The 56,358-nt window shown below is 67.8% G+C and carries 55 protein-coding genes and 2 pseudogenes (1 of these 57 only partly in view); 27 read left to right on the top strand and 30 right to left on the bottom strand.

Features of this window, described 5'->3' with window-relative positions; genetic code table 11:
* Positions 1–535: 535 nt before the first annotated feature.
* From CKO31_RS12120 to CKO31_RS12150, 7 genes are all read right to left on the bottom strand, one after another.
* Positions 536–877 carry a TusE/DsrC/DsvC family sulfur relay protein gene (locus tag CKO31_RS12120; RefSeq protein WP_200237651.1) on the bottom strand — a complete coding sequence of 114 codons (342 nt, stop codon included), beginning with the start codon at positions 875–877 and terminating at the stop codon, positions 536–538.
* Positions 878–1,266: 389 nt separating this feature from the next.
* On the bottom strand, positions 1,267–1,758 hold the full coding sequence (locus tag CKO31_RS12125) for a DUF302 domain-containing protein (protein ID WP_200237653.1): 492 nt from the start codon (positions 1,756–1,758) through the stop codon (positions 1,267–1,269).
* A 123-nt stretch (positions 1,759–1,881) separates the two neighbouring features.
* Complete coding sequence (locus tag CKO31_RS12130; RefSeq protein WP_200237805.1) at positions 1,882–2,388, bottom strand: hypothetical protein; 507 nt, start codon at positions 2,386–2,388, stop codon at positions 1,882–1,884.
* A 383-nt stretch (positions 2,389–2,771) separates the two neighbouring features.
* Entirely contained in the window at positions 2,772–3,752 is a 981-nt protein-coding gene (gene hypB / locus CKO31_RS12135) for a hydrogenase nickel incorporation protein HypB (RefSeq protein WP_200237655.1), read from the bottom strand.
* 125 nt (positions 3,753–3,877) lie between these two features.
* A complete protein-coding gene (locus CKO31_RS12140; RefSeq protein ID WP_200237658.1) occupies positions 3,878–4,252 on the bottom strand; it encodes a hydrogenase maturation nickel metallochaperone HypA/HybF in 375 nt (124 codons plus the stop codon).
* 329 nt (positions 4,253–4,581) lie between these two features.
* A complete protein-coding gene (locus tag CKO31_RS12145; RefSeq protein WP_200237659.1) occupies positions 4,582–4,968 on the bottom strand; it encodes a thiol-disulfide oxidoreductase DCC family protein in 387 nt (128 codons plus the stop codon).
* A 40-nt stretch (positions 4,969–5,008) separates the two neighbouring features.
* Positions 5,009–5,518, bottom strand: coding sequence for an MOSC domain-containing protein (locus tag CKO31_RS12150; RefSeq protein ID WP_242475324.1), 510 nt, complete (start codon positions 5,516–5,518; stop codon positions 5,009–5,011).
* Positions 5,519–5,701: 183 nt separating this feature from the next.
* Here CKO31_RS12150 and CKO31_RS12155 point away from each other — a divergent pair, with 183 nt between their 5' ends.
* Positions 5,702–6,577, top strand: coding sequence for a DUF6279 family lipoprotein (locus CKO31_RS12155; protein ID WP_200237662.1), 876 nt, complete (start codon positions 5,702–5,704; stop codon positions 6,575–6,577).
* A gap of 106 nt (positions 6,578–6,683) precedes the next feature.
* Here the strand turns inward: CKO31_RS12155 and CKO31_RS12160 are convergent, their stop codons facing one another.
* Positions 6,684–7,793, bottom strand: coding sequence for a thioredoxin family protein (locus tag CKO31_RS12160; protein ID WP_242475325.1), 1,110 nt, complete (start codon positions 7,791–7,793; stop codon positions 6,684–6,686).
* Between the two features lie 98 nt (positions 7,794–7,891).
* Positions 7,892–8,458 carry an ADP compounds hydrolase NudE gene (nudE, locus tag CKO31_RS12165; protein WP_200237665.1) on the bottom strand — a complete coding sequence of 189 codons (567 nt, stop codon included), beginning with the start codon at positions 8,456–8,458 and terminating at the stop codon, positions 7,892–7,894.
* Between the two features lie 120 nt (positions 8,459–8,578).
* On the opposite strand from nudE, the gene yrfG reads away from it, so the two are divergent.
* Complete coding sequence (gene yrfG, locus CKO31_RS12170; protein ID WP_200237667.1) at positions 8,579–9,265, top strand: GMP/IMP nucleotidase; 687 nt, start codon at positions 8,579–8,581, stop codon at positions 9,263–9,265.
* An 89-nt stretch (positions 9,266–9,354) separates the two neighbouring features.
* Here the strand turns inward: yrfG and CKO31_RS12175 are convergent, their stop codons facing one another.
* Positions 9,355–10,875, bottom strand: coding sequence for a DEAD/DEAH box helicase (locus CKO31_RS12175; RefSeq protein WP_200237670.1), 1,521 nt, complete (start codon positions 10,873–10,875; stop codon positions 9,355–9,357).
* A 557-nt stretch (positions 10,876–11,432) separates the two neighbouring features.
* On the opposite strand from CKO31_RS12175, the gene trxA reads away from it, so the two are divergent.
* The 3 genes from trxA to CKO31_RS12190 all read left to right on the top strand — a co-directional run bounded on the left by trxA (position 11,433) and on the right by CKO31_RS12190 (position 14,622).
* Complete coding sequence (gene trxA, locus CKO31_RS12180; protein WP_200237672.1) at positions 11,433–11,759, top strand: thioredoxin TrxA; 327 nt, start codon at positions 11,433–11,435, stop codon at positions 11,757–11,759.
* 224 nt (positions 11,760–11,983) lie between these two features.
* Positions 11,984–13,240: a transcription termination factor Rho gene (gene rho, locus CKO31_RS12185; protein ID WP_200237675.1), complete on the top strand. Its 1,257-nt coding sequence runs from the start codon at positions 11,984–11,986 to the stop codon at positions 13,238–13,240.
* 71 nt (positions 13,241–13,311) lie between these two features.
* Entirely contained in the window at positions 13,312–14,622 is a 1,311-nt protein-coding gene (locus CKO31_RS12190) for a paraquat-inducible protein A (protein WP_200237677.1), read from the top strand.
* Between the two features lie 162 nt (positions 14,623–14,784).
* Here the strand turns inward: CKO31_RS12190 and CKO31_RS12195 are convergent, their stop codons facing one another.
* On the bottom strand, positions 14,785–15,378 hold the full coding sequence (locus tag CKO31_RS12195; RefSeq protein ID WP_200237679.1) for a class I SAM-dependent methyltransferase: 594 nt from the start codon (positions 15,376–15,378) through the stop codon (positions 14,785–14,787).
* A gap of 419 nt (positions 15,379–15,797) precedes the next feature.
* Between CKO31_RS12195 and CKO31_RS12200 the strand changes: the two genes are divergently transcribed.
* The 4 genes from CKO31_RS12200 to CKO31_RS12215 are packed head-to-tail and all read left to right on the top strand — an operon-like array spanning position 15,798 to position 22,432.
* Entirely contained in the window at positions 15,798–16,775 is a 978-nt protein-coding gene (locus tag CKO31_RS12200) for an ABC transporter substrate-binding protein (RefSeq protein WP_200237682.1), read from the top strand.
* Entirely contained in the window at positions 16,772–20,392 is a 3,621-nt protein-coding gene (locus CKO31_RS12205) for an EAL domain-containing protein (RefSeq protein ID WP_200237684.1), read from the top strand. Before CKO31_RS12200 ends, CKO31_RS12205 begins: the two co-directional genes overlap by 4 nt.
* A gap of 37 nt (positions 20,393–20,429) precedes the next feature.
* Positions 20,430–22,136: a DUF7125 family protein gene (locus CKO31_RS12210; RefSeq protein ID WP_200237687.1), complete on the top strand. Its 1,707-nt coding sequence runs from the start codon at positions 20,430–20,432 to the stop codon at positions 22,134–22,136.
* On the top strand, positions 22,133–22,432 hold the full coding sequence (locus CKO31_RS12215; protein ID WP_200237689.1) for a thioredoxin domain-containing protein: 300 nt from the start codon (positions 22,133–22,135) through the stop codon (positions 22,430–22,432). The genes CKO31_RS12210 and CKO31_RS12215 overlap by 4 nt, the downstream gene beginning before the upstream one ends.
* Positions 22,433–22,498: 66 nt before the next feature.
* Here the strand turns inward: CKO31_RS12215 and CKO31_RS12220 are convergent, their stop codons facing one another.
* Positions 22,499–23,395 carry a GGDEF domain-containing protein gene (locus CKO31_RS12220; protein WP_200237691.1) on the bottom strand — a complete coding sequence of 299 codons (897 nt, stop codon included), beginning with the start codon at positions 23,393–23,395 and terminating at the stop codon, positions 22,499–22,501.
* Positions 23,396–23,413: 18 nt separating this feature from the next.
* Complete coding sequence (locus CKO31_RS12225; protein ID WP_200237694.1) at positions 23,414–24,169, bottom strand: type 2 periplasmic-binding domain-containing protein; 756 nt, start codon at positions 24,167–24,169, stop codon at positions 23,414–23,416.
* Positions 24,170–24,556: 387 nt separating this feature from the next.
* Here CKO31_RS12225 and CKO31_RS12230 point away from each other — a divergent pair, with 387 nt between their 5' ends.
* From CKO31_RS12230 to CKO31_RS12260, 7 genes and pseudogenes are all read left to right on the top strand, one after another.
* The gene (locus CKO31_RS12230) at positions 24,557–28,534 is read left to right on the top strand and encodes a DUF3683 domain-containing protein (RefSeq protein WP_207148001.1); all 3,978 of its coding nucleotides are present in this window, start codon (positions 24,557–24,559) and stop codon (positions 28,532–28,534) included.
* Positions 28,535–28,714: 180 nt separating this feature from the next.
* Complete coding sequence (locus CKO31_RS12235) at positions 28,715–28,957, top strand: hypothetical protein (protein WP_200237696.1); 243 nt, start codon at positions 28,715–28,717, stop codon at positions 28,955–28,957.
* The gene (locus CKO31_RS12240; protein WP_200237699.1) at positions 28,954–29,355 is read left to right on the top strand and encodes a type II toxin-antitoxin system VapC family toxin; all 402 of its coding nucleotides are present in this window, start codon (positions 28,954–28,956) and stop codon (positions 29,353–29,355) included. The genes CKO31_RS12235 and CKO31_RS12240 overlap by 4 nt, the downstream gene beginning before the upstream one ends.
* 14 nt (positions 29,356–29,369) lie before the next feature.
* A pseudogene (locus tag CKO31_RS27515) lies at positions 29,370–29,741 on the top strand (DUF3400 domain-containing protein); the annotation flags it as partial.
* Positions 29,742–29,779: 38 nt separating this feature from the next.
* Positions 29,780–30,403: a Uma2 family endonuclease gene (locus CKO31_RS12250; protein WP_200237701.1), complete on the top strand. Its 624-nt coding sequence runs from the start codon at positions 29,780–29,782 to the stop codon at positions 30,401–30,403.
* Between the two features lie 461 nt (positions 30,404–30,864).
* Positions 30,865–31,089: a hypothetical protein gene (locus CKO31_RS12255; protein ID WP_200237703.1), complete on the top strand. Its 225-nt coding sequence runs from the start codon at positions 30,865–30,867 to the stop codon at positions 31,087–31,089.
* The gene (locus CKO31_RS12260) at positions 31,086–32,402 is read left to right on the top strand and encodes an ImmA/IrrE family metallo-endopeptidase (protein ID WP_200237705.1); all 1,317 of its coding nucleotides are present in this window, start codon (positions 31,086–31,088) and stop codon (positions 32,400–32,402) included. The genes CKO31_RS12255 and CKO31_RS12260 overlap by 4 nt, the downstream gene beginning before the upstream one ends.
* A gap of 591 nt (positions 32,403–32,993) precedes the next feature.
* On the opposite strand, the gene CKO31_RS12265 is transcribed toward CKO31_RS12260, so the two are convergent.
* Both CKO31_RS12265 and CKO31_RS12270 read right to left on the bottom strand, forming a co-directional pair.
* Complete coding sequence (locus CKO31_RS12265; protein WP_200237707.1) at positions 32,994–33,401, bottom strand: type II toxin-antitoxin system VapC family toxin; 408 nt, start codon at positions 33,399–33,401, stop codon at positions 32,994–32,996.
* Entirely contained in the window at positions 33,398–33,661 is a 264-nt protein-coding gene (locus tag CKO31_RS12270) for an AbrB/MazE/SpoVT family DNA-binding domain-containing protein (protein ID WP_200237709.1), read from the bottom strand. Before CKO31_RS12270 ends, CKO31_RS12265 begins: the two co-directional genes overlap by 4 nt.
* A 130-nt stretch (positions 33,662–33,791) precedes the next feature.
* On the opposite strand from CKO31_RS12270, the gene CKO31_RS12275 reads away from it, so the two are divergent.
* The 3 genes and pseudogenes from CKO31_RS12275 to CKO31_RS12285 form a co-directional block, all read left to right on the top strand.
* Positions 33,792–33,977: a hypothetical protein gene (locus CKO31_RS12275; RefSeq protein WP_200237711.1), complete on the top strand. Its 186-nt coding sequence runs from the start codon at positions 33,792–33,794 to the stop codon at positions 33,975–33,977.
* A gap of 86 nt (positions 33,978–34,063) precedes the next feature.
* Positions 34,064–34,270: a P-loop NTPase family protein gene (locus CKO31_RS12280; protein ID WP_200237714.1), complete on the top strand. Its 207-nt coding sequence runs from the start codon at positions 34,064–34,066 to the stop codon at positions 34,268–34,270.
* Between the two features lie 428 nt (positions 34,271–34,698).
* A pseudogene (locus tag CKO31_RS12285) lies at positions 34,699–35,129 on the top strand (transposase zinc-binding domain-containing protein); the annotation flags it as partial.
* A 292-nt stretch (positions 35,130–35,421) separates the two neighbouring features.
* Here CKO31_RS12285 and CKO31_RS12290 read toward each other — a convergent pair.
* Complete coding sequence (locus tag CKO31_RS12290) at positions 35,422–35,766, bottom strand: nucleotidyltransferase family protein (protein ID WP_200237719.1); 345 nt, start codon at positions 35,764–35,766, stop codon at positions 35,422–35,424.
* The gene (locus CKO31_RS12295) at positions 35,751–36,146 is read right to left on the bottom strand and encodes an HI0074 family nucleotidyltransferase substrate-binding subunit (RefSeq protein ID WP_200237722.1); all 396 of its coding nucleotides are present in this window, start codon (positions 36,144–36,146) and stop codon (positions 35,751–35,753) included. The genes CKO31_RS12290 and CKO31_RS12295 overlap by 16 nt, the downstream gene beginning before the upstream one ends.
* A 364-nt stretch (positions 36,147–36,510) precedes the next feature.
* On the opposite strand from CKO31_RS12295, the gene CKO31_RS12300 reads away from it, so the two are divergent.
* Together CKO31_RS12300 and CKO31_RS12305 are read left to right on the top strand one after the other, a co-directional pair.
* Positions 36,511–37,188 (top strand): hypothetical protein, encoded by a 678-nt coding sequence (locus CKO31_RS12300; protein ID WP_200237725.1) that lies wholly within the window; start codon positions 36,511–36,513, stop codon positions 37,186–37,188.
* A 38-nt stretch (positions 37,189–37,226) separates the two neighbouring features.
* Positions 37,227–37,523, top strand: coding sequence for a hypothetical protein (locus CKO31_RS12305; protein WP_200237728.1), 297 nt, complete (start codon positions 37,227–37,229; stop codon positions 37,521–37,523).
* 184 nt (positions 37,524–37,707) lie between these two features.
* On the opposite strand, the gene CKO31_RS12310 is transcribed toward CKO31_RS12305, so the two are convergent.
* The gene (locus tag CKO31_RS12310; protein WP_200237731.1) at positions 37,708–38,070 is read right to left on the bottom strand and encodes an efflux RND transporter periplasmic adaptor subunit; all 363 of its coding nucleotides are present in this window, start codon (positions 38,068–38,070) and stop codon (positions 37,708–37,710) included.
* A gap of 74 nt (positions 38,071–38,144) precedes the next feature.
* On the opposite strand from CKO31_RS12310, the gene CKO31_RS12315 reads away from it, so the two are divergent.
* Genes CKO31_RS12315 through CKO31_RS12325 form a run of 3 tightly spaced genes read left to right on the top strand, consistent with a single transcriptional unit; the run spans position 38,145 to position 39,108 of the window.
* Positions 38,145–38,348, top strand: coding sequence for a type II toxin-antitoxin system VapB family antitoxin (locus tag CKO31_RS12315; protein WP_200237734.1), 204 nt, complete (start codon positions 38,145–38,147; stop codon positions 38,346–38,348).
* A gap of 2 nt (positions 38,349–38,350) precedes the next feature.
* Entirely contained in the window at positions 38,351–38,866 is a 516-nt protein-coding gene (gene vapC, locus CKO31_RS12320) for a type II toxin-antitoxin system VapC family toxin (RefSeq protein WP_200237736.1), read from the top strand.
* Positions 38,809–39,108, top strand: a complete 300-nt coding sequence (locus tag CKO31_RS12325; RefSeq protein ID WP_200237739.1) for a hypothetical protein — start codon at positions 38,809–38,811, stop codon at positions 39,106–39,108. Before vapC ends, CKO31_RS12325 begins: the two co-directional genes overlap by 58 nt.
* Before the next feature lie 9 nt (positions 39,109–39,117).
* Here CKO31_RS12325 and hepT read toward each other — a convergent pair whose 3' ends face one another.
* The 10 genes from hepT to CKO31_RS12375 form a co-directional block, all read right to left on the bottom strand.
* On the bottom strand, positions 39,118–39,552 hold the full coding sequence (gene hepT, locus CKO31_RS12330; protein WP_200237742.1) for a type VII toxin-antitoxin system HepT family RNase toxin: 435 nt from the start codon (positions 39,550–39,552) through the stop codon (positions 39,118–39,120).
* Positions 39,542–39,982 (bottom strand): type VII toxin-antitoxin system MntA family adenylyltransferase antitoxin, encoded by a 441-nt coding sequence (gene mntA, locus CKO31_RS12335; protein WP_242475327.1) that lies wholly within the window; start codon positions 39,980–39,982, stop codon positions 39,542–39,544. Before mntA ends, hepT begins: the two co-directional genes overlap by 11 nt.
* A gap of 110 nt (positions 39,983–40,092) precedes the next feature.
* On the bottom strand, positions 40,093–40,881 hold the full coding sequence (locus CKO31_RS12340; protein WP_200237744.1) for a dienelactone hydrolase family protein: 789 nt from the start codon (positions 40,879–40,881) through the stop codon (positions 40,093–40,095).
* Positions 40,882–40,987: 106 nt separating this feature from the next.
* Positions 40,988–41,512: a GlcG/HbpS family heme-binding protein gene (locus tag CKO31_RS12345; protein WP_200237747.1), complete on the bottom strand. Its 525-nt coding sequence runs from the start codon at positions 41,510–41,512 to the stop codon at positions 40,988–40,990.
* A gap of 396 nt (positions 41,513–41,908) precedes the next feature.
* Complete coding sequence (ispG, locus tag CKO31_RS12350; RefSeq protein WP_200237750.1) at positions 41,909–43,153, bottom strand: flavodoxin-dependent (E)-4-hydroxy-3-methylbut-2-enyl-diphosphate synthase; 1,245 nt, start codon at positions 43,151–43,153, stop codon at positions 41,909–41,911.
* A gap of 32 nt (positions 43,154–43,185) precedes the next feature.
* On the bottom strand, positions 43,186–44,046 hold the full coding sequence (locus tag CKO31_RS12355) for a DUF4743 domain-containing protein (RefSeq protein WP_200237752.1): 861 nt from the start codon (positions 44,044–44,046) through the stop codon (positions 43,186–43,188).
* 265 nt (positions 44,047–44,311) lie between these two features.
* Positions 44,312–44,716: a secondary thiamine-phosphate synthase enzyme YjbQ gene (locus CKO31_RS12360; protein ID WP_200237755.1), complete on the bottom strand. Its 405-nt coding sequence runs from the start codon at positions 44,714–44,716 to the stop codon at positions 44,312–44,314.
* 254 nt (positions 44,717–44,970) lie between these two features.
* Entirely contained in the window at positions 44,971–45,822 is an 852-nt protein-coding gene (mazG, locus tag CKO31_RS12365) for a nucleoside triphosphate pyrophosphohydrolase (protein WP_200237821.1), read from the bottom strand.
* Between the two features lie 190 nt (positions 45,823–46,012).
* Positions 46,013–46,369, bottom strand: coding sequence for a hypothetical protein (locus tag CKO31_RS12370; protein WP_200237758.1), 357 nt, complete (start codon positions 46,367–46,369; stop codon positions 46,013–46,015).
* 59 nt (positions 46,370–46,428) lie between these two features.
* A complete protein-coding gene (locus tag CKO31_RS12375; RefSeq protein WP_200237761.1) occupies positions 46,429–47,004 on the bottom strand; it encodes a hypothetical protein in 576 nt (191 codons plus the stop codon).
* 492 nt (positions 47,005–47,496) lie between these two features.
* Here CKO31_RS12375 and speA point away from each other — a divergent pair, with 492 nt between their 5' ends.
* The 3 genes from speA to CKO31_RS12390 all read left to right on the top strand — a co-directional run bounded on the left by speA (position 47,497) and on the right by CKO31_RS12390 (position 54,145).
* Positions 47,497–49,389: a biosynthetic arginine decarboxylase gene (gene speA, locus CKO31_RS12380; RefSeq protein WP_200237763.1), complete on the top strand. Its 1,893-nt coding sequence runs from the start codon at positions 47,497–47,499 to the stop codon at positions 49,387–49,389.
* Positions 49,390–49,563: 174 nt separating this feature from the next.
* Positions 49,564–50,715, top strand: coding sequence for an efflux RND transporter periplasmic adaptor subunit (locus tag CKO31_RS12385; protein WP_200237766.1), 1,152 nt, complete (start codon positions 49,564–49,566; stop codon positions 50,713–50,715).
* Positions 50,716–50,944: 229 nt separating this feature from the next.
* Positions 50,945–54,145, top strand: a complete 3,201-nt coding sequence (locus tag CKO31_RS12390) for an efflux RND transporter permease subunit (RefSeq protein WP_200237769.1) — start codon at positions 50,945–50,947, stop codon at positions 54,143–54,145.
* A 14-nt stretch (positions 54,146–54,159) separates the two neighbouring features.
* Here CKO31_RS12390 and CKO31_RS27230 read toward each other — a convergent pair whose 3' ends face one another.
* On the bottom strand, positions 54,160–54,681 hold the full coding sequence (locus tag CKO31_RS27230; protein WP_322789135.1) for a type IV pilin protein: 522 nt from the start codon (positions 54,679–54,681) through the stop codon (positions 54,160–54,162).
* A gap of 25 nt (positions 54,682–54,706) precedes the next feature.
* Positions 54,707–56,358 carry the end of a pilus assembly protein gene (locus CKO31_RS12400; RefSeq protein ID WP_200237774.1) on the bottom strand. It continues 2,416 nt past the right edge of the window, so only the last 1,652 of its 4,068 coding nucleotides appear in the window; its start codon lies beyond the right edge, outside the window; the stop codon is at positions 54,707–54,709.

Raw genomic sequence — 56,358 nt, forward strand, 5'->3', positions numbered from 1 at the left:
CCCCCAACCACGTGATGCCGCCCGTGGATCGCTTTACACGCCGTACACCAGCGTCCACGGTGAGTTTCAGGCTTCGCCGCCTCCCAGTGGGCTCGCCACAACACCCCGCCGAATCGGGTTCGTTATCCTGCAGACCGACAGTTCGCGTACTGTTGCTCTCCACCCCGCCTCGCGGCGACGCAGTTACCATTGGCTACGGAGCTTCGGCTTACTCCGACACGGACTTTCACCGTGCTGATGAGGCGCCCTCGCGGGCGCACTGGGAGCGGCCTCTGGCCGCGACAGCGCCGTCCCGGCTCGGTCGTCGCGGCAGGGATGCCGCTCCCACGGCACCAGTGGCGTGTGGGAGCGGCCTCTGGCCGCGACGGCTCCGTTCCGGCTCGGTCATCGCGGCAAGGATGCCGCTCCCACGGCGCCTTTGGCTTGTGGGAGCGGCCTCTGGCCGCGACGGCTCCGTTTCGGTTTGGTGTTCGCGCCAGGGATGGCGCTCCCACGGAGCCGTTGGCTCGTGGGAGCCGCCTCTGGGGGAGGGGGCTCAGCAGGCGTGGCAGTAGTAGTTCGGCAGGCCGGCGATGCGGCAGGCTTGCTTGCAGCCGCCGTCGGGGAAGAGGCTTTCCAGATTCTTGCGCGTGCAAGGCGTATGCCGCGATACCTCATGGCCGATGGCGCGGATGACCACTTTCGGCGACGGCGGGATCTCGTGGAAGGCGTAGTACTCGCGCAGGAAGTTGATGACGCTCCAGTGGCAGTCGGTGAGCTCGAGGCCCTCTTCTGCGGCCAGCGCTTCCGCGAGGTCGTTGTCCCAGTCGAGGAAGCTTGCCAAATGGCCCTGTTTGTTGAAGTGAACCTCGCGGCCGGCGATCTGTACGGCAGTCATTCAGTCTCTCCTCCACCCGCGGGTGGTCGGTCAGCGTGGTGCCCGACATTGCGCCGGGCGGGTGGTCTCAATTGGCTTATTAGAAAATTTGAAAGTGATGGAACAGGTGCTTCGCCACCTGTCAAGGAAATATAGACTAGCGCCGGCAGCCGATGGGCCCTAAATACTAGACCTGGGTCAAGTCAGGCTGGATCTGCTGGTGCCGGCCCGCCCTGTATGGGCACGAGAGACGCGCAGTCAAGACCGGACAAGGAGATACAGGACGCCGTCGGTCGGCGACAGCAGGGGAGGGCTGGCCGCGGCGAGGCGCTGCTGGCAGATGCCGCGGCGGCAGGGCGTTGCTGGGGTGCGTTGCTGGGGTGGTGCCCCGACGGGGTGCGCTGGGCTTGCTACCAGCTGACAGCGCCCTCGGCGACGGCCTCCAGCATGTCGGCCACCTCGCGCATGACGGGGCTCGCGTCGGTCTCATCAGCGGGCATACGGCGGTGCACCACATAGGTGGTGTCCGGCTCGTCCGGGAGGGTGTAGACGGCGATGATGAAGGGGCAGTTGACGATGCGCACGGGGTCTTCGGCCGTCATCTTGCGTGAGAGCACGGCGCTGCAGAACTCGATGGACTGGGCATGGGTGTAGATGGTCTCGTCCATGCCGAGGTCCTTGCCGGTGCGCTCCAGCATCTCGTCCATGTGCATGACATTGTTGATGTACATGCCGCGCTCCTGGATCGCGAGCTTGAGGCCGTCGATGACGTCGCCGAAGCTGCTGTCGCTCTCGTAGACGGCATAGCGCTCTTCGGCGTGCACGGGTCCGGCGACGATCAAGACCGCAGCGAGCGTGAGCAGGCTATGCCGGAGAAAGGATGATAAGCGTCGCGGCGCCATTTCAATGACCTCAGGACATGCCGGCAGCAGGGCGCCGCCGGGGGATTGAGCGCAGATCCGATCGCAGTGACGGGATACCGGGGCCGCGGCAGCGGCACGGTCGCATGCCGCTGCCGCAGGTCCTCAGTACTGGTCCATGGGCCGGAAGGCGGGAGCCGAGGGCCAGCCGTCGCCGCCGTTGCTCGGTGCCGACGCCGGCGGCGGGGGTGGCGCGGCTTGGCGGCTCTCCAGCTGCTCGATGCGCCGCTTCAGGGCCTCGATCTCGCGATCCTTGTCGCTCTCGCTCTCGGTTGCGGGGGCGCTGGAGCTGCTGGGTGCTGCCGGTGCCGAGTAGCCGGGGGCAGCATAGCCGGGGGCCGTCGGATAGCCGTAGCCCGTTCCGCCATAGGGTGCGCCATAGCCCGGTGCCCCATAAGGCGCACCATAGCCGGGCGCGCCGTAGGGTCCGCCATAAGGCCCATAAGGGCCAGGGGGTCCGTAGGGACCTTCGTCGTAGTAGTAGTCGTCGTCGCCGCCGCCGAACCAGCGGCCCGGGTTGAACATGTCGCCAAAGCCGATCGCCTGCACGGCGGGGGCGAGCATCAGCGCAGACACGAAGCCGACGGTGAGCGGTATGGTGCGGGCTTGCATAGCCACGTTGGGCATCCTCCAGGATCGATAATGAACTGTTGTCGGCGCGGTGCTGCAGCGAACCGGGCCAACTGGCCCTGCCGGTTCGGGGTCATCCGCTGCGGGGCGATCTGAGCCGCCTGTTGCCGCGGGCGAGAGCATACTACAGGCGCAGGCTGTCAGCCCCCGGCTCCGGGGTGCTCGCCCACCGGCCCGCGCCGGCACCTATCCGAGCCTAGGAGATGCCGCTTACTTGGCCTTGCGCGAGCAAAGAGCGGACGGACCCCACCCTGATCTGAAAATGGGGCGGTTTCCGGGCTCCTTCAGCGGCTTGAGCCGCTGAACATGGCGGGCCGTCCTGCCCCGCACGGGAAAGGCCGATAAACCAGCGTTTCCCTGAAGTATCACCCCGCTGCCCGCGGCTCCCCATGGCGGTGCTCATCGGCCTCGTGGCCGTGGCTCTTGCCGTGCTGGTGGCCGTGCGCGTGCGCATGGCGATGGCCCTGATGCTCGTGCGCATCCGCGCCCGTGTGCGCGTGCTCATGGTGCGAGTGCTCATGGCCGGCGTGGCCGCCGTGCAGCAGCGCGCCGTCGGGCTGCAGCGCCGGTCGCGCCGTGGCGCCCTGCGCCACCCGCTCGCGCTGGGCGGCGAGCTCGGCGCTCAGCCACGCCAGCCAGGGTCCGAGACTGTCGCCATCGCGACGGGCGCTCAGCGACAGGAAGGGCGCCGGCGTGGCGAGCTCGCGCAGATAGCGCTGCGCCCGCGCGGCATCGAAGTCGTCCAGCACCGGCAGCAGGTCTGCTTTGGTGAGCAGCACCAGGTCCGCGGCGCGGAACATCACCGGGTACTTGGCCGGTTTGTCATCGCCCTCGGGCACCGACAGCAGCGTGACATTGCGGTGATGACCCAGATCGAAGCTCGCCGGGCACACCAGATTGCCGACGTTCTCGATGAACAGGATGTCGACGTCGGTCAGGTCCAGACGATGCAGCGCGTCGTGCACCATGTGCGCATCCAGATGGCAGGCGCTGCCGGTGGCGATCTGAATGGCCTCGACCCCCTTGGCGCGGATGCGCTGGGCGTCGTTCTCGGTCTCCAGGTCGCCTTCGATGACGGCGATCTTGAGCTCGCCCCCGAGGGCATCGATGGTGGCCTCCAGGAGGCTGGTCTTGCCGGCCCCGGGCGAGGACATCAGGTTGACCGCCAGGATGCCGCGGGCGTCGAAGTGGGCACGGTTGTGGGCCGCCTGGTGGTCGTTCTCGCCGAGGAGGCTCTGCAGGACCTCCACCGCGGCATGACCGGAGGATGTCTCGGCATGCTTGCCGCCGGGCCGCACGAGGTGCTCGTTGCCGGAAGTGACGTTACAGCCACAGGTGTCGCACATGGATGAGCTCCGGGTTGGATGCTGGCTCGATGGGGGACTATAGCAGCGCCGGTGGCGAATTTGACCATGCGCCGTGCGCGGGGCGGCGCGTGCGCCGGGATTCAGCCGTCTGCGCCGCGGCGGACTCAGCCGCTATCCTCGGCATCGGCCTCTTCCGGCACCGTCAGCTCCAGGTTGGCGAGCAGCATCTCGTCACCGCTCACGAGCCGCGTGTGCCAGTCGCCACAGGCGCCGCAGAGCAGGCGGTTCGGCTGCGCGTGCGTCTCGGCGCCGCAGGTGACGCAGTGCACCCGCACGGGCGCCGGCTCGATGTCGAGCGTCGCGCCCTCGGCGATGGTGCCGGCCGCCGCCAGGGGGTAGGCGTTGCGCAACAGCGGCGCCTCGACGCCCGAGAGCGGCCCGATGCGCAGCAGGATACGCTCGACCCGCTGCGCGCCATGGTCGGCGGCGATGCGCTCCACCTGCTCCAACAGCGATTGGCACACCGCGAGCTCATGCATGGCCGGCGCCTGCGCGAAGCTGCCCGGCGCGCAGGCCGGCCGCCGGCCCGACAGCCGAGGGACGCCACGACGCCCCAGACGAGTCGCGACTCCCGAACCGGGCTGATGCTAGGAATGCGCTGCTGACAGCCGCCTCACGGCGGCCCGAGGGCTTGACGAGACAATGGGCGACACACATGGGGGCGACGCAGATGCAGGCGGGGCCGGGTCGGGCTTGGCGCTGCGCAAGGGCAGCAGTCAGCCGTCCTGGTTGTCGGGCCTGTACGGCATTGGGACGGCATTGGGCGGGCGAGGCTAACGAGCCTAAGTCCGACGATCACTGATGCGCATCAATGAATACTGCACGCTCCCTCGCGGCAGCGGCGCTCGAAGCGCCAGTCCGCGAAGCGCCTGTAGAGCGCATCCAGGGGGCCCGTGAGCCGCAGCGCGGAGACCACGCGCGCCAGCAGTCGGTAGCGCGGGAGCTGCCGCCAAATGGCGACGAAGGCGGGCACGCCCTGCACCAGGCGGCCGTCGGCGTCGCGCACGTGCAGCCGGCGCATGGCCGTCGCCTGATCCAGACCGACAGCGGCCAGGGCGTCCGGGTCCTGGGTGATGTCCACCCAATCCACCTGGCCGGACCGGTCGAGGCGTCGGTAGTGCGCAATCTCTTTGCTGCACAACGGACAGCCGCCGTCGTAGAAGGTGGTGATCGCGGTATCGGCGGATGAGGTCATGGCATTGGGCTCCTGTGCTCTGTATGTGTGGCTTTGGGCGTCAGCGGACGTCGGCGGCCTCTGGCGGCAACGGCGCCACCGGGTCCCCAACCGCCAGGCTGCCCGAGGTCACCACGGCGGCGGTGATGCCGCCGTGCCCACGCATGGCGTTGTAGCCGCCACGGCCGAGCTCGGCCTCCATGCGCGAGCAGGGATGCGCCAGGCCGGTCATCTCCAGCACCGCGGTGCCGACGCGAAAGCGCTTGTCCTTGAGCGCCAGCAGATTGATGCCGGCCACCACTAGGTTGCGCCGCAACCGCAGCGGGTCTATGGGCGGCTCCTCCAGGAGGGCGCCCAGCACCGCCAAGTGCTCGGCCTGCATGAGCGTCACCTGGCGCTTGCGCCGGCCACCGGCCGGTCGCTCGGGCTGGGCGTAGTGATCGCCGGCGAGCCCGCGCCCGGCGTGCGCCTGCACCTGCGCCAGGCTGGTCACCGGAGCGCGCTTGGCGGCGCGCACCCCGATCCACACCAGCCGCCCCGGCTGCGGGAAACAGGCCATCATCTCGGCCATCGGCGTCTGCTGCGCGCGGCGTTGCCACGGCGCGCCGAGGCCGGCGGCGGCGGATGGAAATGCTGACGCTGGCATGGGGGGTGGGCGTGACGGGACCTTCGGGCGCTCGCCGCTGTCGTTGATTGCTATATTGCGCTCTCTCAGGGCCGCTCAACCGCGGCCGCGAACGGGAATCCCGAGCCCATGACCTCGCCACTCGTCTCTTTGTTGCGCCTGCTCGCGGGAGGCGCGGCCGCGCTGCTGCTGCTCGGCTGCTCGGGGATGCAGATCGCCTACAACACGGCGGATTTCTTCATCGAGCGTTATGCCGAGGACTATCTGGGCCTGGACAGCGCCCAGATGGAGCGCTGGTCGCCGACGCTGAAGTCCGCGCTGGCCGAGCATCGCCAGGCCGAGCTGCCCTACCTCGCCGCCTTCTTCGACAGTGCGCAGAACGACGCCCGCAAGGGCTTCACCCGCGCCGACGTCCGCTGCCTGCTGGACCAGCTCGAGGTGATCTACCGCCGCCACTTCATGCTCGCCGCGGGCACCGCGGCGCCGCTGCTCGCGGACCTGGACCGCAGCCAGATCGACGCCCTGGAAGCACGCTTCCGCGAGGAGGCCCAGGAGGACGCCGACGACGCCGCCCGGCCCGAGGCGCAGCGCGTGGCCAAGCGCGTCGAGCGCTACGCCGACAACATGCGCTGGTGGCTCGGCGAGCTGGACGCCCGCCAGCGCGGCATCGTGCGCGACGTGGTGGCGGACCTGCCGGAGTCCGCCACCTGGTACACCTACCGCGACCGCAAGCGCCGCGAGCTCATCGCCCTGCTGCGCCGCGGGGCCTCGCCCGAGCGCATCGAGACCTTCCTCACGGACTGGCTGGTGGACTACAGCGACATGCCGGCGGCCCTGGAGCGCAGCCAGATACAGCTGCGCAGCGCCATGACCGATCTGATCGTGCGTCTGGACGCGACTTTCAGCGACGCCCAGCGGCGGCGCCTCATCGACCGGCTGACCGGCCTCAGGCGGGACTTCCTGCGCCTGCAGCGCGACCCGCAGATGGCGCCGGTGGCCTGCTGACGCTGCTGCTGAGCGCGCCCTGCGTTGCACCATCGCCGGTCGGCCGTTGGCGCAGGCGTGCTGCCGGCGAGTGCCGCCGGGCGCCCGCGGGTCGGGCTGCAAGGGGTCAGAACGCCTCCGACACCCGCCAGCGCTGGTAATTGGGCTCGTCCAGATAGGCCTTGCTGCTGATGTAGTTGAGCACGTTGCGCAGGCGATAGAAGCCCACCACCGAGTCCACGCGCAGGATCTCGCGGCCGTGCTCGTCAAAGAAGACCACCGACGGCGTGTAGAAGATGCCGAGGTCCCGGGCCCAGTCGCGCGCCGTGGTGCGCTCCCCCGCCGGGGTGACCACCGGCGTGTCGGACCAGATGTCCAGCTGCACGCTGTCGAGCTCGCCGAACCGGCGCTGGAGCTCCCCCTGCTCCAGGGCCTGGCCGTGCAGCACGTCGCAGGCATGGCAGTCGCCCTGCTCGAAGAACACCGCCAGCGGGCGGTCGCTCGGCAGGCCGGAGCGGTCCAGGTTGTGGGGCGGCGGCTCGAAGAAGTCCTGGTCGTTGAGGTCCGCCGGGCCGAACACCATGCGGTTATCGCCCCGGGCCAGATAGTCGCGGAAGGACTCGCGCTGGTAGTGGTCGTCGGCGACGTATTCCAGCGCCGCGCGGAACTGATAGGGCGGGTAGTAGCCGCGCAGGCGCAGGGCCTCCTGCCCCTCCTCGTCGTAGAAGACCAGCGACGGCGTGAAGTTGGTCTCCTCGCGCAGCGCGAAGTCGCGCTCGGTGAGTGCGTTGCCTTGGAGGTCGGTCACCTCGGCCACGCCCCAGATATCCACGGGCACGATGTCGAAGTGCTCGCGGGTGTAGTTGACGATGTCCGGGGCGCCGAAGTTCACGTCCATGAGCTTGTGGCAGTAGGCGCAGCGGCGCTGGCCGAAGTAAACCACTAGGTCCTTGCCGGCGGCGACGGCCTCGGCGTGATCGTCCGGCAGGTTCAGGAAGGGCTCCTTGAACCAATCGGGATAGGCGAGCGGCTGCTCGCGCGGGAAATCGTCCATGCCGAGTGCGGTGGTCACGTCGGCACCGGCGGTCAATTCATCCCCGCCGGTGGCGGCGATGGCGCTCATCGACAGACCCAACAGCAGACCGACGCCGGGGCCGAGAAGCCTGATGGGGCTCCCCGATAGGCCGGTCGAGCGTCGGATGCTGCGCCGACGTCGGCGCGTGAGCTCGCGGATCATTCGTGCTACCTCCAAAGGTCAGACTCGGGGCCCCGCTGCATCGGCCGGGCCGTCATTGCATTCGCGGTCAACGGCGGACGGCGCCGACCGCTCGGCCGTCAAGCACCGCCCGCCGCCCGGCGCTCGCGGGCCAGGAAGCGCTGCACCAAAAACAGCGCGGCGATGGAGCGCGCCTCGGTGAAATCGGGGCGCGCCAGCAGCCCGTCGCCGTCCGCCAGCGGCCAGGGCACCACCTCGACGGGCTCGGGCTCGTCGCCGGGCAGCGGGTCGGGGTGCAGGTCGCGCGCCAGCACGATGCGGGTGCCGTGCTGGATGTAGCCCGGCACGACGCTCACGCGGTGCACCGTCTCCAGGCGCGCGGCGGCCAGGCCGACCTCCTCGCGCAGCTCGCGCCCGGCGGCGGCGTGGATCTCTTCACCGGCGTCCACCACGCCCTTGGGGAAGCCGAGCTGGTAGTCGTCGCTGCCGGCGGCATACTCGCGGGCCAGCAGCAGGTTATCGTCGGCGTCCACGGGCACGATCATCACCGAGTCCGTGCCGCCGAGGATGCGCTCGAAGGTGCGGCGCTCGCCGTTGGCGAACTCCAGGTCCACCGCCTCGACGCGGAAGATGCCGGAGCGCGCCGCCAGCCGTCGGGCGAGGATGCGCGGTTTTTGTCTGGTCATGAGCTGGGGGTCTCCGGCAACGGGTGCCTCCGGGAATCGGCGGGTGGCTGCGCGCAGCGAGCGGCGTCCGGTATTCTGCGCGGCATCCGCCAGACAACCAACCGCAGCGAAGTCCCGACCATGTCTCAGCGCAACGACCCGGCACCGCAGCTCGACTGGGCCGCCATCGACACTGTGTTCTTGGACATGGACGGCACGCTGCTGGACCTGAACTACGACAATCACTTCTGGCTGGAGCACGTCCCGCAGCGATATGCCGACAAGCTCGGGGTCAGCCTGGCCGAGGCCAAGGACGCGCTGCTGCCCAAGTATCGGCGCATCCAGGGCACGCTGGACTGGTATTGCGTGGACCACTGGAGCCGGGAGCTCGGGCTGGACATCGCGCTGCTGAAGGCCGAGGTGGAGCACCTGATTGCCGTGCACCCTTTCGTGCCGGACTTTCTCGACGCCCTCGCCGCCCGCGGCAAGCGCCGGGTGCTGGTGACCAATGCCCACCAGATGTCCATCGACCTCAAGTTTCGGCGCACGCGTCTCGGCGGCCGGCTGGAGCAGGTGATCTGCGCCCACGACCTGCAGCTGGCCAAGGAGACGCCGGGGTTCTGGGCGCGGGTGCGGGAGGTCGAGCCCTTCGACCCGGCGCGGACCCTCTTCGTCGACGACAACCTGGACGTGCTCCGCGCCGCCCGCGACTACGGCTTCCGCTGGCTGCTGGCGGTGAGCGCACCGGACTCGCGGGCGCCGGCGCGGGCGATTCGGGAGTTTCCGGCGATCGCGCGCTTCTCGGAGATCCTGCCGCAGCTGCGCTGACGCGGGGACGCCGATCCGGGGCCCGGCCGGGTCAGCGCCTGCTGCCATCGGCGTCGCCGTGACACGCCGCAGCCTGGCGCCGGCGCGCTTCAGGTGGCGGGGGCCGAATCCGTCGCTGGCTTGCGCCGCCGCCGGCGGCGCTTTTTGGGCTTGGCCTGATCGTCGGCCCCGGATCCGTCCTTGCCCGCTTCGCCGGAGGCTCCCGGCGCCGCCGGCTGTTGCTGCGCCTGTTGGGGGCCCTGCTGCTCGGAGGCGCCGGCATCGGCGCCGGACTGGCCGGCGTCGCGATGGCCGGACCCGCCGCCGGGCTTGCCGCGCCCGCGTGGACCGCGGCCCCGGCGGGCGTCTCCGCCCGGCTCTCGACGGCCGCCGCGGCCCTCCCCGCCGCGCCCGTCGCGGGGGCGCCGCGGCGCCGGCACCCGGCTCTTGGGGTCCACGTCGGCGAGCATGTCCGCGCTGACCTCGGCGACGGGGATCTTCATGCCGATGTAGGCCTCGATGTCCGGCAGGCAGAAGGCGTAGGTCTCGCAGACGAAGCTGATGGCGTCGCCGGCCTCGCCGGCGCGGGCCGTGCGCCCGATGCGGTGCACATAGTCCTCGGCGTCGTCCGGCAGGTCGTAGTTGATCACGTGGGACACATTGGGGATGTGCAGCCCGCGGGCCGCGACGTCGGTGGCGACCATGACGGGCAGCTCGCCGGAGGTGAACTGCGCCAGCAGCTTCAGGCGCTTCTTCTGCGGCACGTCGCCGGAGAGCATGGCGGCATGCACGCCGTTGCCCTCCAGGTAGCCCCAGACCCGCTCGCCCTCGCGCTTGGTGTTGACGAAGACCATGATGCGCGCGCCTTCGAGGCGCACCAGCCCCAGCAGCAGCGGGATCTTCTCGTCGTTGGCAACCATGTAGCAGGTCTGCTGCACGCGGTCGGCGGTGACCTGCTCCGGGGCGATCTCCACCATCTGCGGGTCGTTCATGTGCTCGTAGGCGAGCTCGGTGACCCGATAGGACAGGGTCGCCGAGAACAGCATGCCGAGGCGCTCCGTCGGGCTCGGCAGCCGGCGCAGCACGAAGCGGATATCCTTGATGAAGCCGAGGTCGAACATGCGGTCCGCCTCGTCGAGCACCATGACCTGCACGGATCGGAAATCGAACACCCGCTGCTTGAAATAGTCGATGAGCCGACCGGGCGTGCCGATGAGGATGTCCAAGCCGGCGGCGAGGTCGTCACGCTGTTGCTGGTAGCCGGTGCCGCCGTAGACCAGGCCCAGCTTGAAGTCGGTGTGCTTGCCGATAACCTCGGCATCCCTGTGGATCTGCACCGCCAGCTCCCGCGTGGGGGCGAGGATGACGATGCGCGGCTGGCACGGGCCCGCGCGCTGCTCGGCCGGCGGGTGCGTCAGCAGGTGCTGCATGCCCGCCACCAGAAAGGCAGCGGTCTTGCCGGTGCCGGTCTGGGCTTGGCCGGCGACGTCCTGCCCGGCGAGCGCCAGCGGCAGGGCCTGCGCCTGGATCGGTGTGCAGTGGCTGAAGCCCGCGTCGGCGAGCCCTTGCAGGATGCGCGGGTCGAGGTCGAAACTGTCGAAGCGCACGTCGGTGAGATGAGTATGCGGCATGGATTCCTACGGCGTTGGGCCGGCCCCCAGGGGTCCGCCGAGGTGCCGGCGAGGCGCGAGCACGGCGGGCCGCCGATGCGCCCGCCGGTCGGCTGCGGCTCAATCTTCGCGCAGGTTGGGGGGCAGATTGGGCGGCAGATTGGGCGGACGGTCTGGACTGAGGGGCTGGGAGGGGTTGCAAATCTTGACATCTTTGGCTCAAATGGCATCTTAACCTTCGGGGCGATAACAACGCCAATCCGCCCAACCTCCCCCCTGATTCGCGCCGCCGCCGCATCCGAGTCGAGTCGGGGGAGGCTGCATCTCAGGCAGTGAGACGGCTCGGCGGCCCTAAGGGGCTCAGTCTGACAGGCCCGAATCTCGCAAGTACCAGTCTGGCAGGCACCAATCTGGCAATGACCAATCTGGCAAGCGCGACCTGGGCAAGCGCAAGAAGCTTTCGCACCTAGCGCCGGAGCCAGCATCAGCCACAGCTCACCCACCGCCATGCGCGACGCAGCCGCCTGTTAGGGATGCCGCCCGCCGCAAACCTTCACCCGAGCGGAGACAGATCAGACGTGACCGACCGTATCCTGCAAGTAACGGACGACACCTTCGAGGAAGAGGTGCTCAACTCCCCCGAGCCGGTCCTGGTGGACTATTGGGCCAACTGGTGTGCCCCATGCAAGATGATCGCCCCGCTGCTGGAGGAGATCGCCGAGGAGTACGCCGGCAAAATTAAGGTAGCCAAGCTTGACATCGATCAGAACCGCGCCGTGACCGAGCGCTTCAAGGTTCGGGGCATCCCGACGCTCATGCTGTTCAAGGGCGGAGAGCCGGAGGCCACCAAGGTCGGCGCCGTGTCCAAGTCGCAGCTGACCGTCTTCATCGACAGCAATCTCTGAGCCCGGCCCGGCCGGCGGCCCCGCCACCCGACAGGCGCCGCCACCACCGCAGCCATAGGAACGGCGCCCCGCTCCACCCCGGGCGCTTCGGCAGGACAGCCAGACAACCCCGCCACCGCCGGTCCAACCGCACCGCCGCGCAGCTTCGCCGCGGCATCGCCATCACCGGCGCCCACCCGCCCGGCGCCGATCAATCGGCGGCCCATCGCCATCACAACGACGCAATGAATCTCACAGAGCTCAAGAAGATGCCGGTTCCCCAATTGGTGGAGCTGGCCCAGTCCATGGAACTCGAGGGCATCGGCCGCTCGCGCAAGCAGGATCTGATCTTCGCGATCCTGAAGGCACGCGCCAAGCGGGGCGAGGACATCTACGGCGACGGCGTCCTGGAGATCCTCTCCGACGGCTTCGGCTTCCTGCGCTCCGCGGACGCCTCCTACCTGGCGGGGCCGGACGATATCTATGTCTCGCCGAGCCAGATCCGGCGCTTCGCGCTGCGCACCGGCGACACCATCTCCGGCAAGATCCGCCCGCCCAAGGACGGCGAGCGCTACTTCGCGCTGCTCAAGGTCGGCGACATCAACTTCGAGCGCCCGGAAGCCGCGAAGCACAAGATACTGTTCGAGAACTTCACGCCGCTGTTCGCGCAGCAGCGCATGCAGCTGGAGATCGGCAACGGCAGCACGGAGGACCTGACGGCGCGGATCATCGACCTCGTCGCCCCCATCGGCAAGGGCCAGCGCGGCCTCATCGTCTCGCCGCCCAAGGCCGGCAAGACCATGTTGATGCAGAACGTGGCCCAGTCCATCGCGCACAACCAGCCGGAGGTCTACCTCATTGTGCTGCTCATCGACGAGCGGCCCGAGGAAGTCACGGAAATGGCGCGCTCCGTGCGCGGCGAGGTGGTGTCATCCACCTTCGACGAGCCCGCCACGCGCCATGTACAGGTGGCCGAAATGGTCATCGAGAAGGCCAAGCGGCTGGTGGAGCACAACAACGATGTCGTCATCCTGCTCGACAGCATCACCCGCCTGGCACGCGCCTACAACACCGTGGTGCCGTCCTCGGGCAAAGTGCTCACCGGCGGCGTGGATGCCAACGCGCTGCAACGCCCGAAGCGCTTTTTCGGCGCCGCCCGCAACGTGGAGGAAGGCGGCTCGCTCAGCATCATCGCCACCGCGCTGGTGGAGACCGGCTCGCGCATGGACGACGTCATCTATGAAGAGTTCAAGGGCACCGGCAACATGGAGATCCACCTGGACCGGCGCATCGCCGAAAAGCGCATCTTCCCGGCCATCAACATCAACCGCTCAGGCACCCGCCGCGAGGAGCTGCTGATGAAGCCCGCGGACTTGCAGAAGGTGTGGATCCTGCGCAAGATCCTGCATCCCATGGACGAGCTGGCGGCGGTGGAATTCCTGCTCGACAAGCTCAAGCACACCAAGACCAACAGCGAGTTCTTCGACTCCATGAAGGGCTGAGCCGCCAATCGCCAACCCCGGCGCCAATCCAAGCCGCCAGCCGCAGCCGCCGCGCCAGGGACGCCGCCGCCATGTCAGCCACCCTGCCCCCGGCCCGCGCCCGCCTCGCCGCCGCCCTCTCCCTTGGCCTGTTGCTGCTCGCGGCGAGCCTGCTCGCCGTCCAGGCCATCATCGATCTGCGCCGCGTCCAGCAGCTGGAGACGGATCTCGCCGAGCTGCACGACGTGCGCTACGGACTGCTCAACGCCGAGGTCTGGGTCGCGCAGCTCTCGGCGCTGCTGGCCCGCAAGATCGACACCTTCGAGGTGACCGAGGCCAATCGGCCGGTCATCAAGCGCAACATCGAGATCGCCCTCGACCGCATCCTGGTAGAGGTCGAAGACTATCTGCGCCGGCGCAACACCGGCGGCGACAACGTCTGGGAGCGCGTGGGCGGCGCGCTGCGCCAGGGCGTGCAGGACTTCCTGGTGGACTTCGACGAGCTGCGCGCCCAGACACCGAGGTACGCGGACGCCGTCATCGAGGAGCTGAACCGTCCCCAAGCCCGCGCCGAGCTGAAAGACCGGCTGTTGGCGGCGGTGGACGCTGCGGCAGACGCCACCTTCACGGCCACGGACTTCAGCGCCTACAACGCCGTGCTCGCCCGCCACGGCTGCGCCGACGCCGCTGCCTGCGAGGCGCGTCTGCGCGCTGCGGCGGCTGCGCTCGAGGCGCGTGCCCGGACCTTCGCCCTCGGTGCACTGCTCGCGGTGGCGACCATGTTCTTCGTCGGCTGGCGCGAGCGCCCGCACCTTCGGCCCGAGGTCATGGTCATGCTCACCGCCGGCAGCCTGGTGCTGCTGGCAGGCGGCGTGATCACGCCCATGATCGACGTGGAGGCGCGTATCTCGGAGCTGCGCTTCGTGCTGCTCGGCGAGCCCATCGTCTTCACCGATCAGGTGCTCTACTTTCAGAGCAAGAGCATCCTCGATGTGGTGCGGGTGCTGCTGGACACCGGCGCCTGGGACATGATCTTCGTCGCCGTCCTCATCACCCTGTTCAGCCTGGTGTTCCCGTCGCTCAAGGTGCTGGCGGGCTTCATCTACTATCTGAACTGGCGCGGGCTGCGGGCCAACGGCGCCGTCTACTTTTTCGCGCTGCGCTCGGGCAAGTGGTCCATGGCCGACGTGCTGGTGGTGGCCATGCTCATGGCCTATGTGGGGTTCAGCGGTCTGGTGGAGAGCCAGCTCGCGGCCATGGCCGGCAGCGGCCGCGGCCTAGACGTCATCACCACCAACGGCACCGCGCTCAAGCTCGGCTTCTATCTGTTCCTGGCCTTCGTGCTGGCGAGCCTGGTGCTGTCGGCGCTGCTGGAAGCGCGGGTCGGGAAACGCGCGAGCTGAGCCGCTAATCAAGGCGTGGCTGGCAGAGGACGTGGAGCGCCAAGGGCGGTGATTCGCCCCGACAGGGCACTCGGTGCCGGTCGGCGCCTTGCACCGGCAGCCAAGAGCAAGCCGACGCCCCGGCGCCGAGCGCAGTCGGCGCGCGGCTGCTCAAGCGTCGCCTCAGGCGGGGGATTTCGCCCAGCGGAACACCCGCATCGGCGGGATGTTCAGGAGCTCCATGGCGATCTCCGGCGTCCCGAGGAACTGGCGGCCTAGGGACCCGACACGGGGGTTGAACTGGTAGGCGACGAAGCGCCCGGTATCCGCGAGCACGTCGGCGACCTCCTTGAGGATCTGTGAGCCGATAGCTTGGTCCATGGTCGAGAAGGGAATGCCCGAGACGATGGCGTCCGGCAGCCCCAGGCCATGGGCGTCCGCGATCGCCCGGATGTCGGTGGCGCTGCCGAGGTGGGGGATGAGCCGCTCGTCGTCGATGCGGCTGACCTGCTCATGGAACAGCGGGTTGATCTCGATGCTGAGCAGCCGCGCATCCGGCGCCATGGCATCGAGCATGGCCTGCGTCATGCCGCCGGTGCCGGGACCCAGCTCGACCACGCACTTGGCGGTGGCAATGTCGGCGGCGGCGATCACGCGGCGCTCCAGAAAGGCGGAGCTCGGGATGATCGAGCCGATCTGGCGCGGGTGCCGTAAGAACTGTTGCGTAAACAGCAAATGGCCGTTGGGGCGTTTGCGCAAAGATGGATTCGGTGACATGCAAAGACTTCCCCGCAGCTGAACGCTTGCAAACGCGCCCAGGCGTTGTGTGGCAACGGATTTTGAGAATGCGTGGGGTGCAGGCGCGCGGGCTGCGCACGCCGGCCATACTGCGCTCGAGCATGGGCGACCACACGGCAAGCGTTAAGCATACCGCATCGAGGGCGGACGACGCCTTAGCCTCTCCAGCCGCGGAGTCTAGCAGTACCCATCGCCACCCAGGCAGTGCGCATCTGCGCCCATCGGGGATACACTGATGGCACTAACGGTTACAGTGCTCTGGGTTTTCGCCGCCTATGTACTCCACCAGTTGCGGGCGCGGCTCTCGGCATCCGGAGCTTGCGGATGCGTCGCTGGCGCCCGACTGGCCTCGCCGCCGCACCGCCCACTACCGGCTTCGCGGTCTTGTCGCCGCCGTCGTGATTGCGGCCCTGTGCGGCGGCGCCAGCGGCGAGTCGATCCGCATCGACGGGGCCGACTATCTCGGGGACTTGCCCACCGTCATCGCCGCCGGCGAAGGCCTGTTCGCCCGCCGCGGACTCGACGCCGAGGTCCGTTATAACAGCTCCGGCAAGCAGAGCCTCGCGCGCCTGCGCGCGGGCGAGACCGATGTCGCGCTGTGCGCGCTCACCCCTTTGGTCATCGATCGCTTGAGCGATCCAACCCCGGGCGGCGCCGAGGACCCGGTCATCCTCGCCAATCTGCTGCACTCTACCCATATCAATCGCGTCGTGGTCCGTTCCGATCTGCCTGCGGTCGACCTCGCCGGGACTGACAACGACCTGCGCGTTGCGCTGCCAAAGGGCACCAACGCCGAATTCGCGTGGTGGGTGTTTACCATCTTCCAGGGGCTCGATCCCAGCCGCTTTACGGTGCACGACCAGCCGGCCCACGCCATCGCCGGCCTGCTGGCCAGTGGCGAAGCCGACGCGGCCGTGGTCCGGGAGCCCTGGATCGCACGGATGCGCCAGCGCAGGCTCCCGATCGAGACTGTGGACGCAGACGGTCGATACACAGCAAAATGGGTACTGGTCACCTCTGGCCGGGTGGTGGCGACCCGCCCACGCATGGTGCGGAGCTTGCTCGCCGTCTACCGCGACGCGGTGGAGCTCATCGAGCGCAGCCCCAAGCCTGCACTCGCGCGCTATGCGCGCCGCGTTGGTGTCGACCCACAGGCGCAGCGCCCGACCTGGCATGTCCTCGACTACGACCTCGGCCTCGATTGGTCGCTGATCGCAACGCTGCAGCAGCAGATCGACTGGGCGCGCGAGCACTATGGCGCAGCGGTCAGCGAGGTCGCGGTGCTGTCGATGATCGACCCGGTGCCGCTGCACGACCTCTACCCCTGGGCGGTCGCCATCCCGCATCCGCGACTGACCGCAGGCCCCGCGGAATGAAGCCGTTCCATCTGGGCATCGCGACCCTCGTCGGCAGCGCCATCGGATTACTATTGGTGCTGGCGCTGTCATTGCTGAGCACACAGCGGCTGCAGCAAGCCGAGCACGAGCTGACGGCGCTCTCCGAACTGCAGCAGCGCATCAACACCTTTTCAGTAGCCAGTGACGGGCTGCTGCTGCACGGCGCCGACCCCGACCTGTGGCAGGCGGTGCGCGCGGAGGCGGCGCGGATCCAGCGCCGCCTAGAGCGACTCGGCGCACGCCATCCCGATGCGCTCAAGGCGGCGCACCAGGTGCGCGTCCTGATCGACGCCATTGCCCAGGCGTCGGCGCCGGGGGACGCCGGCACCGCGCCGCGAGACGGCCTCCGGCCGCTTGCGCTCGCGCCCCGCGCGCGCTTGCTGCTGACCCAGATCGCCGGCCACGGCACGGCCCTGGACACGGCACTGAGCGAGGTCATCGGCGAGCGCCGTGCGGCCATTGCCAGCGATAAGCGGGTCATCGCGCTCCGCCTGGCCGCAGCAGCGGTGCTGTTCGCGGTATTCGGCACCAGCGCTTTCGCCCTGCTCTACTGGAAGATGGCGGCGCCGGCACAGCGGCTGATCCACGCCATCGAGGCGATCCGCACCGGCGACGCCGACGCCCGCGCGCCGGTCTCGGGGCCCAAGGTGTTCGCCGAGGTCTCGCGCACCCTCAATCGGATGCTGGAGGAGCGCCACAGGCGGGAGCAGCGCCTGCGCCAGTACCGCGCCCTGGTGGAGGGTAGCGACGACCTGTTCGCGATTTGTGATGCCGACTATCGCTACCTGTTGGTGAACGCCGCCTATGCGCGCTTGTTCGGCCGCACCCCGGCCCAGATCGAGGGCGCCTCGGTCCCGGAGGTCCTTGGCGCCCCCTATTTCCAGGAGACCGCCAAGGCGCACATCGACGCCTGCCTCGCTGGCCAAGCCCAGCAGTATCGGACCGAGCGCCAAAACGCCGACGGCATCTGGCGAAGCCTGCTGGTGCGCTACTACCCGATTCCGGGCCGGGACGAACACCGGCCCCAGGCCGTCGGCGTGATCACCGATATCAGTGATCTGGCGCGGGCCGAAGCACAGCTGCGCGCACAGTCACGGCTGCTGGAGATCGCCGGGCGGGTTGGGCGCTTCGGCGGCTGGTGGGTCGACCTCCAGACAGGCAGACAGGAATGGTCCGACACCGTCGCCGACATCCACGGCATGCCGCACGGATACACGCCGAAGGTCGACGAGGGCATCGCCTTCTATGCCCCCGAGCACCGTCCGCAGATCCGCGCGGCCTTCAGCGCCTGCACCGAGCGCGGCGAGCCCTACGACCTGGAGCTGCAAATCATCGACGCCGGTGGTCGGCGGGTGTGGGTGCGCGCCACTGGCGCGCCGGTGCGCGATGCCGCGGGCGCCATTGTCGCCGCCGAGGGCTCGTTCCAGGACATCGACCGCCGCAAGCTCTCCGAGGAGGCGGCGCAGCGCCTGGGCGAGCGCCTCAACGCCATGCTCGAGCGCATGACCGATGCCTTCTTCCTGCTCGATGCCGGCTGGCGTTTCAGCTACCTCAATCCGGAGGCGGAGCGGCTGATGCAGCGCTCGCGCCGGGAGCTGACGGGGCAATGCCTCTGGGAGGCTTTTCCGGAGATGCGGGGGACCGCCCTCGAGGCACGCTGCCGCCAGGCGATGGCCACGCGCGAGAGCACCCGGATCGAGGACTACTGCCCGGCGATCGGCCGCTGGGTCGACACCCGCATCCATCCCGCCGACACAGGCCTGGCGGTCTATCTCACCGATGTCTCCGAGCGCCATGAGCTGCTCGAAGCGCTGCGCGAGCAGGAGCAGACGCTGCGCCGCTCTCGCGACCAGCTGGCCGAGCTGCTGCGCGTGCGTAAGGCGCTGATCGACTCGCTGCCGGCGCATATCGCGCTGCTCGACACCGAGGGCCGGATCGTCGACGTCAACGACCAATGGCGGTGCTTTGGCAAGGACAACGACTACGGCGACAGCGACCTCGGCCTCGGCCGCAGCTATCTCGAGGTCTGTGAGCAGGCCGCGGGCGAGCGCGCCGAGGAGGCGCCTGCGGTCGCTCGCGGGCTGCGCCAAGTGCTGGACGCCGAGCGCGAGAGCTTCAGCCTCGAGTATCCCTGTCACGCACCGCACGAGGAGCGCTGGTTCCGCCTCAGTGCCAACCGACTGGTGTCGGACATGGCTGAGAGCGCCGACCACAGCGTCGTGGTGATGCACGTCGACATCAGCGAGCGCAAGCGCGCTGAGCGGGAGCTACAGCAGCTCGCCTTCCGCGACCGTCTGACCGGGCTGCTCTCGCGCGTCGGCTTTACCGCGGTGCTGCGCGAGCGACTGGCCGCAGGCGACTGGCCGCGGGTGGCGACAGTGGCCATGCTGGATGTGCAGGACCTGCGCGACGTCAACGATGCCCATGGCTACGAGGCCGGCGACCAGCTGTTGGTCGAGATCGGCCGCTGGCTCGAGGCGCAGGTCGGTGCTGACGGGCTGGTCGGGCGCATCGGTGGTGACGAGCTGGTCGTCTTTCTGCGCGCCGGCGCCGACGAGATGCTCGAAGCGCGGCTACAGGCCCTGGCCGCCATGGACCAACAGCCGTTTCTGCTCAACCACGGGCCGATCGAGGTCTCGGTCCATATTGGCTATACCGACCTCGGTGAGCGCCGGCGATCGGCCGAGGACCTGCTGCGAGAGGCGGAGCTGGCCCTGTTTCAGAAGCGCGAGCGCGCGAGCGATCGCGTCATCGCCTACACTGCGGACCTGGACCATCGGGTCCGGGAGCGCATTGCGATGACCTGGGCGCTGCGACGGGCGCTCGACCGCGATGAGCTGGAGCTGCATTACCAGCCCAAGGTCGATCTGCGCGACGGCCGGCTGATCGCCTGCGAGGCGCTGCTGCGCTGGCGCCACCCGGAGCGCGGGCTGTTGGCGCCGGGGCTATTCATCCCGCTCGCCGAGCAGGGCCAGCTCATCGTGCCGATTGGCGAATGGGTGCTGCACGAGGCGTGCCGTCGGCTCAGCCAATGGCAGCGCGACGGCCTCGATGTCGTCGGGGTCGCGGTCAATGTCTCCGTCTCCCAATTCTCTTATGGCGGCTTCCATCAGCAGTTGGACGCCGCGCTCGCAGCGCACGGTGTCGCCCCGGACGCGCTCATCCTCGAGGTCACCGAGAGCGTCTTCGAGCGAGAATCGCACAGCCTGCAGCGCCAGCTCGAAGCACTGCACGAGACCGGCATCCGCCTGTCCTTGGACGACTTCGGCACCGGCTACTCGTCGCTGAGCTACCTACAGCGATATCCGTTCGACGAGATCAAGGTAGATCAGGCTTTTGTCCGGCACATGCTCACCGATGCCTTCAGCCACAAGGTGGTCGACACTGTGCTCGGGCTCGGCCGCGCGCTCGGCGCCGACGTGATCGCAGAGGGGATCGAGAGCGAGGCCGTGTGCACCGCCCTCCGCGGATTGGGCTACCGCTTCGGGCAGGGCTACTTCTACAGCTTGCCGCTGGAGGCAGAAGACTTTCGCTGGCTGCTGGAGCAGCACAGCCGGCTGCCGCTCGGGCAGTCCAAGCCCATCGGGTCGGCATGAGCCGCCGACGCCGCGCCCAGCACACAGACGAGGAGCCATGAACGAACAGCAGCTGATCAAGCGCGCCACGGATATCCCGGGGCTGGACGCCATGACTGGCGGCGGCCTTCCGGCCGCCGGCGGCACCCTCATGCTCGGTCGGCCGGCGGCGGGTAAAACCGTGCTGGCGCTGCAGATCCTGGCGCACGCGATCGCGCGCAGCGAGGGTGGTGTATTCGTCTCCTTTGAGGAGTCGTGCGCACAGATTCTGCGCGACGCGGCGTCGTTTCGCTGGGGCCCGAGCCTGGCCGAGGCCGAGCGCTTCGAGCTGATCGACGCGCGCCCGCAGCTCGGCGCCGAGGTCTCGGGGGCCTTTGACCTCGAGGGGCTCCTGGCTGCTGTCGGCCTGTGTCTGGAGCGCCGCCAGGCTTCCTGGGTGGTCTTCGACGGCGTCGACCACCTGCTGCGCCGCCAGCGCAACCCCTTGGACGCCATCGACCAGGTACAGCAGCTGAGCGACTGGTGCGAGGCGCGCGGCGTCAGCCTGCTGCTGACCGGCAAGCTGGGCGATGCGGAAACTGCGCCGACGCACCTGGAGGGTGTCGAGTTCATGCTCTCGACCCTGATCCTGGTCTCGACCAAGCTGGTCGGACACCGGCTGAGCCGGCGGCTGCGCATCGCCAAATACCGCGGCACCGCGCACGTCGCCGATGAGGTGGCGATGATCATGGACCACGACGGCGTCCATCTGCCGCACGGACACTATGCGGCGCAGGTCGCCACGGGCCGGATCGAGGCGAGCACCGAGCGGCTCAGCACTGGAGTTGCGCGGCTCGACGAAGTGCTCGGCGGCGGGCTCTATCGCGGCTCGACGGCGCTGATCTCGGGGCTGCCGGGCACCGCCAAGACGACGCTCGCGGCAAGCTTTGCAGCGAGCGCGACGGCGCGCGGCGAACGGGTGTTATACCTCAGCTTCGACGAGGACCAGGAGCCGGTGGTACGCAACCTGCGCTCGGTGGGCATCGATCTGCGCGGCCCGTTGGATCGGGGGCTCCTGCACTTCGCTGCACGCGAGGCCTGGTCGGGCCTGGTCGAGGAGCACTATTGGGCCCTGCACCAAGCCCTGGACCGGCTGCGGCCGCAGTGTCTGGTCATCGACCCGATCTCGGCGCTGCTGAAGGCGCCAGGCGTGGACAGTGCCTTCGTCTCCATCGAGCGCATTCTGGACATCGCCCACCTGCGCGGGATCACCACCGTGCTCACCTCGCTTGGCACTCGCGACGACCCGCAGGGAGAGGCGACGCTGAGCCACACCTCGACCCTGGCCGACACCTGGCTGGCGCTGGATTTCAACGTCCGCGGCGGCGAGCGCAACCGCTCCTTGTCACTGGTCAAGTCGCGCGGCTCGGCGCATTCCAACCAGGTGCGCGAGCTGCTGCTGTCGGAGCGCGGTATCGACCTGGCCGATGTCTACGAGTACGGTACCGAAGTCTTGATGGGAACCGCACGCATGCAGAAGGAAAGCGAGGTGCATGCCGAGCGCCGCCGCCGCGTGCTCGCCCGCCAACAGCGCCAGCACGAGCTCGAGCGGCGCTTGAGCCAGGCGGAGGCCGAGGCGGCGCAGCTGCGCCAGGAGCTGGCGCTCGAGCAGCAGGATAGCGTGCAAACCGAGCAATTCGACCGCGAGCACGAGCGGGACGTGCTTGCGCGGCGCAGCACCCGTACTGCGCACAGCGACGCACCACAGGGAGACGAGACGCCATGAACGACCCTGCCGACGCCTGTGCTCAGCTGCAGCAGGAGCTGGTTCTACTGGTTACCGGCGATGCACCGCGCTCGCGCCGCGCGCGGCAGAATTTGGCGCGCGCCCTCGAGCAGCTCGGCCTTGGCGACATCGCGACACGCGAGGTGGATTTGGCTGCCGACCCCGCACAAACCTTGTCCTACGGCATCTTTGCGACCCCAGCACTGCTGCGGCCGGGGCCGAACGGACAACCGGACGTGCTCTATGGGGACCTCTCCGAGCGCGACATGCTCGAGCGCTTTCTGGCCGAGGGGTAACAGCCCAAGCGAGCACCCGAGTCTGCCGCGGCCGGACCATGGCCCTACGGGGCGCGCGCCGAGGCCCTAGCAGCGGCCATCGCCAACGCCGACGCCCGTTGGGCGCTGGGATGCAAGCTCCAGCACCTTGACGCGGTTGCGCCCTTCCTGTTTCGCCTGATACAGAAGATCGTCCACCAGCAGACGGCACTCGACATGATTGAGCGCTTGGGCGGACACATAGACCACGCAGCCGCCGCTCACGGTGACCACCTCGGCCGTCTGAGAGCTCCGGTGCGCTATGGCCAGCGCCTGGATGCGTTGGCGCAACTGCTCAAGGAGCGCGTGCGCCCCGTCTCGGTCGATGTTCGGCAGCATCAGCATGAGCTCCTCGCCGCCGTAACGGGCGGCGGCACCCTGCGGGCCCTGCACGGCCGCGCCCAGCACCTGCGCGATGCGCTTCAGCGCATCATCCCCCTGCAAATGGCCATAGGTGTCGTTGAAGCGCTTGATGAGAATGGTCAGGCCGCGGTTCAGCAAATCCCGATAGACGCGCCGAAAGCTCGCGACCACCGCGAGGGTGCCGATGTCGAGCTCGCGCCCGTAGTTTTCCACCCGCAGTGGAAAATGCTGCACGAGATCGGCAGGCGCCCGCGGGTCGCCGCCGGCGGCGATTCGCCCCCCGCGGGGGCCGAGTATCTCTGCGAAGACGACGTCCTGCAGGGTGAGAATCCCCTCCAGCTGCATGACGTATTGCGTCTCGTTGAAATTCCAGACGCTATTGGTGATGGGACCGAGATAGCTGTCCTCCACCTGGGCGACGCGCCGCTCGATATAGTCGACGTCGGCGTAGTACTCGCCGGCGAGCTGGACCGCCGTGATCACGAGCGTCACCAGAGAGCTGCTCACCAGGATGACCAGCAGCAGCCGCACGCTCAGCGGGGAGGCACCCGCGCGGAACAGCCGACTCCGGAAAATGCTCATGGTCCCGCCGCTGCGGGCTCAGGGCCCCGACGGCGCACGCAAATCGGCGGGGGTCGGCAGGTAGGGGGCGCCGAACGCACGCTCGAAATAGGCCGAATAGGGGGCCGCGACTTCCCGCAGACGCCCATCGCGCACCAGCTGCGCGATGAGTCGGCACAGCAGCGCATCGATGCGATCGCCCTTGGCCCCGATGGGCAGGATGAACTTGGAGCCGAAAATACGGAAATCCTGGCGGCGGATATTGTCGATACCCTCCTGGCGGGCGAGGACCTCGATCTCGCGCGCGGCGAACACCAGGCCGTCGATGCGCCCGGCGCTCAGTTTGCGCACGCTGCAAGCCAGGCAGGTGGTAGCGCTGAAATCCTCCTTGAAGAAGGCTCGGTGGCCGCGGCCCGTCTCGATGTGATAGGCGTCCAGTGCGGTGGTGTCCAGCGGCGGGCGCTCGGCATTGCTGAAGAGCGCGAAATGCGTCTTGGTGAGACTGCAGCGCGAGCGGCGGATGCCGTCGGCGGCGATGGCGCGCTCGAGCTCGTCGTCCTCGCGCTGCCAGACATGCGGCCCGATGGTGGGAAAGTGAAAGTCCGCGCGGCCCTCAACGACGTTGTTAATGGAACGCTGAAACGGGTATACCTCGATGTGGAAGCGGCCTTGGGTGTACTCGGCATCCAGCGCCTTCAGCACGTCGATCAGGATGCCGTCGCGAGGACTCTCCGAGTACAGAGGCAGCTGCGCAACGCTGAGCACGAAGTCCTCGGCGACCGGCGTCGCAGGCAACAGCAACAAGCTCAATGCGATCGGGCAGCACGACGCGCCAATCTGGTTACGTCCTGGCTCGGCCCGAGCGACGCCCCGCACACGCGCAAAGATCCTGGCCAGCGCATTCGCCATGTCCCATGCCTCCCTGGTGAGAGCTAGTCACGATCCCTTAAGGATATCAAGGCGTCTGCCAATTGCATTATCACGCGTCATGCCGACGCGCCCCGGAGATCCGTGCGGGCACGGGCCCGACGCACTTCCTTGGGCATGACAGGTGCTCACGCCCGCCGTGCCGCCGCTGGCGCGCAACCCGGCCCGACACGCGGTCTTACCCGCGGCACTACGCCGCGGGCATCTGGCTGGCTACGTTAGAATTGTCGCAACGCAGCAACGCCAGAGCTTTCTATGTCAGCCCTCATACAGCCACGCACCGACGCGGCCGACCCCACCACCAAGCTCCGAGAACCGGGCGCCGAGCCACCCCTGGCTCCCGCCGGCCCAGACGACGCCGAGCCCATCCCCACCCACCGCCTGCGCGAGATCCCCTACAACTACACGTCGTTCTCGGACCGGGAGATCGTCATCCGCTTTCTGGGGGAGGCCAACTGGCGGCTCATCGAGGAGCTGCGCGGCAGCCGCCGCACCGGGCGCTCGGCGCGCATGCTGTTCGAGGTGCTGGGCGACATGTGGGTGGTGACCCGCAACCCCTACCTCCAGGACGATCTGCTGGAGGACCCCAAGCGCCGCGGCATGCTGGTGGAGGCCCTGGAGCACCGCCTGGACCAGTTCGAGCAGCGCCTGAACGACAACCAGCAGGCCGCCGACCTGCTGGCGGCGGCCCGGGCCTCGGTGAAGCGCTTCGCGGCCCACTTTGAGGCCGACAAGGAGCTGCGCCAGCGCATCACCAAGCGCCTCGCGGGCATCACCCGCAGGGACAACATCAACTTCGGCGGCCTCGCGCGGGTGTCCCATGCCACGGACGCCACGGACTGGCGGGTGGAGATGCCCTTCGTCGTCATCACGCCAGACACCGAGGACGAAGTCGCCCCCATCGTCGCCGCCTGTATCGACTGCGGGCTGCCCATCATCCCCCGCGGCGGCGGCACCGGCTACACCGGCTCCGCGGTACCGTTGGACGCCCGCAGCGCCGTCATCAACACCGAGAAGCTGGAGGCCCTGTCCGGCGTCGAGCGTATGGACCTGCCGGCGAGCGAGGGCCGCGCGGGCCCCGAGAACGTGCCCACGGTGCGCACCGGCGCCGGCGTGGTCACCAAGCGCGTCTCGGAGCTGGCGGACGCCAACGGGCTTGCCTTTGCGGTGGACCCCACCTCCCAGGACGCCTCCTGCATCGGCGGCAATGTCGCCATGAACGCCGGCGGCAAGAAGGCCGTGCTCTGGGGCACGGCGCTGGACAATCTGGTGTCCTGGCGCATGGTCACGCCGGATGCCGACTGGCTGACGGTGGAGCGCCTGGACCACAACCTCGGCAAGATCCACGACGCGGAGACCGTGCGCTTTCGCATCTCCCGCTTTGCCGCCGACGGCAGCACCCCCAAGGGCAAGCCGCAGCTTTTGGAAATGCCGGGCCAAGCCTTGCGCAAGCTCGGCCTCGGCAAGGACGTGACGGACAAGTTTCTCTCTGGCCTCCCCGGCGTGCAGAAGGAGGGCTGCGACGGGCTCATCACCTCCGCCCGCTTCGTGCTGCACCGCATGCCGAGCCAGGTGCGCACGGTGTGCCTGGAGTTCTTCGGCACCGACCTGGACCGGGCCGTGCCCGCCATCGTCGAGGTGAAGGACTTCGTCGACAATCATCCGCAGGTGCAGATCGCCGGCCTGGAGCACCTGGACGAGCGCTATGTGCGCGCCGTCAACTACTCCACCAAGGCCAACCGCCGCGAGCTGCCGAAGATGGTGCTCATTGCGGACCTGGTGGCCGACGACGAGGCGGCCGTCGCCCGTGTGGCCGATGAAGTCATTCGCCTGGCCAATGCCCGCGACGGCGAGGGCTTCATCGCCATCAGCCCGGAGGCGCGCAAGCGCTTTTGGCTGGACCGTGCCCGCACCGCGGCCATCAGCCGGCACACCAACGCCTTCAAGATCAACGAAGACGTCGTCATCCCGCTGGACAAGCTCGCCGCCTACAGCCGCGGCATCGAGCGCATCAACATCGAGCAGTCCATCAAGAACAAGGACGCCATCATGGCGGCGGTGCTGGACTACCTGGCAGGCCCGTTGGAGGAGGCCCGCCCCGCCGGCACCTACGCATCCGAGTCCTCGGACGAAGGGCGCAGGATCCTGAACGCCAAGCGCGAGGCGGCCGTCGAGGTGGTCGAGCGGGCGCGCAACCGCTGGCACCGCGTCCTGGAGCTGCTGGACGCCCCCGCCATCGAGCACATGGACCTACTGCGCGAGCCCGAGCGGCAGCTGGTGCATGCCAAGGACAGCCTGCTGGACCTGATGCTGCGCCGGGATCTGCGCCAGACCTACCGCAAAGAGGTCGCCAAGCCCCTGGACGAGATCTTCGCGGGACAGGACCTGGCCCCGGTGCGCGCCAAGCTCGCCGAGATCCACCGGCAGGTCCGCGACGCCCGCCTCTTCGTCGCGCTGCACATGCACGCCGGCGACGGCAACGTGCACACCAACATCCCGGTGCACTCGGACAACTACGCGATGCTCAAGGAGGCCGACCGCATCGTCGACCTGGTGATGGCGCTCGCCACCGACCTCGGCGGCGTCATCTCCGGGGAGCACGGCATTGGGCTGACCAAGATCGGCTATCTGGAGCCCGAGAAGCTCGACGCCTTCGCACGATACAAGTCGCAGGTGGACCCCAGGGGCCGGTTCAACCCGGGCAAGCTCGCCAAGGACTCCGGGCTCGACGGCGCCTACACCCCGTCACTGCGCCTCGTGCAGCAGGAGGCCATCCTGCTGGAGGAGACCGAGCTCGGCGCGCTCAATGACGACGTCAAGAATTGCCTGCGCTGCGGCAAGTGCAAGCCCAAGTGCATGACCCATGTACCGCGGGCCAACTTGGACTATTCGCCGCGCAACAAGATCCTCGGCACCGGCCTCATCATCGAGGCCTTCCTGTACGAGGAGCAGACCCGCCGCGGGCTCTCCGAGCGCCACTTCGAGGAGATGAACGACGTGGCGGACCACTGCACCATCTGCCACAAGTGCCTGAGCCCCTGCCCGGTGGACATCGACTACGGCGATGTCACCATGCGCATGCGCCGCATCCTGGTGGACCGCGGCAAGAAGCGCACCAGCCCCGGCGCCGCCGCGGCCATGGCGTTCCTGAATACCCAGAATCCCCGGGCCATCAATGTCATGCGCAAGGGGCTGGCGGAGTGGGGCTTCCAGGGGCTGAACCTCGCCAATGCCGTCGCCCGGGGGCTCAAGCTCACCGCCGGCCCCAACAAACAGCCCACCAGCAGCACCGGCGACCCCAACCCCGTCGGCCAGGCCGTGAATCTGGTGAGCCGCTCCATCCGCGTGGAAGTCCCCAAGCGCACCTTCCGCCACGAGCTGGGGCTGGAGGACCGCTCGCGCGTGCCCATCCTGCGCGACCCCAAGCTGGCCGAGGACGCCGAGGCGGTCTTCTACTTCCCGGGCTGCGGCTCCGAGCGGCTGTTCTCCGACATCGGCCTGGCCACGCTCGCCATGCTGTTCGACGAGGGCGTGCAGACCGTGCTGCCCCCGGGGTATCTATGCTGCGGCTATCCACAGCGGGCCGCCGGGCTGGAAGACAGCGGCAAGCAGATCACCATGGACAACCGGGTACTCTTCCACCGGGTGGCCAATACGCTCAATTATCTCGACATCCGCACCGTCATCGTCTCCTGCGGCACCTGCATGGATCAGCTGCTCAAGTACGAGTTCGAGCGCATCTTCCCGGGCTGCCGGCTGCTGGACATCCACGAATTCCTGCTGGAGAAGGACAAGCGTTTGGAGGACGTCACCGGGGTGAAGTACCTGTACCACGACCCCTGCCACACCCCCATGAAGACCTACGAGCCCACCTCGGTCGCAAGCAAGCTCATGGGCCAGCCCGTGCAGCTCTCGGATCGCTGCTGCGGCGAGGCCGGCACGCTGGGCACCGCCCGCCCGGACATCGCCAACCAGGTGCGCTTCAGAAAGTCCGAGGAGATCACCCAGGGCGTGCGCGACTTGACGGGCCAGGACCAGGCCGAGCCGGGCAAGGTCAAGATGCTCACCGCCTGCCCCGCCTGCTACCAGGGCCTCGCCAAGTACGCCGACGAGAGCGGCGTGACCACCGACTACATCGTCGTCGAGATGGCCAAGCACCTGCTCGGCGAAGGTTGGCAGCAGCGGTTCATGGAGCGGGTGAAGGCGGGGGGCGTCGAGAAGGTCTTGCTCTGAACGCTTGACCCGGCAGGGGCGCGGCGTAGCATGGCCAGATGGGGTGCTTGTCGGTCTTGATCATCAATCGGTCCTCGTCGTGGGAGTGCTGTCCTCGGCGCGATCCGCAGGTCATCGCCGCGAAGACGCCGCTCCCAAGGCAGGCAGCCCTGGCCCAGACGTATTTGGCGTAACCCCATCATGGACATGCAAGTGATCAAGCAACTCGTCATCCACACAGACCAAAACGGCGCGATTGTCGACCCACCCCGGCTTCCGGCGAACGCAAGCATCGAGGCAATCTTTCGGGTTGTTGGCGACACCGAGCCCAGCGACAAGGCGCGGCATCGCCGACCTTCGCCACGCATTGCAGGCCAGGGCGGGATCTTTGGGGACTTGATCCATCCGGTGAGCGAGGCCGAAGACTGGGACGCCAATCATTGATCCTGCTCGACACACACATCTGGGTGCGATGGCTGTTGCCGGATGACCCGCTTCCCCCAGGCCTGGTGCAACGCATCGAGACCGCGGAGTCCGTTGGCGTCTGTGCGATCTCCTGCTGGGAGATCGGTATGCTCGTCCAGCGAGGGCGTCTATCGTTGCCGCTCTCCGTCTCCGCCTGGGTCGAAGAGGCTACCGATGGCTCCGGCGTCGAGATTTTGCCCCTAGACTGCGTACCGGCGCACGCCGCCGCAGCGCTGCCGGAGCACCATCGAGATCCAGCGGATCGCCTCATCATCGCGACAGCGATCCACCTAGAAGCAACGCTGATCAGTTTGGACGAGCGATTTCCGGCCTACTTCGACGCATCTCCCGGTAAGGCGCATCTAGTCCAGGCATAGGCGGCAAATCGGCACATCGGCTGGCATCGGTCGCAAGCCAGCTCATAGGCCAGCCCGTGCAGCTCTCGGACCGCTGCTGCGGCGAGGCCGGCACGCTCGGCACCGCCCGCCCGGACATCGCCAACCAGGTGCGCTTCAAAAAGTCCGAGGAGATCACCCGGGGCGTGCGCGACTTGACGGGCCAGGACCAGGCCGAGCCGGGCCAGGTCAAGATGCTCACCGCCTGCCCCGCCTGCCACCAGGGCCTCGCCAAGTACGCCGACGAGAGCGGCGTGACCACCGACTACATCGTCGTCGAGATGGCCAAGCACCTGCTCGGCGAAGGTTGGCAGCAGCGGTTCATGGAGCGGGTGAAGGCGGGGGGCGTCGAGAAGGTCTTGCTCTGAACGCTTGACCCGGCAGGGGCGCGGCGTAGGATGACATCATGATCCAGCTGACAGCCCCAACAGCTGCGCCGCTCCAGGGTCGCATCGACCTAGCCATTCCGCCGGCCATGCGGCTGGATGACGAGCAGCTGTTCGCGTTCTGCGCCGCCAACCGTGATCTGCGCATCGAGCGCAACGCCGATGGAGATCTGGAGATCATGCCGCCGACCGGCGCCGAGACCGGCCACCGCAACGCCGAGCTGGCGCTGGATTTCGGGATTTGGGCACGGCAGGACGGCCGCGGTGTCGTTCTCGACTCGTCCACCGGCTTCCTGCTGCCGAACGGCGCCATGCGCTCGCCGGACCTCGCCTGGATCTTGCGCGAGCGACTGGCCCAGCTCAGCGCGGAGCAGAAGCGCAGGTTCCTGCCTCTGGTGCCGGACCTCGTCGTCGAGCTGGCCTCGCCCAGCGACGCCCCCGAAGACCTGCACGCCAAGCTGCGCGAATGGCGCGACAACGGCGCGCGTCTCGGCTGGCTGATCCTGCCCGACCAGCGAGAAGTCTGGCGTTACACACCGGATGCAGAGCCCGAGCAGCTCCATGCCCCCGACTCCCTCGGCGACCCTGAGCTGTTGCCCGGCCTCGCGCTGCCGATGACGGGCCTCTGGACACCCGCGCTGTAAACCCGTTCGCCCGGCGGGGAGTCCACCGCACCTTGCCTACGCAACGACTGCGGCCCGCGGCCTGCGGCCTGCGGCACGAAAGCCCCGTTTGACCATCCTTGCCCGCGTACCGATACTTGGTCGGAAGGTCGCCGATCCGTGGGCAGGAGCTACCGCCCGCTGCTCGCCACCTCAAAGTCAGCAGCGACCGGGGCGAGACATCGGCAACAGCCAACCTGAGAGCCGCGGCGCCAGCGGCTCCGCATACCAACAGAGCAAGCCGCGTGCGCAAACGCCAGTCTCAGAACCCGAAAAGGCGTCTCGCAGCACCGGACGCCTGGTCGGCGCAGCGACTCGAAGCCCTGCTGCGCCGTGCCAGGTACATCGGCAGCGGGTACCACAAGCGGCGACCCGCAGATTACGGGCTTCAGCCACCGACGAATCCGCGGCCACATAAGTCATTGTGCGATGACCACCGTCCAGTGCCCCTGAAAGAGGCCCAACGGCTGTTCATGGAAGGCGTTCGTCGAGGCATGGTCAGCGCATTTCAGATCGACGATAGACCGAAATACGTGTGGAGCGTCGATGAGGATGGCGAAGTCTACGAGGCAAAATGGGACCGGGATGGCTACCATGGCTATCGGCTCGATCCCTCCAACGAGCAGCACCAGCGCGAGTATGTGCTGCATGCGTGGAAGCAGCGATGAGCAATGATCTCCAGCTCACCATGGACTGGGAACAGCTCGACGCAGGTCCTGCCGAGGAACGCGCTTGCTTTGGAAGGCTTCAAGTCCGGCTCGGGAGCATCGTACTCAGTGAAGGCCAGGACGGCTTCGTCGCCTGTGCACGGACGGGACCACTGGTCTCTGCGTATCCGCTGGCGGAGTGGCTTGCCTGGAACTGGTGGAGGCTGACGGTCGAGCCACGCCCGAACGCGCCCACCTATGAGTGGCAGTCGGCCCATTGCTTATGCACCGTCGGTGCAGGCTACCTGTGGCCGAATATCACCATCCACTCCGATGGGGAGACCACCGTCCTGGCCGCAAGGCCAACCCATCCAACACGTTTGAGCCCCTTCCGGTTCACCGCTGATCAGACTGTCATCGTACCGACGCGGCAATTCGTCGCAGCCCTCGACGAGTTTTTATCGCAGATCCAGGGCAGGCTGCGCGCAGAAGGGCTCGGGGCTACGGATTTCGACAATACGTGGAGCGAGGTTCTGCAAGAACGGGCCACACGGGACGATGCCGCCCAGCGACAGCTCGAGGCGCTGTTGGGCTTTGACCCCGACGAAGGCGATGAGGCGGCGATCAGACAGATCATGCAAGACGCACGAACCCTGGGTCAGCATGCTGTCATGGAACTGGCGGCCGGACATACCCCAGGGAGGATGCCGCCGACTGCGGATCAAATCCAAGACTGGGCGAGACGCTACGGTCATGACACGCAACCGTCCGCGCGGGTCCATCTCACCGGCTTGGACTCGACCAAGCCGCGTCCTCGGCGGGCCTGGCAGCGGGGCTACTCGGCAGCACGGGCGGTTCGGGCGCAGAGTCGACTTGGCGATGGCGCCGTTTCCGATGATCGGCTGGCGGACCTATGCGGCGTATCGCCAAGCCTTCTCGGCTCCACCGAGCACCCACCTCTCGCGTTCGGCTTGGAAGATGAGGCACATAGGCCGGGGCGCATCGTGCTCCGCTCCAGTTATCGCACCGGCCGCCGGTTCGAGCTGGCCCGGCTGCTGGGCGACCGCCTTGCCAGCGGCTGCACCGAGGCGCTGGCCCCCGTCAGCAGCGCGTACACCCACCGCCAAAAGCTCCAGCGCGCGTTTGCTGCCGAGCTGTTGTGCCCGTTCGAGACGCTGGACGCCTTTCTCGACGGTGACTATTCGGAGTCGGCGCAGGATGATGCGGCTCAACACTTTGCCGTGTCGGAGCGGGTCGTCGAAAGACAGCTGGAGAACCATGGACGCCTGGACACCACCGCCCTCGACGATGCAGAGCGCATCGCATCCGTCTGAAGCGTGACCGGCTTCGCGACAACACCGGCACCCTGTTTGAAGAGCTTCGCGCAGCCGCCAGGATCCTCAATCAGCTCCACGAGGCCCACCCCAGTGACGACCTGATGGCACAGTGGCGCGAGCTGATCCGGTGGCTCGGAGATCTGTCTGAGCACGGCCGTCAGATGGCTGTGCTCGGTAGGTTCTCGGGCGGCAAGTCCACGCTCTGTCAAGCGACACCAGGAATTGACCCCATGGCGACACGCCAACGCTCTGGGCTGGTTTGTACGTAACCCACCCAGCGTCGGCAACGATGCGGCAAGAGGCCGGCTTGCTGGAGAGAGATTGCGTGCGCCAGGCTGCTGCCGGTGGTCCGAGCCAGGGACAAGGGACCTGAGGGTCTGAGTCGTCGCTGGACACGAAGCCCGCGCGCTCAAGCGCGCGAGGCCGCGCGGTGCGGCGAATCGAAATGGCTGTGGCGCGTCGTGCGCGGGCGTCGGCGGCTCGCCGCTGCTGCTCGCCAGGCACAAGACCTGCTCTCCCGGCGCTATCGCCATGCCCTCCAGCAGCGCGTTCGGCATCGGCGCCGCGACTCTGCCAACGCCGCGGCCTTCAGCCCAGGAGCTCGACCGGTGTTGCGCAGCCCAACACCGCTGCCCGGCGGGCCAGCCGGCGGTCGAAGGTCACGAACGCGGCTGCCCGCTGGCTACGAGTCAGATGGACTGCATCGGCAAAGTCCATCCCGGCGCTGAAGTGGTCGAGCGCATCCAACAGGGCGTCCCGATCCTCGACGGTCACGTGGCCGATGCCGAGCAATGCCCGCAGCACCCGCTCAATGTCGGCGCGGGGCAGCTCATAGAAGCCGCGCATCACCCATTCGAGCTCAAGCAGAACGGTGGCGCTGACATAGGCCGGCTCGGACAGCGCAGTCACGGCGGCGGGGCGTTGCCGGAGGGCTTGGGGATCGTCCGGATCGTCGATGAAGAAGCGAGCGAGGACATTGGTATCAAGCGACTTCATGACTCTGGATCGCGCTCGCGTGCCAGCAGCGATGCGGGATCGAAGTCATCCAACCGGCGTGGCTTTCCGCGAGCAGGGGCCTTAACCAATCCTGCGAGGTCTGTGACAGCGGATTCGGGAACAGCGCGGGTGATGCGAAGCCGCAGCCCATCCGGCTCCTCGGACAGATCGAGCTTGGTGCCGGCACCGAGTCCAAGCCGTCGGCGAAGCGCAGCCGGTAGGACGATCTGGCCTTTGGAGGAGACGACGACGGTGGTCATGCAGAAGACTCCCGGTGGTGAACTGAAAATCGTCGCCGAGCGTATATAGGCTTACGCGGTAAGTCAAACGACGGGGGAAATCAGGGACGGGAAGTAAGCGGGAAACTCAGGGACGGACCACGAAATCGCCTTGCGCAAACTGCTCCATCAGTCGGACGGAGCCAAGCGCGCGCGCTCGGGCGCCGATGCACGGCAGGAGACGCGTGATCCTCTGGCGGTGCCGAAACGGCCGAAGCCTTTCGACTGGGACCCGACGGCGCGGCCGGAGGTCACCTTCATCAACAAGGATGACGACAAGGCGGACACGGAGCCCTGATCGCGCCCTGCCCGTCTGGGGGCGTCCAGGCGTCGAATTTCATCTTCCGAGCTCTCATCCATCTTCCGATGGAGCAGCAGCCTTCCATGGCGACGTTGTATGTGACCCTGCAAGGCAAGGGCGGGGTCGGTAAGCGCTATTTGACCGCGGCCTTCCCGCAGTGGCTGGTGGAGCAAGGGCGATCGGTGGCGTGCATCGATACCGATACGCTGAACCCGACCCTGCTCCAGTACGCGCCGCTGAAGGCGACCCACCTGAAGCTGTCCCAAGGCCATCCACCAGTCACCATGTGATCGACCCGCGGGCCTTGGCCACGCTGGTGGAGGCACTGATCGAGGGGCAGAACGAGGCGCTTCGGCAAGTGGTAATGCAGACGGCGGCGTTGCTGCGCGGAGAAGCGGCACGTGTAGAGTCCAGGTCGACGGCGGCAGACTCACCCCAAAAACTCACGGCTCCGGCACCGCCCGGACACGTCATTCCGTGGGGATGGCTCTCGGCGGGGATGCTGATGGGGAGCGTGGCAACGGTGGCAATGGCCGTGATCGCCTGGCTTCCGCTCCCGGCGCAGTAGGAAAAGGAACGACGGCGCATCGGGACACGGTTCCTGATCTCCGTCAGCCAGCGCCAAACGCTGTGGCCCCAAGCGGTCGCGCTCCGCTCGCAATCGCCGCTAAACTGTATATACATACAGCTCCGTGACAGACTCTAGCCGGCTACCGACATGGCCGTCGCGTCACAGGGATGCCGCTCGGTCCCGCACTGCCGCCGCCATCTCGAACAAACCACCCTCTACCAAATCGTCCAGCAACACCTGGAGACCTATCTCGCATTCGCAGGCGAGGACGACTGGAACGCGCAGCGCGTGCCGGCCTACGTAGAACGGGAGTTCCGCCGTTATCTGGAATGCGGCATCCTCGCCTACGGTTTCGCCCGTGCCAGATATCCGGACTGCGCGCACGACTTCCTGGTCGCCTTCTCGTGCAAAGGGCGCGGGCTGTGCCCCTCGTGCAACGCCCGGCGCATTGCAGAACCGCGGCGCATCTAGTCGATCATGTCTTCCCGCCGTTGCCGGTGCGCCAGTGGGTCCTCTCGGTGCTCAAACGCCTGCGCTGTTATCTGGAACGCGATCCGCGGGCGATCAGCGCCGTGCTGCATAACGTTTTCGCCACGCTTCGGCACTGACTCCAGCGGCCGTCGTCGCCATCGCCGAGCAGGTACGCGTGCGGGTGCTGCGGTGGTTTGCCCGCAGCGGGCTGATCGAGCGTGATGACGTCCGCGACATGCTCGTGGTAGCCGCCGTCTCTCGCAGGTGACGGCGCAGCCCCACTCGTCTCCCGGCGGCACGCCGCAGCCCCCGCTATCGTCCTCTCCCGAGCCAACCTGGTCACTCAGGGTGGCTTGGATTTCCTATCTGTATCCGTATCCGTATCCGTATCCGTATCCGTCAGGCGTAGATTCCGTGCGGCTGTTCCTCGCGCTGTTCATAGAATAGGCTTCCTTCGCGCGGGATCTTGTCTTTGAGGTCTTGGTTGGCTAGACGATCCCAATGCAGGAGGTCCACCTTGAACACCAGTGGCAGGTCATCGACCTCGTTCCACAGTCGAGCGAACTCCGTGTCGGTCATCCGGGGCGCGAACACCGCGAGATCGATGTCGGAGCCCACCCGCGAGGCGCCCTTCGCTCGGGAGCCGAAGATCAGGACACGCTTGATGTCCGGGTATCGCAGGAAAACGCGCCTGAAATCGGCGCGGATTCGCTCGGACAGTCCGAACGTCATGGGATCTGCCATGCTTCAGCCTCCCGCGCCAGCGCCTGAAACCGCAACAACGCCTTTTCGACGATGAAGGCATACACCTCCTCTGCGAGGCGCTCATCGTAGGTATGGCTGGTGAGGTTGCGGTAGCGTTGGATCTCGCTCCAGAGATTGCCATCGTCGAGAAGTCCGGCCTGCAAGGCTTCCCGCAACGCCTGTCTTGGGGTGTGCGCGTCGATACCTTCTTGTTCGAGGCGGAGCTTTAGCATCTTCCAGGCCAGTTCGTAACAGAACTTGAAGCGTTGGATCACGGCATCGCGGACGAATTCATCGAACGGTTGGGCAACTGCGCGCTCGAGCTGATGCACGCCCTTGAGAAAATCCGCGATGCGCTCGTTCAGGCGCTGTGGATCCATGATGACCTCCATTTGCCATGAAATTGGTCGCGCGCATGATAAGGGTGTGCCCCAAGCGGCACCATGACGACGCCGCTCGGGCTCACCGTCCGGTCCTCGCGATCGGCGTCTGCATGCTAATCGCAGGAAGCGATCTGGATCACGGCCGGCAACACCGATTCGCCTAAACTGGCTAAGCGGGCCAAGCACGACAACGCAAAGCATCGCTACCCAGGAGCACAGCTTGAGCACACTCGTTGATAGCGCCGATGCTCGGACGCACCACCCGCCGGCCCCTGCCTGCCCGCCAGCCTGCACAGCCGCGCACAGCATCCGCGCAGTTCGACGCCGAGCCGCCGCGGGTGCAGGCTCGGCCCTCGCGCTCTTGAGTGGCCTGCTGCTCCCGCCGCAGGCGGCTGCCGCCACCGTGGACCTCCCGCAGGGCATCACGGTGTGGAATATGGACCCGGAACTCGGCTGCGATCTGAGCACCGGCTGCAGCTTTTCGGCCGCCGACATCGGGGTTGGCAGTCACATCACCGCGACCAATCCGGTCACCAACATCGCGGGTGCCCGGACGGCCTATCCACTCGTCGTGACGCTCAGCGGTACCCTCGCTGCCAGCGGCGGGGACAATACCGGCAATCTGTTCTCGTTAGCCTCGGTGGGGCTGCCGGCCGGCGACTACCCGGATGAGGACGGCGGCACCAGCCTGGTGAACGCACAGGCCTTCGTCAACGGCGCCGCCGTGACCCTGTCCAACAGCGCCGCCCTGACGCAGAGCGATGCGCCGGCCAGCGGCCTCACCATCGCTCAGCAGGACCAGACAGCCTATGCGGTCAGTGGCGCCGGTGCGCTGATGGCCGCATCCATCGGGTCCGATGGATACGCCGACGGCAACAAGAATCCCGATTCCGACAACTTCAACGGCGGCGACGGCGGCGCCATCGATGTCTCGGTCTCCGGGTCCGGCTCGCGGCGAGCGCTGGCTCCATGGGCGATCTACGCCCGTTCGAGACCGGCAGCGTCAACGCCTCCTACCCGGGCGCTCCGGGCGAGGTAACGGTAAGCAATGCGGGAAGCATCGAGACAGCGGGCGCGATGGCCATCGGCATCACCGCGCTCGCCGTCGGCGGCTCGACCATCCTCACCAACGCGGCCACCGGCGGCACCAATGTCCTCGGCAACAGCACGAGCCAGGACTTCGACGCCTTCGGCGGCGAGGCCGTCACCGTCGACAACAGCGCGTCTACTGGTAGCCGCCGTCCCCTGCGGGTGGCGGTGCCGAGCGCCTTCGTCTTGCCGCCGTCCGGCATGACCCAGAGCCCGCTCCAGCACGCCACTTCGGTCCCCCACGAGCGTCGCGCGAGGTCGCTCCGCCATGTTTCCGGTCCTTGACCTTACATCCAGAGCCCCGCTACCGTCCTGCCTCAGCGCCGGGCTAGACCAACCAGGGCGGCTTGGATTTCCTATCCGTTCCACTGCCGCCCGGGCCTGCTGCTCGCTGGCCTTGGCCTTCTGCACGTTCGCCTTGGCCTCGTCCCAGGCGGCCTTGGCCTGGTCGAAGGCGGTCTGGGACGTATCACCCTTGTTGATCAGCGCCGCCTGGCGCTCGAAGTCCGCCTGCTTGTCCTCCAGCGCCGCTGGCGGCGACATCTTCTGCCGGCGCCGCCGCGAGCTGGCCCTGGGCTTGCTCCAGGTCCGCCTTGTACTGGTCCTGCTCGATGCGGTAGGGGACCGGCCCCTTATCCACCGCGGAGCCCTGCTCGAAGGCGACATCCTCCAGGAAGCCCTCCGCCCGCGCCTTCAGGTCCACGGACTGGATGGCCTTGATGTCGCCAATGAAGCGCGCGCTCTTGTCCACCGCCTGGGTCTCCACGGCGGCGACCACGACGGCGGGCGGCGGCTTGGCGCCCTGGTCGTCGGAGCACTGGGCGGGCGGCACAGGCGCGCACGTTGCGGCATCGGCCGCCCGCCCCTAAACTTTTCGGGATGTTACACCACCTGGGGTGTATGCCGATGCGCACCAAGATTGCTCTGGATGACGACCTCGTGCAGGAGGCAATGGCTGTCTGCGGCGCCAAGACGAAGCGCGAGGTGGTGGACCGCGCGCTGCGGGAGATGGTCGCCCGGGCCAGGCGACTGAATCTGATGGATCTGTACGGCTCGGACGGCATCGATCCGGACTATGACTACAAAAGGGTCCGGAGCGGGGACGACTGAGCTTGCACCTGGTCGATACCTCGGTCTGGATCAACTTCTTCCGGGCGGGGGAAACACCGGCCGTGCGCCGGCTGAAGACGCTGCTTCAGACGGACGCCGATGTCTGCATCACGGCGCAGATCCTTCAGGAGATTCTCCAGGGCACGCGCGACGAAGCCCAATTCGAGAAGTATCTGAAATACTTTTCGAGCCAGCCGATGCTGCACCCCCGGAACCCCGTCGGCTGCGCGATCGCCGCCGCACGCATCTACTTCGACTGTCGGCGGCGCGGTCTGACGGTGCGCTCGGCCAACGACTGCATCATCGCCCAGGTCGCGCTGGAGCACGACGCGGTCCTGCTGCATGACGATGCCGATTTCGCGCAGATCGCCAAGGATGCCGGGGCGAGCACATCGGCGAGAAGAACGACGCCCCGGGCGAGCGACTCATCGAGCTGGCGCACTGGGCACGCGATGTCGCCGTGCCCGACAAGCTCGATGCCGCCGAGCGCGAATACACCCGAATCAGGCGCCTATTGACCCAACCGACGTTGCGGCAGTTACCGACGGCGGTCACCGCGTTCTGGCGGGCCGTCGCTGAAGCCAGGGGGAGGCAGTCGACCCTGTTCGCGGATCGCCTCGACGAGGGCCTGGGCGGTTGCGACGCCGACCGCATCAAGGCGGGGTGGCAAGTCCTGCAAGCGGGCGGTCAGATCGCACATCCGGAGATTAGGCCGCGGATTGCAGCGTTGCAGGATGAGCTGGGATCGCTGCGCGCATGACCTGCGAGCTCAGCCGTCGCTGCGGCTGTGCGCCGCATCGAGCTGCAACAGCCTTTCGGTGTAACGCAGAAAATCATCCAAGTGGCCCTGGATGATGCTCACCGTGATGGGTACCTGCAGCCGCTGGTAGTCATGAACAGCGATATTGCGAAAGCCGACCATGCGTTTCAGCGTGTCGGCCAACTGTGCATCGATCCAGCCGGCCCGATGCAGCAATTCGAAGACATCACGCGCGCTTTGCGGCACGCCCAGGGCTTCCCGTCGAATCAAATGGTGGCCCATGTCCAGCGCGGCCTCGCAGGCGCGCTGGATGTTGAGAATGGCGGCATCCTGGCGGGTATGGTTGTCAGCGAACCCTTGCGGATCGGCGGCATATTCCTCCCGCGCCCGCTTCACGCAGCGCTCGATGCTGGCTGCCTTATTGATCAGGACATCATCGGCCATGGACACGTCCGCGCTGCTCGATGTCCGCGATCAGGCCGGCGCGTGCGGCGTCCAATTCCACTTTCTCGCTCAGCACCGCTGCCTCGTAGAGCGCGGCTTGTGCATCGGCCGCCCACCAGCGCTCACCAGTAGTCAGGATCTGGTATTGCATCACCGTCGAGGCGGCACGGAAGTCAAGAAGGTCCACAGGGCAGCCGGCGATGTCGGCCAGCTCACCGGACAAGGCCCACAGCTCCAACGGGGGTGCGTAGCCGGCGACCAGCACGGCGAGATCGAGATCGCTGTCCGCGCTCGCCGTTCCCTGGATGCGGCTGCCGAAGGCGTAGACCGCCAGGAGATTGGTCAAGCGATGACCCAGATGTGCGATCAGGGCCTCCTGATCGACGGCGCTCTGCATCCCGCTGGTGTCGGCGTCTTTGTCTTGGGACATCAGTCATTCGCCGCCGCTGTCGGCATGCGGCCCGGGAGCGCCGTGGGAGGCGTCGCACCGAGGAGCGGTGCGACAAGATGGCCGCGCTGTCGCAGACCGCCCGGGCGGTGTCAATCCGCAAACAGCTCGTCGAAGAACGCCTGCATGCGTGCCCAGGAGCGGGCGTCGGCCTGGGCGTCGTATTGCAGGTTCTCGATGCCATAGGCGCCGGCGTCGGGGTTGGTGAAGCCGTGGCGGGCGCCGCCGTAGATGTCCATCTCCCAGTTGGCGCCGGCCTCTTCCAGCTTGTTCTGGAAGTTGGTGACCACCGCCGGGTCGATGAAGCTGTCCGCCTGGCCGTGCAGCACCAGGATCTCGGGCTCGATCTTGCCCCAGACCTCTTCGGGGGCCGCCGGCAGGGAGCCGTGGAAGCTCACCACACCGTGCACGTCGGCGCCGCCGTAGGCCATCTGCATGACGGTGCCGCCGCCGAAGCAGTAGCCGATGGCGGCGGTCTTGTCCGCGTCCACGTACTCGCTGGCCTTGAGCTGCTCCAACCCAAGCCCGGCCCGCTGGCGCCACAGCTCCACGTCGGCGGTGATGTACTGCATCCACTCCTGGGCCTGGCTCGGGTCGTCGGTGACTTTGTCGTTGCCGTACATGTCGGCCGCGAAGGCGACATAGCCCAGCTCGGCGAGCATGCGGGCACGCTGCTTGGCGTAGTCGTTCAGACCCCACCACTCGTGGATCACCAGCACGCCGGGGCGCTGGCCCGCGATGCCGTCGTCCCAATACAGGTGGCCGGTGAGGGGCACGTCCTCGTCCATGTGGTCGACGGCCTTGGTCTGTACCTCCGCGGAGGCCAGCATCGGCACGGCGGTGGCGGAGACGGTGAGAAGGATTGCGAGGAGGATGCGCATGGCGTCAGCTCTCTGGGGAATACTCGATTTAGATGAACGATCCTTAGAGGCGAACCGGGACCGCGGGCGCTGGCCAGGGCCGCACCCGCGTGCATCCGGACTGTCGTCAGAACGCCATCTCCAGGTCATCCTGCACGGCGTCGACCCCGGCCTGCGCGCACTCCTCGTCCGTCTCGCCGGCCGGTGCACCGCTGACGCCAACGCCGCCGACGAGGGAGCCGCCGGTGGTGACCGTCACGCCGCCCGCGGACATCACCAGGAAGTCCTGGCGGCCCACGGCCGTATCGGCCCGCTCGGCCATGGCCGAAGTGTTGGCGTTGAAGTTCACGGCGGTGTAGGCCTTTTTGTAGCTAATGGGCACGGTGATGGGGGCGGCGATGGTGTCACGCAGCTGCACCTGCACCACGCCGTCGCGATCCACCACGGTGACGCCGATCTGGATGCCCTTCTCGCGGCAGGCGTCGATGGTGGCCTGGGCGATCTTCTGCGCCGTATCCAGGGACAGGCGCTTGACGGAGACGGTCATGGGGTCCTCGGCCAAGGCGGGGGAGGCGACGCCTGCGGTGATGAGCGCGGCGGCGCAGAGGGCGGTCACGCCGGCGGCGGTGCGGGTACGGAGCGGACGGATCATGCGGTAACTCCTCTTTTGGGTGTCGTTAGGGGTTGGTGGCGATGTGCTCGGCGGGCCGGGATCATTGGCGCCGGCCCACCGGTGTGTCCAAGTTGGGCCTTATTCCACGTCGGCAAAGGGGCATCGTGCTCGGGCCCGGCGCGTCAGCGCTCGGCAGGTGCGCAGGGTGCGGCGCCACGCGGCGCGCAGCGCCGGCGGACAACGCCAAAGGGACTGGGCCAATATTCCCGCGCCCCGGTCGGTCTAAAGACTGGCGGCCCCAACAATCAACGCGTTACGCGAGCGCCGCGTCGGGTTACGCTGCGCTCACGCGACCGACGCGGGAGCTTGCCCAGTCTCCGGAGCGGTGTCGCCAGTCACTAGGGCTTGTCGGCACCGCCGCGGGACGCTCGGCGCTCAGGCGCCCGGCCCGCCGGATGGATAGCGCTCGGCGACGTAGTCGTTGACCATCTCCTTGAAGCGCTCGGCGATGCCGGCGCCTTTGAGGGTCGTGACCTTTTGGCCGTCGATGTAGACGGGGGCCGAGGGCTGCTCGCCGGTGCCGGGCAGGCTGATGCCGATGTTGGCCTGCTTACTCTCGCCGGGGCCGTTGACCACACAGCCCATGACGGCGACCTGCATGGTCTCCACCCCGGGATGCACCTCGCGCCAGACGGGCATCTGCTCGCGGAGATAGTCCTGAATCTCTTCGGCGAGCTCCTGGAAGACGGTGCTGGTGGTGCGCCCGCAGCCGGGGCAGGCGGCGACCATGGGCGCGAAGGGCCGCAGGCCCATGGTCTGAAGCACCTCCTGGGCGACCACCACCTCGCGGGTGCGCGACTCGCCGGGGGCTGGGGTCAGCGAGACGCGGATGGTGTCGCCGATGCCCTCTTGCAGCAGCACCGCGAGCGCCGCGGTGGAGGCGACGATGCCCTTAGAGCCCATGCCGGCCTCGGTCAGGCCGAGGTGCAGGGCGTGGTCCGTGCGCTCGGCGAGCATGCGGTAGACGGCGATCAGGTCCTGCACACCGCTCATTTTGCAGGAGAGGATGATGTGGTCCCGCGGCAGGCCCAGCTCCTCGGCGCGCTGGGCGCTGCCGACGGCGGACTCCACCATGGCCTCGCGCATGACCACATCGGCCTCTTTCGGCTGCGGCGACTTGGCGTTGGCGTCCATCATCCGGACCACCAGGTCCTGGTCCAGGCTGCCCCAGTTGACGCCGATGCGCACGGGGCGGTCGTAGCGGCAGGCGATCTCGACCATGGTGGCGAACTGGCTGTCGCGCTTCTCGCCGCGGCCGACGTTGCCGGGGTTGATGCGGTACTTGGCCAGGGCCTCGGCGCAGGCGGGGTAGTCGGAGAGCAGCCGATGGCCGTTGAAGTGGAAGTCGCCGATCAGCGGCACGCCGATGCCCATAGCGTCCAGGCGCTCGCGGATGCGCGGCACGGCCGCGGCTGCGGTCTCGTTGTTGACCGTGATGCGCACGAACTCCGAGCCCGCCCGGGCCAGCTCCGCGCATTGGGTCACCGTGGACTCGATGTCCGCGGTGTCCGTGTTGGTCATGGACTGCACGCGGATCGGCTCGTCGCCACCGACGCCGATGCCGCCGATCAGCACGCGCCGTGTGCGACGCCGACTGATGGAGATCTGGCTGCTGGTCATGTCTACCTCTGAGTGATCCGGCATCTAGCCAGTCATTGTGCCACAGCGGGCGCCGAGCGAAGCCCATGGGCGAGGGCGAGATAATCCGGATGCTCCGGCCCGATGAGGCCGTGACGCATCAGGAAATCGATGATGACCAGGTTGCAGTTGAGCTTGAAGGCATCGCTGGTGTCGACGATGCGCATCACCTCCGTCGCCGGCAGGAGCTGGAAGGACTCCACCTCGTCGTCGTTGCAGCGGGGGCTGATGTCGTCCGGCAGCTCCAGGTCGTAGCAGTAGATGGTGTCGGGCTTGAGACCGCGGTCCGAGTCCCGGCAATAGGCGACGATGCCGACGGGCCGGGCACGGTCGGCGATTGCCGCCGGCAGGGCGGCTTCCTCCCAGCATTCCTTGCGCAGATTCTCCGCCAGCGAGACGCCCCAGGGCAGGCCGCCGGCCACCATGTGATCGAGCTTGCCGGGGGCTACCCGCCGGCTCTGGGAGCGTCGCCCCACCCACAGATAGAGTCCGTCGTCACGGCGCACATAGCCGTTCAAGTGCTGGCCGAAGGCGCGAATGCCGAAGTACGGGGCCACCGCCCGGTCCATCAGGAAGCGGGCCTCGCCGGCGGCATTGAGCACCGGATAGCGCTCGCCGTGGCGATGGCTGATGAGCCCGCGACGGTCCCAATCCGCAGCGTGCGCGGCGAAGGCGTCGCTGCGGGCGTCGAAATCGGCCGGTGCCGTGACCCAGTGCAGGCCGTCTTCCGCGCGCACGAAGTCACCGCCGCCCTCCGTCAATGCCTTGGCGAAGCGCCTCCGCACCAGCCCAAGCCGCTCCCCACCCACGACGAAGGGCTCGAAGTCAGCGGGGTTCCAGCGGTTGCAGGTGTGGATGTGGTCGAGGAGGGACACTTGGGCAGGACTGAGTACGGAGTACGGAGTACGGAGTACGGGGTACGGGGTACGGAGTACGGAGTACGGGGTACGGAAGGGTTGCGCATGGATCAAGGTCTGATGCGCAGAAGCCGTTCAGGGTACAAGGTACGACTGCACCACGTCACTGAGGGCGTCGGCCCACGTACTCCGTACTCCGTACTCCGTACTCCGTACTTCCCACTGCGTAGTACTACGCACAACATCCCATCTCCCGATGATCACGCAGCGACGCAAGGCAGCATCACCCCGGTATGACCGTACAAACCACCCGCCGGTCGCTCCGCGGCCCGTCGAATTCGCAGAAGAAGATGTTCTGCCAGGTGGAGAGTCCGAGCTGGCCGTCGATGACGGGGATGGTCTCGGAGGGTCCGATGAGGCCCGCCTTGAGGTGGGAGTCGCCGTTGCCGTCTTGGGCGTCGTGGCGCCAGACACCGCGGGGGATGAGCTGGCGCAGCAGCTCGACGACGTCGGTCTGGACGCTGTCGTCCCAGTTCTCCTGGATCATGATGGCCGCGGTGGCGCCCTGGGCGTAGACGGCGAGCAGGCCGTCGCGCACCCCGCTGCGGGCGACCAGGTCGCGCACCTGTGGGGTGATGTCCACGAGCACCTCCCGGCTGCGGGTGACGAGGTGGATGGTCTCGCGCATGCTGAAGTTTGAAGGGGGAAGTGGGAAGTTTGACGGCGGCTGCGCAGGCGCTTGTTGTACGGGGCGAGTCTTGCGTTCGCGCCGCAGGGACTTCGGCGCAAGTCGGCCCGACGTTGGGAGGCCGTACGCTGGGAGGCCCCACGCTGGGAGGCCCGACGGTCAGGCGCTGACTGCCGGCTCGGTGTCGGGCTTCGTGCCTCAGCCCGACCAAGGCGCTCGTGCTGCGGCGGGCGCGCGCCGCCGGCATTCTAGCGTCAGCGCTCCTCGTGCTTCACGGTGTCCCAGAGTCGTTCCATGTCGTCGCGGTACTCGGGCGCCGGCTCTTTGCCGGCGGCGCCGAGGCAGACCTCCACGCGCATAAAGCGGCGCTCGAAGCGGTGGTTGGCGGCGCGCAGGGCCTGCTCGGCATCCACGCCCAGGTGCCGCGCCAGATTCACGCAGGAGAACAGCAGATCCCCGACCTCGTGCACCCGCTCCAGCGGGTCGGCGTGGGCGCTGAAGGTCTCCTCGCACTCGGCGAGCTCCTCGCGCACCTTGTCCGCGACGCCTTCGGGCGTCTCCCAATCGAAGCCGACGCGGGCAGCGCGCTTTTGCAGCTTGCCGGCGCGCACCAAGGCGGGCAGCGCCTGGGCGACGCCTTCCATGACGCTGGTGCGCACGCGCTGGCCCTTGGCCTCACGCTCGGCGGCCTTCATGGCCTCCCAGTTCTCGCGGACCTCTTCTTCGCTGGCCACTTCGGCATTGCCGAACACATGCGGATGGCGGCGGACCATCTTGCCGGTGATGGAGGCCACCACATCGCCGAAGTCGAAGGCGTCGTCCTCCTCGGCCATGCGCGAATAGATGGCCACCTGGAAGAGCAGATCGCCGAGCTCCTCGCAAAGCTCGGCCATGTCGTCGTTCTCGATGGCCTCGGCGACCTCGTAGGCCTCTTCCAGCGTGAAGGGCAGGATGGTGCGCGGGGTCTGCTCCAGGTCCCAGGGGCAGCCGTGCTCGGGATCGCGCAGGCGGGCCACCACAGCGAGCAGCGCCTCGATGCTACGCGGGTCCAGGGCACGGGCGTCGGGGGTGGGCGCGTGCGTTGGTCGGTCGTGCTGATGGCTCATGGCAGTGGCAACGGGCTTGCTGCGGCGTGGCATTGGGCGCTCCGGGCGGCAGAGCTTCCTGTTGCGCGGGTCTTGGACAAGGTGTCGCGGCTGTTTGGTTGTCTCTGTCGCACACGGCGCTTCCCGCGATGACGGTGAAGGTCATCAGCAGGGAATTCGAGCCGATGCCGTCGGTGGATGCGCCGCCGGGTCAGGGTCGCACCAAGGCGTTGAACAGCACACCCAGCACCACCGCGGCGATGCTGCCCCACTTCCAGTACGCGATGGGTATGCCGATGACCTCGTCCGGTTTGGAGCTGCTCGGGTCCTTGACGATCTGCCACAGGTGCGGCCCAGCGAGGAACCAAGGAATGAAGCCGAACATCACCGGCAGGCCGATCCACAGCGGCAGGGGCTGGTTGATGTAGACCAGCACCAGCAGTGCCGGCCAGGCCACGAGGTAGCCCGCCGTGAGCTTGGCGTCCAGCGTCTTCTCGCGGGTCAGCACGAACGCGAACAGCGCGCCGATGGCCCAGGCAGTCGCCAACACGATAAGGACGATGCGCAACGCCGAGCCCCTCGGTCAGATCGCGCCGCAGCGCAGCGGATTGCCGGCCAGCAGCGAGGTCATGGCAGCACCACGTCCGGCTCTGGCGGAGGCGGCTCCTGCTTGATCTTGCGCACCGTGATGTGCGGGCTCACGGCCACGTCCACGAACTTTGCACAGTCGCCGGGCTGGGTGGTGAAGCGGTTCATGTCCTCGCCGATGGCGCAGCGCCCCGGGTCCGTGATGCCGATGTAGTCGATCTCGTCGCAGCGAATCTGCGTGAACACCACCTCGCGGTACTGGCTCTCGGTGGGCTTCACATTGGTGAAGTTGCGGGTGATGGCCTCGTACTTCACGTTGCCGCGGATGTAGGCGGTGAGCCGGATCGAGAGGTTGGTGACCTTGATGTCCAGGTTGTTGGTGAAGGTCATGCCGAGCATGCAGGCGTCGGGGAACTCCTTTTTCATGTGGATGCTCACCACCACCGCCTTGCGGCCGGTATCTGTGACGGGCTCACTGCGGGAGATCTTGGGCGCGTTGGGATTCTCCGGCGGCCCTGGATCGAGCCCGACGGCACGCTGGAAGTCGTCCGTGGCACACCCGCCGACCGCCAGCACGGCCAGCAGCGCGACGGCTTGGATCGGCTGCTTGAACATAGACAACTCGACTAGATCCGCTCAGGAGTGCTCGGCTCGGCGGGTCGGCGGAGCTCCGCCGGGCCGAAAAGCCTTTGAAAAAGCCGGGCCAAGGCCCGTGCGATGCTCCCCAGATCTCAGGGCTCGCCAGACCTGGGCTGGCCAGACCATGATTCAGCGGGCGCACCGACGCCTCGAGTGCCCCGGCGTCGGCGTCAGAATACCGGATTCCGCTCCGACGGCTGTCTCAGCCTTGCCTGGATACGACGTCCGACGGTCCGCGACAGCATCCCACATGGTAACCAAGGAGACTGATGCAGGTCCACGCCGCAGCACCCCAAGCCATCACCGGAGGGCCTAGCGCCGGACGGTCGGCGGCGGCTCGACGTGCTCGGGGCGCGCAAGACACCCAAGGCGCACCCGCCGCCAGTGTGCCCATGCCGACCCGGCGTTAGACTGGCGCAATAGGGCGCCGCACCCTAGTGACGACGCAACCTCAACCCAGCGCGCGACATGCAAAGACCTATCTGCGAGTCCATCTACGCCATCGCCCGGTGGGGTGAAGGCTATTTCCACATCAACGCCGCCGGCCATCTCGCGGTGCGCCCGGACCCCAATGCCGCGACGGAGATCGACCTGGCGCTGCTGGCCCGGCGGCTGCGCGACGAGGGCCTGTCCCTGCCGGTGCTGGTGCGCTTCGACGACATCCTCCGCCACCGCGTGCGGGTCATGCGCACGGCCTTCGAGGGCGCCATGAGCCGCCTGGACTGGCGCGGCACCTACCGGCCCGTCTACCCCATCAAGGTCAATCAGCAGCAAAGCGTGGTGCGGGCCATCCTGAGCGGCGGCGGCATCGGCCTGGAGGCCGGCAGCAAGCCCGAGCTCATGGCGGTGCTCGCCCTGGTGCCCGAGGGCGGCATGGTCGTCTGCAACGGCTACAAGGACCGCGAGTATATTCGCCTCGCGCTCATCGGCCGCCGCCTCGGCCTCGCCGTGCACATCGTCATCGAGAAGCCCTCGGAGCTGCAGCTGGTCATCGAAGAGGCGGAGCGCCTGGGCGTCGAACCGCTGCTCGGGGTGCGTGTGCGCCTGGCCGCGGCGGCGGCCGGCAATTGGCAGAACAGCGGCGGCGAGCGGGCCAAGTTCGGGCTGTCCGCGCAGCAGGTGCTGGCGCTGGTCTCGCAGCTGGAGGCCGCCGGCGGTCTCGGCTGGCTGCGGCTGCTGCACGCGCATCTCGGCTCGCAGATCCCGAGCCTCGCCGACATCCGCGCCGGCGTGACGGAGCTGTGCCGTTTCTACACAGCGCTGGTCCGGCGCGGCTGCGGGCTGGAGACCCTCGACATCGGCGGTGGCCTCGGCGTCGACTACGAAGGCACCCGCACCCGCGCCTACTGCTCCGTGAGCTACGCCCTGGAGGATTATGCCGGCGCCATCCTCGGCACCGCCGCCACCATCTGCCGCGAGGCGGGCGTCGCCGACCCGCATATCGTCACCGAGTCCGGCCGGGCGCTGTCCGCGCACCATGCGGTGCTGATCATGGACGTGGTGGACCGCGAGCGCGCCGGCGGCCTCGCGCAGACGCCGGATGCCCCACCGTCGGACCCGCCAACGGCCAGCCCTCACCTGGCGGCCCTGGAGCAGGCGCTGACGGAGGTGGACCAGGGCCCGCCGCTGGCGCTCTTCGAGCGCGCCGAGGCCGCCGTGCTGGCCGTGCGCGAGGACTTCGCTGCCGGCCGCCTGGGCCTTGCGGCGCGCGCCCGCGCCGATGAGTGCTATGCCGGCATCTGCCGGGCGCTGCGGGCGCGGCTCTCGCACAGCAGCCGCCGGCAGCGGGAGCTGTTGGACCGCCTCAACGGCGAGCTCGCCGACAAGCTTTTCTGCAACTTCTCGCTGTTCCAGTCCCTGCCCGATGTCTGGGCCATCGATCAGATCTTCCCTATCGTGCCCCTACAGCGCCTGCACGAGGCGCCGACGGAGCGCGGCATCGTCCACGACCTTACCTGCGATTCCGACGGCTGCATCAGCCATTACGTGGACGCCGACGGCATCGAAGCGAGCCTGCCGGTGCACGCCCGGGATCCCGGCGCCGGGGCCTATCTGCTCGGCGTCTTCATGGTGGGGGCCTATCAGGAAATCCTCGGCGACATTCACAACCTCTTCGGCGACACCGACGCCGTCAACATCGCCCTGGATGCCCAGCGCCCGGAGGGCTACCGCCTGTCCGAGCCCGAGCGCGGCGACTCGGCCGACGAGCTCCTGAGCTATGTGCACTTCGAGCCGCGGGAGCTCCTCGCCCGCTACCGTCGGCGTATCGACGCCACCGGGCTGCCGCGCAGCGAGCGCGAGCGGCTGTACCTGGAGCTGAAGGCGGGGCTCTATGGCTATACCTATCTCGGCAGCCTGTGACGTCCTCAGCCCTCAGCCCTCAGCCCTCAGCCCTCAGAATTCAATATACCGTCCCCATAATTAGATGCGTCCCCATGTTAGAGGCCGGCCTCCTGGCTGGGGTCGTGAAACGGGCAGGGCGCTACCATATAGGTGCCGGTGTTGGGAAATCTCACGCTTCTGCATGCGCTGGTCATGATCACCACCCGCTCCCGCCCCGCTGCCCCGGCTTGGATCACCACAGCGCTCCTCGGCCTGGGCGCGGCCCTCGTGTCCGCAGCGGCTGCCGAGCCGGCGCCGGTGACGCTCGCCGAGGTCAAGCGGCAGGTGCTGCGCGAGCAGGCCGTGCTGTCGGGGACCACCATCGCCCGGCGACGGGCGGCGCTGTCGCCGAAGGTCGACGGGCTGGTCACGGAGCTGTTCGTCGACGCCGGCAGCCTGGTGGACGCCGATGATCCGATTCTGACGCTGGACGACCGGCTCGAGGCCCACAACGTCGAGGCGGCGGCGGCGCGGGTGCAGGAGGCGGCGGCCGACCATCAGGACGCCATCCGTATCCGCGACGAGCTGCTGCGGCTCAAGGAGGGCCGGCACGCATCGGAGACCGACATCCGCTCTGCCGAAGCGCGCGTGGACATGACCGCAGCCGCGCTGGCCGCGGAGCGCGCGGCACTGGCCCGGGCGGAGGAAATCCAGCGCCGGCACCGGCTGCGCGCCCCCTTCGCCGGCATGATCGTCACCCGCCACCTGGAGGTTGGCGAATGGGCCAAGCGCGACGAGGCGGCGGTGGAGCTGGTGGCCCTGGACGTGCTGCGCATCCGCGCGACCCTGCCGCAGACCGACTTCGCGCGGGTGACCCGCGGCGCCGGCGCGACGGTGCAATTCGATGCGCTGCCGGAGCGCCGCTTCCGCGGCGAGGTCTTCGCGCGCGTGGCCAGCGGCGACGCCCGCTCGCGCACCTTCCCGATCCTCATCGACCTCCCGAACCCGGATCGCCTGCTGGCCCCCGGTATGTCCGCCCGAGTGCGGGTAGATCTCGCCGGCGGCGAGGCCGAGGTCCTGAGCGTGCCCCGGGACGCCATCGTCGCCAAAGCCGGCGGCACACGCGAGGTCTGGCGGGTACAGGAGGAAGACGGCATCCTCAAGGCCTACCCCATCGAAGTGGAAACCGGCCGTGCCGGCGGCGATCGCCTGGAGATCACGGCCGGCGAGCTCGCCGACGGCGACCGCGTGGTGCTGCTCGGCAACGAATCCCTCCAGCCCGGCCAGACCGTCGCTCCCCAGCCGAGCGCACCCCAGCCGAGCGCGCCCCGCCCGGACGCGGCGGAGACAGTCGCGCTCGATTAGAGCCGCCGCCTCGTGCGGCCGCCACCCAGCTCAGCCCCTGGGCGCGCGGGGGCCTGACGCACAGGCTGGCGACGCGCGGCGCCGGCTGCGGGGTCCGGCGGTTTGGGCCGGCCGCCTCGCCTGCGGGTCGTCCCGCACGTTGCCTCCGACTCTCGACGGCGCCAATTAGGCCATACCCGGCGCCGAGCGCGCCCGCAACGCCCTGCCGGCTCCGGCAACGACCACCGCCATGTTCAAATTCGCCATCGAGCGCCCGGTGATCCTCACCGTGGCCGTCCTGCTGCTGACCCTGTTCGGCATCCTGTCCATCTTCAACGTGCCGGCGCAGATGATCCCGGACTTGGACGCGCGGGTGGTGACCGTCAGCACCAGCTGGCCCGGCGCCGCGCCCCAGGACCTGGAGAAGGAGATCGTCATCGAGCAGGAGAAGTACCTGGGCCGCATCCCTGGGCTGGAGCGCATGGTGTCCACCGCCAGCACCGGCAGCGCGGACATCGAGCTGGAGTTTCCCTTCACGGTGCCCATGGAAGAGGCGCTGCTCAATGTCAACAACGCCCTGTCCCAAGTGCCGGGCTACCCGGAGAACGTGGACCAGCCGAGCATTCGGGCGGAGGCCTTCTCCAGCAACGCCTTCATGTACTTCCGGCTGATGCCGGAGACCGGCGCCTTCACCGAAGAGGACATCGTCGCGCTGCGGGACTGGGTGGAGGAGTACGTGGTGCAGCAGATGGAGCGGGTGCCGGGGGTGTCGAGCGTGGGCTTGCGCGGCGGCGCAGAGCGCCAGCTGAAGGTCTACGTCGACCCGGTGCGGCTCGCCGAGCGCGGCATCAGCCTCACGGAGCTGCGCGAGGCCATTCGCGCGCGCAACCGCGACGTCTCCGGCGGCGACCTCGACAGCGGCAAGCGCCGCTATCTACTGCGCACCATCGGGCGCTTCGACAGTCCCGAAGAGCTGGAGGAGCTGGTCATCGCCGAGCGCGACGGCGCCTTCATCCGGCTCAAGGACGTCGGTCGCGCCGAGCTCGGCTATGCCGAGGTGCGCAGCTACGCCTATTCCGAGGGCAAGCCCATCCTCGGCTTTGCGGTGAGCCGCCAGATCGGCAGCAATGTCATCCAGATCAAGCGCGACATGATGGACAAGGTCGCGGAGCTGAACGAGACGCTGCTGGGCCCCAAGGGACTCAAGCTCATCCGCACCGCCGACGATGTCGTCTATGTCACGGATGCCATTCGGGTGGTGGAGCGCAATCTTGCCATCGGCGCCGTGCTGGCGACGCTGGTATTGTTTCTGTTCCTGCGCTCCTTGCCGGCGACGCTCATCGGCGCCATCGGCATCCCCATCTGCACCGTCGCCGCCTTTCTCGGGCTCATGCTCACCGGGCGCACCATCAACGTGATTTCGCTCGCCGGCGTCGCCTTCGCCATCGGCATGACGCTGGATAACAACATTGTGGTGCTGGAGAACATCTTCCGCCACCTGAGCCAGGGCAAGGAGCGCCTCAAGGCGGCGCTCGAGGGAGTGCGGGAAGTCTGGCCCGCGGTGCTGGCCTCCACCCTCACCACGGTGGCCGTGTTCCTGCCGGTGGTGTTCGTGCAGCAGGAGGCGGGGCAGCTGTACTCGGACATTGCGATTGCCATCTCATCGAGCATTCTGATGTCCATGCTGCTGGCCATCACCCTGGTGCCGGCGGCGGCCGGGCGCTGGCTCAGCCCGCCGACTGCTTCGGGGCGTCGGCGCCTGCTGGACCGCCTCGGCGGGGCCTTCGCTGCCGCGGTGCTCGGCATGGTGCACTGGCTGGCGCAGGGGATCGTCCGCCCGCTGCTGGTCATCACGCTGGTGCTCGGTGCCGCCGGGGCCATTATCTGGACCCTGACGCCGGACGCGGAGTATCTGCCGGAGGGCGAGGAGTCCAAGATCTTCACCCTGATGTTCGCCCCACCCGGCTACAACATCGACATGATGCGCCGCGCCTTCCAGGAGGTGGACAAGGACTTCTACCCGGCCGTGGGACAGGACCCGGCGCTGTTCGCCGCGGGCGAGACGGACGTGCCGGCACTCAACTTCACCATCGGCTTCGCAAGCCAGAGCCGCGTGTTCGCCGTGCGGGAAGCCACCGACCGCCGCCAGACCGCCGATCTGATGCAGGTCGCGAGCGAGAAGACGAGCGCGCTTCCGGGGTTGCGCAGCTTCTCCAGCCGGGGGTCCATCTTCTCCGGCAACTTCGGCGGCACCCGCGCCATCAACATCGAGATCAGCGGGCCGCAGCTGGCGACCCTATTCGATGCAGCCTCCAAGGTGCAGGCCAAGGCCAAGGCCATCTTCGACGGCCCGCGGGTCAAGTCCGAGCCCTCGGCGCTGACCCTGGGCCAGCCCATGCTGGAGGTGCGCCCGGACTGGGAGCGCGCGGCCGAGCTCGGCATCGCGCCGGCGGACCTGGGCTATACCGTTTGGGCCTATTCGGACGGCGCCTTCGTGGACGATTTCTTTCTCGATGACGACGAGATCGACATCTTTCTCTACAGCACCGCCGGCAACATCGAGCGCCCGCAGGATCTGGAGCGCCTGATGCTCTACTCCCCGAACGGCGGCATCATCCCCCTGTCCTCCGTCGCCCGCCTGGCCGAGAGCGTCAACACCGAGACCATCCGCCGCGTGGACGGCGACCGCACCATCACCATGAGCATCATCCCGCCGGACGACGTGGCGCTGGAGGAAGGCGTCCGCCGAGTCCAGCAGGAGATCATCCAGGGCATGCCGGCGGCGGGCGAGCTGCCCGCAGCAATCCGCCTGCAATTGAGCGGCGCCAGCGACCGACTGCAGGCCACCATGCGGGCCCTGGCGGGCAACTTCGCGGTAGCGCTGCTGATTGCTTATCTGCTGATGGTGGCGGTGTTCAGCCACTGGGGCTGGCCGCTGCTCATTATGACCAGCGTACCTGTGGGCATCAGCGGCGGCATCGCCGGGCTTTGGCTGCTGAATCTGAGCGGCGCGCACCTGGATAAGATCGGGCTCTATCCCATCCAGCAGCCCTTCGACATGATCACCATGCTGGGCTTTTTGGTGCTCATCGGCACCGTGGTGAACAACCCGATCCTGATTGTCGAGCGGGCGGTGGGCAATGTGCGCGAACAGGGCCTCGCCATCATGGACGCCGTGACGGAGGCGGTGCGGGTGCGCATCCGCCCGATCATGATGTCCATGGTCACCACCGTGGCCGGGCTGTCGCCGCTGGTGTTCAACCCGGGCGCAGGGACGGAGCTCTACCGCGGGCTCGGTGCCATCGTGCTGTTCGGCCTTTTGTTCAGCACACTGGTGACCCTGACCTTCATGCCGGCGCTGCTGGCACTGACCCTGCGGTTCGTGCGGCGGGGTGCGCATGGGGAGCCCGCGGCACACGCCGGAGAGGCATTGCCCGAGCCTACGCGATAACGCCACCGGTCGCGTCAGCCGCGGCTCCAATCCAGGTCTTTGGCCTCGGGGCTGGGGGCTTCCAGCCCGAGCGCATCGGTGCCCTCGTCGCCGTTCTCGTCCCAGAACTTCTGACCGAGCTCGTCGATCTGCAGCACCCCGTCACCGGCTTGGGGGCCCGTGGGCGTCGCCTGCAAGGTGAAGGCGTTCGCGGCGACACCGCCGGGGAAGCTCACGCTGTAATGGTCGGCACCGGTGGCGATGGCCGGCGCCGCATCGTCGCCGGTGCCGCAGACATTGTCAGCGCCAGGGTTGTAGCAACCGGTTTCGGTGTAGATGCGCTCCATGAAGTGGGCAAGCCGCATCAGCTCCGCCTGCACCTCGGAGCGGCGAGCGCTTCGAACCTGCTCCTGATAGCTCGGATACGCCACCGCGGCGAGGATACCGACCATGGCCACCACCACCAGCAGCTCGATAAGGGAGAACCCCTGATGGTCACGCGTCCTGCCCGCGGGCCCGTCGTCGGCGCGTGCGGTCCTTGGGACGTTGGCGCTCACGGCGACGCGCGACGAGCGATTCCTGCTACTCCAACTGCAGCCAGGTCCGCCAGCCATAGGCGTTGGATTCCTCCAGCTGTAGCAGATTGCCCGCGGAGTCCGACAAGATGCTCATGAGCTCGCCCCCTCCGAGCCCAAGCATCGCGGGCGCAGAATAGATGCCGGCTTCGCTCTCGGCCGTGACCCGAATGCTGCTGCCGACCGTTCGCTCGCCGGCCTGGGCCGCCAGCAAGTCGGCCTCGTCGAAATATCCGTCCAGATTGAAGTCGAAGGGCGTGACCGACAGCCGCGAGCCATCGATGGCATCCAAGGCATTGATCCAACTGACGCCGCCGGCCACGCAGGCCCCGCCCGGAATCACCGAGACGAAGACGACGCGGCCTTGACGCACCTGTGGCGCCGACGCGATCCGCTCGGCGCCGCTGCACTCGGCACTCGCGTCATTGTCCCCGACGGGCACCAGGTCGATCATCCAGCCGCGCGGCTCCGTCACTGTGTTGGTGGGCGTCGCTGTGCTGATGCGTCCCAGGCTCACGATCCCGCCGTCGCCATTGACGGCAATGTCATCGGCCGTGAACGCGTGCTGAAGCAAGTCGCCACGCTCCGGGATGTCGAAGCTATCGCCGCTCCAGTACCGATCGGCATCCCAGATGCCATAGAACGTCTGTACCGAGTCATCATGCTTGTCGGCGGTGCTCAGGAAGCGCCCGGTGCCGAACAGCAGCATATGGCCACCGTTGGGATGTCTGACGAAAGCGATGCGGGTGGTGATCGGCTGGCGGTTGCCGTCGGCGTCCTCGGCGGTGAAGATCTTGACCGGCGTCGCGTCGAGGTCCGTGAGATCGAACCGCCACAGGTTGCCGAACAGATCCCCGGCATACGCCCGGTCGGCAACCAGATCGCCATCCTCGTCCAAGGTCGAGACCTCTCCGAGCCCGTTCGAGCGGCTGTCGGCGGGATCGTCGTTATTCGACTCCCCTGAGCACGGCGCTGCATTGTCACCGGCCGCAGCCGTGTCGGGGGCATCCTCGGAGCCCTCGAGCGTGTCCATGTGCCCGCGAATTCTCTGTGCGTCTTCGCCGGCCAGATTGAGCACATACAAAACCGCGTTGCCCGTTTGGCTGACCGTGCAGTTGGTGGGCGACCCTGCCTGAGCGTCGCCACAGGCGGCTGCGTTCTCGCCCTGAGTGCTGCGATTCTCGTAGCCGTTACCGACGAGAACGACCCAAGCCGGCTCATCGCCGCCGCCTCCGGCATCATCGATGCGCACAATGGCGGGCTTGCCGAAGCTGTAGCCCATATCCCGTCCATCGCGGCCGTCGTCATTCCCGGATGCGTCGGTAAACTCCCAGAGCACCACGTCGCTGGCGCCCGCGGCACTGTTGGGCGGGTCGGGATCGGTGACATCCAGCGCGAAGATACCCTGGGCGCCGGCACCGAAGCTGCCCACCAGGATCGACCGCCAGTCGTTGGTGGTGCCATCGGCATCCGCGAGCTGGGCATCCGAATAGCTGAGCGGGCCATCGACAAAGGCCTGCTTCTTCGGATCCCCCCCTCCATAGGCCGGGTCCGCCAAATCCGCCAGGCCGTCGTACACCGCCCCTGGCACATAAGCGAAGGTTTCGATCAGTGCGGCGGTGCTGCTGTCAGCGTCGAACGCGTGCAGCATGCCGTCGT

It is taken from the genome of Thiohalocapsa halophila (genome assembly GCF_016583825.1).
In the GTDB taxonomy this organism is placed as follows: domain Bacteria; phylum Pseudomonadota; class Gammaproteobacteria; order Chromatiales; family Chromatiaceae; genus Thiohalocapsa; species Thiohalocapsa halophila.

Coding starts and splice junctions, on each gene's coding strand:
- CKO31_RS12120 (WP_200237651.1), bottom strand. CDS start 877: ATGACTGCCGTACAGATCGCCGGCCGCGAGGTTCACTTCAACAAACAG.
- CKO31_RS12125 (WP_200237653.1), bottom strand. CDS start 1,758: ATGGCGCCGCGACGCTTATCATCCTTTCTCCGGCATAGCCTGCTCACG.
- CKO31_RS12130 (WP_200237805.1), bottom strand. CDS start 2,388: ATGCAAGCCCGCACCATACCGCTCACCGTCGGCTTCGTGTCTGCGCTG.
- hypB (WP_200237655.1), bottom strand. CDS start 3,752: ATGTGCGACACCTGTGGCTGTAACGTCACTTCCGGCAACGAGCACCTC.
- CKO31_RS12140 (WP_200237658.1), bottom strand. CDS start 4,252: ATGCATGAGCTCGCGGTGTGCCAATCGCTGTTGGAGCAGGTGGAGCGC.
- CKO31_RS12145 (WP_200237659.1), bottom strand. CDS start 4,968: ATGACCTCATCCGCCGATACCGCGATCACCACCTTCTACGACGGCGGC.
- CKO31_RS12150 (WP_242475324.1), bottom strand. CDS start 5,518: ATGGCCGAGATGATGGCCTGTTTCCCGCAGCCGGGGCGGCTGGTGTGG.
- CKO31_RS12155 (WP_200237662.1), top strand. CDS start 5,702: ATGACCTCGCCACTCGTCTCTTTGTTGCGCCTGCTCGCGGGAGGCGCG.
- CKO31_RS12160 (WP_242475325.1), bottom strand. CDS start 7,793: ATGATCCGCGAGCTCACGCGCCGACGTCGGCGCAGCATCCGACGCTCG.
- nudE (WP_200237665.1), bottom strand. CDS start 8,458: ATGACCAGACAAAAACCGCGCATCCTCGCCCGACGGCTGGCGGCGCGC.
- yrfG (WP_200237667.1), top strand. CDS start 8,579: ATGTCTCAGCGCAACGACCCGGCACCGCAGCTCGACTGGGCCGCCATC.
- CKO31_RS12175 (WP_200237670.1), bottom strand. CDS start 10,875: ATGCCGCATACTCATCTCACCGACGTGCGCTTCGACAGTTTCGACCTC.
- rho (WP_200237675.1), top strand. CDS start 11,984: ATGAATCTCACAGAGCTCAAGAAGATGCCGGTTCCCCAATTGGTGGAG.
- CKO31_RS12190 (WP_200237677.1), top strand. CDS start 13,312: ATGTCAGCCACCCTGCCCCCGGCCCGCGCCCGCCTCGCCGCCGCCCTC.
- CKO31_RS12195 (WP_200237679.1), bottom strand. CDS start 15,378: ATGTCACCGAATCCATCTTTGCGCAAACGCCCCAACGGCCATTTGCTG.
- CKO31_RS12205 (WP_200237684.1), top strand. CDS start 16,772: ATGAAGCCGTTCCATCTGGGCATCGCGACCCTCGTCGGCAGCGCCATC.
- CKO31_RS12210 (WP_200237687.1), top strand. CDS start 20,430: ATGAACGAACAGCAGCTGATCAAGCGCGCCACGGATATCCCGGGGCTG.
- CKO31_RS12215 (WP_200237689.1), top strand. CDS start 22,133: ATGAACGACCCTGCCGACGCCTGTGCTCAGCTGCAGCAGGAGCTGGTT.
- CKO31_RS12220 (WP_200237691.1), bottom strand. CDS start 23,395: ATGAGCATTTTCCGGAGTCGGCTGTTCCGCGCGGGTGCCTCCCCGCTG.
- CKO31_RS12230 (WP_207148001.1), top strand. CDS start 24,557: ATGTCAGCCCTCATACAGCCACGCACCGACGCGGCCGACCCCACCACC.
- CKO31_RS12235 (WP_200237696.1), top strand. CDS start 28,715: ATGGACATGCAAGTGATCAAGCAACTCGTCATCCACACAGACCAAAAC.
- CKO31_RS12250 (WP_200237701.1), top strand. CDS start 29,780: ATGATCCAGCTGACAGCCCCAACAGCTGCGCCGCTCCAGGGTCGCATC.
- CKO31_RS12260 (WP_200237705.1), top strand. CDS start 31,086: ATGAGCAATGATCTCCAGCTCACCATGGACTGGGAACAGCTCGACGCA.
- CKO31_RS12265 (WP_200237707.1), bottom strand. CDS start 33,401: ATGAAGTCGCTTGATACCAATGTCCTCGCTCGCTTCTTCATCGACGAT.
- CKO31_RS12270 (WP_200237709.1), bottom strand. CDS start 33,661: ATGACCACCGTCGTCGTCTCCTCCAAAGGCCAGATCGTCCTACCGGCT.
- CKO31_RS12280 (WP_200237714.1), top strand. CDS start 34,064: ATGGCGACGTTGTATGTGACCCTGCAAGGCAAGGGCGGGGTCGGTAAG.
- CKO31_RS12290 (WP_200237719.1), bottom strand. CDS start 35,766: ATGGCAGATCCCATGACGTTCGGACTGTCCGAGCGAATCCGCGCCGAT.
- CKO31_RS12295 (WP_200237722.1), bottom strand. CDS start 36,146: ATGGATCCACAGCGCCTGAACGAGCGCATCGCGGATTTTCTCAAGGGC.
- CKO31_RS12305 (WP_200237728.1), top strand. CDS start 37,227: ATGGCCATCGGCATCACCGCGCTCGCCGTCGGCGGCTCGACCATCCTC.
- CKO31_RS12315 (WP_200237734.1), top strand. CDS start 38,145: ATGCGCACCAAGATTGCTCTGGATGACGACCTCGTGCAGGAGGCAATG.
- hepT (WP_200237742.1), bottom strand. CDS start 39,552: ATGGCCGATGATGTCCTGATCAATAAGGCAGCCAGCATCGAGCGCTGC.
- mntA (WP_242475327.1), bottom strand. CDS start 39,982: ATGTCCCAAGACAAAGACGCCGACACCAGCGGGATGCAGAGCGCCGTC.
- CKO31_RS12340 (WP_200237744.1), bottom strand. CDS start 40,881: ATGCGCATCCTCCTCGCAATCCTTCTCACCGTCTCCGCCACCGCCGTG.
- CKO31_RS12345 (WP_200237747.1), bottom strand. CDS start 41,512: ATGATCCGTCCGCTCCGTACCCGCACCGCCGCCGGCGTGACCGCCCTC.
- ispG (WP_200237750.1), bottom strand. CDS start 43,153: ATGACCAGCAGCCAGATCTCCATCAGTCGGCGTCGCACACGGCGCGTG.
- CKO31_RS12360 (WP_200237755.1), bottom strand. CDS start 44,716: ATGCGCGAGACCATCCACCTCGTCACCCGCAGCCGGGAGGTGCTCGTG.
- mazG (WP_200237821.1), bottom strand. CDS start 45,822: ATGAGCCATCAGCACGACCGACCAACGCACGCGCCCACCCCCGACGCC.
- CKO31_RS12375 (WP_200237761.1), bottom strand. CDS start 47,004: ATGTTCAAGCAGCCGATCCAAGCCGTCGCGCTGCTGGCCGTGCTGGCG.
- speA (WP_200237763.1), top strand. CDS start 47,497: ATGCAAAGACCTATCTGCGAGTCCATCTACGCCATCGCCCGGTGGGGT.
- CKO31_RS12385 (WP_200237766.1), top strand. CDS start 49,564: ATGATCACCACCCGCTCCCGCCCCGCTGCCCCGGCTTGGATCACCACA.
- CKO31_RS12390 (WP_200237769.1), top strand. CDS start 50,945: ATGTTCAAATTCGCCATCGAGCGCCCGGTGATCCTCACCGTGGCCGTC.